The sequence below is a fragment of the Gottfriedia acidiceleris genome (assembly GCF_050457485.1).
GTDB lineage: Bacteria > Bacillota > Bacilli > Bacillales > Bacillaceae_G > Gottfriedia > Gottfriedia acidiceleris_D.
This window is the reverse complement of the sequence record NZ_JBCMJM010000008.1, coordinates 230687-288357: the sequence shown is the minus strand read 5'-3', so window position 1 is coordinate 288357 and position 57671 is coordinate 230687. Positions and strand designations below refer to the sequence as shown.

The 57671-nt window shown below is 31.8% G+C and carries 47 protein-coding genes and 3 pseudogenes (2 of these 50 running past the window's edge); 33 read left to right on the top strand and 17 right to left on the bottom strand.

Features of this window, described 5'->3' with window-relative positions; all coding sequences use genetic code 11:
- Positions 1 to 1216: the end of a bifunctional YncE family protein/alkaline phosphatase family protein gene (locus ABEY15_RS10095; protein ID WP_429889936.1), read on the top strand. It extends 1472 nt beyond the left edge of the window; 1216 of the gene's 2688 nt are visible here — the last part of the coding sequence; its start codon lies off the left edge, out of view; its stop codon occupies positions 1214 to 1216.
- Between the two features lie 440 nt (positions 1217 to 1656).
- Here the strand turns inward: ABEY15_RS10095 and ABEY15_RS10090 are convergent, their stop codons facing one another.
- Both ABEY15_RS10090 and ABEY15_RS10085 read right to left on the bottom strand, forming a co-directional pair.
- A complete protein-coding gene (locus ABEY15_RS10090; RefSeq protein WP_429889935.1) occupies positions 1657 to 2529 on the bottom strand; it encodes a S8 family peptidase in 873 nt (290 codons plus the stop codon).
- A gap of 184 nt (positions 2530 to 2713) precedes the next feature.
- A complete protein-coding gene (locus tag ABEY15_RS10085; protein WP_429889934.1) occupies positions 2714 to 3346 on the bottom strand; it encodes a hypothetical protein in 633 nt (210 codons plus the stop codon).
- Positions 3347 to 3743: 397 nt separating this feature from the next.
- Here ABEY15_RS10085 and ABEY15_RS10080 point away from each other — a divergent pair, with 397 nt between their 5' ends.
- Complete coding sequence (locus ABEY15_RS10080; protein WP_429889933.1) at positions 3744 to 4433, top strand: hypothetical protein; 690 nt, start codon at positions 3744 to 3746, stop codon at positions 4431 to 4433.
- A gap of 223 nt (positions 4434 to 4656) precedes the next feature.
- Here ABEY15_RS10080 and ABEY15_RS10075 read toward each other — a convergent pair.
- Positions 4657 to 5559 (bottom strand): annotated as a pseudogene (locus ABEY15_RS10075) (hypothetical protein); the annotation flags it as partial.
- Positions 5560 to 6282: 723 nt separating this feature from the next.
- Between ABEY15_RS10075 and ABEY15_RS10070 the strand changes: the two are divergent.
- Positions 6283 to 7038: a hypothetical protein gene (locus ABEY15_RS10070; protein ID WP_429889932.1), complete on the top strand. Its 756-nt coding sequence runs from the start codon at positions 6283 to 6285 to the stop codon at positions 7036 to 7038.
- 291 nt (positions 7039 to 7329) lie between these two features.
- Here the strand turns inward: ABEY15_RS10070 and ABEY15_RS10065 are convergent, their stop codons facing one another.
- Positions 7330 to 7935, bottom strand: coding sequence for a recombinase family protein (locus ABEY15_RS10065; protein ID WP_429889931.1), 606 nt, complete (start codon positions 7933 to 7935; stop codon positions 7330 to 7332).
- 345 nt (positions 7936 to 8280) lie between these two features.
- Here ABEY15_RS10065 and ABEY15_RS10060 point away from each other — a divergent pair, with 345 nt between their 5' ends.
- Both ABEY15_RS10060 and ABEY15_RS10055 read left to right on the top strand, forming a co-directional pair.
- Positions 8281 to 8535 carry a hypothetical protein gene (locus ABEY15_RS10060; RefSeq protein ID WP_429889929.1) on the top strand — a complete coding sequence of 85 codons (255 nt, stop codon included), beginning with the start codon at positions 8281 to 8283 and terminating at the stop codon, positions 8533 to 8535.
- Between the two features lie 485 nt (positions 8536 to 9020).
- A complete protein-coding gene (locus tag ABEY15_RS10055) occupies positions 9021 to 9614 on the top strand; it encodes an SEC-C metal-binding domain-containing protein (RefSeq protein WP_429889927.1) in 594 nt (197 codons plus the stop codon).
- 111 nt (positions 9615 to 9725) lie between these two features.
- Here ABEY15_RS10055 and ABEY15_RS10050 read toward each other — a convergent pair whose 3' ends face one another.
- From ABEY15_RS10050 to ABEY15_RS10035, 4 genes are all read right to left on the bottom strand, one after another.
- A complete protein-coding gene (locus ABEY15_RS10050) occupies positions 9726 to 9944 on the bottom strand; it encodes a hypothetical protein (RefSeq protein ID WP_429889926.1) in 219 nt (72 codons plus the stop codon).
- Between the two features lie 118 nt (positions 9945 to 10062).
- A complete protein-coding gene (locus tag ABEY15_RS10045; RefSeq protein ID WP_429889925.1) occupies positions 10063 to 10389 on the bottom strand; it encodes a hypothetical protein in 327 nt (108 codons plus the stop codon).
- Positions 10390 to 10431: 42 nt separating this feature from the next.
- Positions 10432 to 10785: a hypothetical protein gene (locus tag ABEY15_RS10040; RefSeq protein ID WP_429889923.1), complete on the bottom strand. Its 354-nt coding sequence runs from the start codon at positions 10783 to 10785 to the stop codon at positions 10432 to 10434.
- A gap of 9 nt (positions 10786 to 10794) precedes the next feature.
- The gene (locus ABEY15_RS10035; RefSeq protein WP_429889922.1) at positions 10795 to 11025 is read right to left on the bottom strand and encodes a helix-turn-helix domain-containing protein; all 231 of its coding nucleotides are present in this window, start codon (positions 11023 to 11025) and stop codon (positions 10795 to 10797) included.
- Between the two features lie 458 nt (positions 11026 to 11483).
- Between ABEY15_RS10035 and ABEY15_RS10030 the strand changes: the two genes are divergently transcribed.
- Complete coding sequence (locus ABEY15_RS10030; RefSeq protein WP_429889920.1) at positions 11484 to 11609, top strand: hypothetical protein; 126 nt, start codon at positions 11484 to 11486, stop codon at positions 11607 to 11609.
- Here the strand turns inward: ABEY15_RS10030 and ABEY15_RS10025 are convergent.
- Both ABEY15_RS10025 and ABEY15_RS10020 read right to left on the bottom strand, forming a co-directional pair.
- Positions 11606 to 13126 (bottom strand): recombinase family protein, encoded by a 1521-nt coding sequence (locus tag ABEY15_RS10025; protein ID WP_429889919.1) that lies wholly within the window; start codon positions 13124 to 13126, stop codon positions 11606 to 11608. The two genes, ABEY15_RS10030 and ABEY15_RS10025, sit on opposite strands and share 4 nt — an antisense overlap.
- A gap of 59 nt (positions 13127 to 13185) precedes the next feature.
- Positions 13186 to 13671 (bottom strand): annotated as a pseudogene (locus ABEY15_RS10020) (hypothetical protein); the annotation flags it as partial.
- A 244-nt stretch (positions 13672 to 13915) separates the two neighbouring features.
- Here ABEY15_RS10020 and ABEY15_RS10015 point away from each other — a divergent pair.
- The 17 genes from ABEY15_RS10015 to mngB all read left to right on the top strand — a co-directional run bounded on the left by ABEY15_RS10015 (position 13916) and on the right by mngB (position 32485).
- Positions 13916 to 15193 (top strand): S-adenosylmethionine decarboxylase related protein, encoded by a 1278-nt coding sequence (locus ABEY15_RS10015; RefSeq protein ID WP_429889918.1) that lies wholly within the window; start codon positions 13916 to 13918, stop codon positions 15191 to 15193.
- 45 nt (positions 15194 to 15238) lie between these two features.
- Positions 15239 to 15850: an SET domain-containing protein gene (locus ABEY15_RS10010; protein ID WP_429889917.1), complete on the top strand. Its 612-nt coding sequence runs from the start codon at positions 15239 to 15241 to the stop codon at positions 15848 to 15850.
- Between the two features lie 528 nt (positions 15851 to 16378).
- Positions 16379 to 17101, top strand: a complete 723-nt coding sequence (locus ABEY15_RS10005; RefSeq protein ID WP_429890069.1) for an amino acid ABC transporter ATP-binding protein — start codon at positions 16379 to 16381, stop codon at positions 17099 to 17101.
- Between the two features lie 26 nt (positions 17102 to 17127).
- Positions 17128 to 17910, top strand: coding sequence for an ABC transporter substrate-binding protein (locus tag ABEY15_RS10000; RefSeq protein WP_429889915.1), 783 nt, complete (start codon positions 17128 to 17130; stop codon positions 17908 to 17910).
- A gap of 66 nt (positions 17911 to 17976) precedes the next feature.
- Positions 17977 to 18678 carry an amino acid ABC transporter permease gene (locus tag ABEY15_RS09995; RefSeq protein WP_429889914.1) on the top strand — a complete coding sequence of 234 codons (702 nt, stop codon included), beginning with the start codon at positions 17977 to 17979 and terminating at the stop codon, positions 18676 to 18678.
- Between the two features lie 247 nt (positions 18679 to 18925).
- A complete protein-coding gene (locus tag ABEY15_RS09990; RefSeq protein WP_429889912.1) occupies positions 18926 to 19663 on the top strand; it encodes an IclR family transcriptional regulator in 738 nt (245 codons plus the stop codon).
- Between the two features lie 327 nt (positions 19664 to 19990).
- Entirely contained in the window at positions 19991 to 21361 is a 1371-nt protein-coding gene (locus ABEY15_RS09985) for a PTS transporter subunit EIIC (protein WP_429889911.1), read from the top strand.
- Positions 21362 to 21589: 228 nt separating this feature from the next.
- Complete coding sequence (locus ABEY15_RS09980) at positions 21590 to 22567, top strand: ABC transporter ATP-binding protein (protein ID WP_429889910.1); 978 nt, start codon at positions 21590 to 21592, stop codon at positions 22565 to 22567.
- Positions 22564 to 23367, top strand: a complete 804-nt coding sequence (locus ABEY15_RS09975; RefSeq protein ID WP_429889908.1) for an ABC transporter permease — start codon at positions 22564 to 22566, stop codon at positions 23365 to 23367. The genes ABEY15_RS09980 and ABEY15_RS09975 overlap by 4 nt, the downstream gene beginning before the upstream one ends.
- A gap of 4 nt (positions 23368 to 23371) precedes the next feature.
- Positions 23372 to 24154, top strand: coding sequence for an ABC transporter permease (locus ABEY15_RS09970; protein WP_429889906.1), 783 nt, complete (start codon positions 23372 to 23374; stop codon positions 24152 to 24154).
- Positions 24155 to 24764: 610 nt separating this feature from the next.
- Complete coding sequence (locus ABEY15_RS09965) at positions 24765 to 24893, top strand: hypothetical protein (protein ID WP_429889904.1); 129 nt, start codon at positions 24765 to 24767, stop codon at positions 24891 to 24893.
- 56 nt (positions 24894 to 24949) lie between these two features.
- Complete coding sequence (mutT, locus tag ABEY15_RS09960; RefSeq protein ID WP_429889903.1) at positions 24950 to 25339, top strand: 8-oxo-dGTP diphosphatase MutT; 390 nt, start codon at positions 24950 to 24952, stop codon at positions 25337 to 25339.
- A gap of 201 nt (positions 25340 to 25540) precedes the next feature.
- Positions 25541 to 25936, top strand: a complete 396-nt coding sequence (locus ABEY15_RS09955; protein WP_429889901.1) for a VOC family protein — start codon at positions 25541 to 25543, stop codon at positions 25934 to 25936.
- Between the two features lie 273 nt (positions 25937 to 26209).
- Entirely contained in the window at positions 26210 to 26950 is a 741-nt protein-coding gene (gene mreC, locus ABEY15_RS09950) for a rod shape-determining protein MreC (RefSeq protein WP_429889899.1), read from the top strand.
- Positions 26951 to 27055: 105 nt separating this feature from the next.
- The gene (locus ABEY15_RS09945) at positions 27056 to 27799 is read left to right on the top strand and encodes a MurR/RpiR family transcriptional regulator (RefSeq protein ID WP_429889897.1); all 744 of its coding nucleotides are present in this window, start codon (positions 27056 to 27058) and stop codon (positions 27797 to 27799) included.
- 132 nt (positions 27800 to 27931) lie between these two features.
- On the top strand, positions 27932 to 29869 hold the full coding sequence (gene mngA, locus ABEY15_RS09940; RefSeq protein WP_429889895.1) for a PTS 2-O-a-mannosyl-D-glycerate transporter subunit IIABC: 1938 nt from the start codon (positions 27932 to 27934) through the stop codon (positions 29867 to 29869).
- Positions 29870 to 29884: 15 nt separating this feature from the next.
- Entirely contained in the window at positions 29885 to 32485 is a 2601-nt protein-coding gene (gene mngB / locus ABEY15_RS09935) for a mannosylglycerate hydrolase (protein WP_429889894.1), read from the top strand.
- Positions 32486 to 33074: 589 nt separating this feature from the next.
- Here the strand turns inward: mngB and ABEY15_RS09930 are convergent.
- Complete coding sequence (locus ABEY15_RS09930; RefSeq protein WP_429889892.1) at positions 33075 to 34706, bottom strand: MutH/Sau3AI family endonuclease; 1632 nt, start codon at positions 34704 to 34706, stop codon at positions 33075 to 33077.
- Positions 34707 to 36460: 1754 nt separating this feature from the next.
- Between ABEY15_RS09930 and dptF the strand changes: the two genes are divergently transcribed.
- Genes dptF through dptH form a run of 3 tightly spaced genes read left to right on the top strand, consistent with a single transcriptional unit; the run spans position 36461 to position 45274 of the window.
- Positions 36461 to 38761, top strand: a complete 2301-nt coding sequence (gene dptF, locus ABEY15_RS09925) for a DNA phosphorothioation-dependent restriction protein DptF (protein ID WP_429889890.1) — start codon at positions 36461 to 36463, stop codon at positions 38759 to 38761.
- A gap of 2 nt (positions 38762 to 38763) precedes the next feature.
- A complete protein-coding gene (gene dptG / locus ABEY15_RS09920; RefSeq protein WP_429889888.1) occupies positions 38764 to 40146 on the top strand; it encodes a DNA phosphorothioation-dependent restriction protein DptG in 1383 nt (460 codons plus the stop codon).
- Positions 40127 to 45274, top strand: coding sequence for a DNA phosphorothioation-dependent restriction protein DptH (gene dptH / locus ABEY15_RS09915; RefSeq protein ID WP_429889886.1), 5148 nt, complete (start codon positions 40127 to 40129; stop codon positions 45272 to 45274). The genes dptG and dptH overlap by 20 nt, the downstream gene beginning before the upstream one ends.
- 195 nt (positions 45275 to 45469) lie before the next feature.
- Here the strand turns inward: dptH and ABEY15_RS09910 are convergent.
- Positions 45470 to 46279: pseudogene (locus tag ABEY15_RS09910) on the bottom strand (MutH/Sau3AI family endonuclease); the annotation flags it as partial.
- Positions 46280 to 46627: 348 nt separating this feature from the next.
- Between ABEY15_RS09910 and dcm the strand changes: the two are divergent.
- From dcm to ABEY15_RS09885, 5 genes are all read left to right on the top strand, one after another.
- Positions 46628 to 48073, top strand: coding sequence for a DNA (cytosine-5-)-methyltransferase (gene dcm / locus ABEY15_RS09905; RefSeq protein WP_429889885.1), 1446 nt, complete (start codon positions 46628 to 46630; stop codon positions 48071 to 48073).
- Positions 48074 to 48410: 337 nt separating this feature from the next.
- Positions 48411 to 49007 carry a hypothetical protein gene (locus tag ABEY15_RS09900; RefSeq protein WP_429889883.1) on the top strand — a complete coding sequence of 199 codons (597 nt, stop codon included), beginning with the start codon at positions 48411 to 48413 and terminating at the stop codon, positions 49005 to 49007.
- 50 nt (positions 49008 to 49057) lie between these two features.
- Positions 49058 to 49696, top strand: a complete 639-nt coding sequence (locus ABEY15_RS09895; protein WP_429889882.1) for a hypothetical protein — start codon at positions 49058 to 49060, stop codon at positions 49694 to 49696.
- A 136-nt stretch (positions 49697 to 49832) separates the two neighbouring features.
- Positions 49833 to 51533 (top strand): hypothetical protein, encoded by a 1701-nt coding sequence (locus ABEY15_RS09890; RefSeq protein ID WP_429889881.1) that lies wholly within the window; start codon positions 49833 to 49835, stop codon positions 51531 to 51533.
- A 14-nt stretch (positions 51534 to 51547) separates the two neighbouring features.
- Complete coding sequence (locus ABEY15_RS09885) at positions 51548 to 52045, top strand: hypothetical protein (protein ID WP_429889880.1); 498 nt, start codon at positions 51548 to 51550, stop codon at positions 52043 to 52045.
- A 524-nt stretch (positions 52046 to 52569) separates the two neighbouring features.
- On the opposite strand, the gene ABEY15_RS09880 is transcribed toward ABEY15_RS09885, so the two are convergent.
- Complete coding sequence (locus ABEY15_RS09880) at positions 52570 to 53049, bottom strand: hypothetical protein (protein ID WP_429889879.1); 480 nt, start codon at positions 53047 to 53049, stop codon at positions 52570 to 52572.
- 471 nt (positions 53050 to 53520) lie between these two features.
- On the opposite strand from ABEY15_RS09880, the gene ABEY15_RS09875 reads away from it, so the two are divergent.
- A complete protein-coding gene (locus ABEY15_RS09875; protein ID WP_129688309.1) occupies positions 53521 to 53784 on the top strand; it encodes an excalibur calcium-binding domain-containing protein in 264 nt (87 codons plus the stop codon).
- 807 nt (positions 53785 to 54591) lie between these two features.
- Positions 54592 to 55161, top strand: coding sequence for a hypothetical protein (locus tag ABEY15_RS09870; RefSeq protein WP_429889878.1), 570 nt, complete (start codon positions 54592 to 54594; stop codon positions 55159 to 55161).
- Positions 55162 to 55189: 28 nt separating this feature from the next.
- On the opposite strand, the gene ABEY15_RS09865 is transcribed toward ABEY15_RS09870, so the two are convergent.
- The 4 genes from ABEY15_RS09865 to ABEY15_RS09850 all read right to left on the bottom strand — a co-directional run.
- Positions 55190 to 55489, bottom strand: coding sequence for a plasmid partition family protein (locus ABEY15_RS09865; protein WP_429889877.1), 300 nt, complete (start codon positions 55487 to 55489; stop codon positions 55190 to 55192).
- A 437-nt stretch (positions 55490 to 55926) separates the two neighbouring features.
- Positions 55927 to 56589 (bottom strand): amino acid ABC transporter permease, encoded by a 663-nt coding sequence (locus tag ABEY15_RS09860; RefSeq protein ID WP_069034259.1) that lies wholly within the window; start codon positions 56587 to 56589, stop codon positions 55927 to 55929.
- 12 nt (positions 56590 to 56601) lie between these two features.
- Positions 56602 to 57240: an amino acid ABC transporter permease gene (locus ABEY15_RS09855; RefSeq protein ID WP_429889876.1), complete on the bottom strand. Its 639-nt coding sequence runs from the start codon at positions 57238 to 57240 to the stop codon at positions 56602 to 56604.
- Between the two features lie 72 nt (positions 57241 to 57312).
- Positions 57313 to 57671, bottom strand: the end of a protein-coding gene (locus ABEY15_RS09850; RefSeq protein WP_429889875.1) for a transporter substrate-binding domain-containing protein. 439 nt of this gene lie beyond the right edge of the window; the window shows 359 of its 798 coding nt (coding positions 440–798); the start codon falls outside the window, past its right edge — the gene reads right to left on this strand; it ends in the stop codon at positions 57313 to 57315.

Below are 57671 nucleotides of genomic sequence, written 5' to 3'. Positions count from 1 at the left end.
CATTCACAAACTTGCAAGTACTTTCCCGCTCCTAGATAACGTATATACTTCAGGTATTCAATCAGCAAGTGGACATCAATGGGTAATGCAAGGAACTAACACGGACTATGAGGATAAAGAAACAGATTCAGCTAATGTTAGAAGCTATCCTGGAGGGGCTGGTGATCCGATGGCGTACGCACCTACAGGACACTTATGGGATCAAGCAGCAAAAAATAACGTATCTGTAGAAAACTTCGGCGAAGATACAACCGGTTTCACCGGATCAGCACCTTTTGGTACATGGACGGACTGGTACAAAGATTATCAGATCCTTTCTGGACAGAAAGAGGGAGAGCTTCACGTACCGATAGGAAACTATTCGGCAACATACGATATTCCATCTCTCGGGCCGATTACTTATAAACCTTTCCCAACCTTTGATACGAATATTCCAGATCAATACCGATTTGAAATATTTAAGCAACGGTTTGAAGAGCACGTCAAAAATAAAGATTTACCAGCTTTAAACACGTTATGGGTAATGGATGACCATACTGCAGGAAATGCAACAGGTTCTCCTACACCACAAGCAATGGTTGCTGATAATGATCTTGCTATTGGTAAAATCGTTGACCTTATTTCACATAGTCCTTATTGGAAGGACTCTGTCATATTCATAACTCAAGATGACTCACAAAATGGACTAGACCATGTCGATGGTCATCGCCAGCCTGCGCATGTAATCAGTCCATGGGTGAAAAAAGGTATTACGGACAGCCATTATTGGACTGTCATAAATATGGTAAGAAGTATCGAACAAATTCTTGGTCTCCCGGCTATGAACCAAAATGATGCAGCTGCAGAACCGATGAGCGAGCTCTTTACAAACAAGCCAGACTTTACACCATATAACTTCGAGCCTAACCAAATACCGCTTGATACGTTAAACGGACAGCCGAACTCCAATACAGCTGCACTTGCCAATACAGAACAAGTTACACCAGAGTCAAAAGAACTTTCAAAAAAATGGACGGAATGGTCTAACAAAAACAAAAACCAATTTACCGGAAAACATGCTTCACCAGATGAAGTCAATGCCAATATGCTGAATCATTCTGTTTGGTACGCAACAAAAGGTTTTGATCAACCATATCCAGGAGACAAACAACCGCTCAGCCCAGAAGAAGTGCAGAAGCAACCTGAAAGCAGTGCACCTAATCCAGCAAATAATTAAAAACGTATATGATATTTAAGTGAAAGAGGCTGATTGCATTATTTATGGAGTCAGCCTCTTAGTAATTACATTTTTAGAAAGAGATTAATAACTGTTCTATGAGATTAATAACGTTCAATGCAAAGTGCTATCAGATAAGTAAGTTGAATTGACTTATCTGATAGCACTTTTAAATTACTTGTGGTCAAATCAAATATATAGCAATAACAGTAGTAACAACCAACCCAGTCAAAGCACATTTCTTCCTATTAATGTGTCATATAGTCTTGGAATAAGAGAAGTTACGCCACTATAAATAAAGATACAGCAGTATAAATATTTAAATATCACACAATTTGCTACCAAATTAAGGAAAAACCTGTATTTTGTTGAGTACAGAGGGATTAATAATTTTAAAAAAATATATATATATTAGTTGTTAAGCCATTGAGGGGAACAGATTATTTTTTAAAGAGTTTTAAGTAATCTACATCACTATTTTGAGTTGATTTTAATGATTTCAAATCTTTTATAATTTTATCGTTATCAAAACTAATGTTATTTTTTTGATAGTAATCTCTTAGGAGTGCTATATATCCACTTGCTATTGCTGTAGCTTGAGAAGTTCCATTCATTTTAACTTTTTTATTATCTAAAGTAAGACTATTTATTTCTATTCCAGGAAATGCAACTACATCAGTTATTGACGTATTGGAGTATTCCCAAATAGTACCTTTTTTATTTTTAGCCTGAACAGAGATTACGCCATCTATAATTGCAGGAAATAGAGAATCTTTATTACCATAATCTCCTGTTGAAGCAACTACAGTTATATTTTTTTTTGTAGCTAATTGAATTTGCTTTTGAATATTATGATTTGTCACAAATGAACCAAAACTCATATTAATTATATTAGCTTTCTTAGATATAGCATAATTAATAGCACTTATTATACTATTAGATTGTTCGTTTTCATTTTCACTAATTGCTTTAATAATAATAATTTTAGATTTTGGAGCAATTCCCCAAACACCTTTCTTACCATTTCCAGAAGCAATACTAACCATTTGTGTTCCATGACCATGGTAATCTATAACATTATCGTTGTTTTCAAGACTATTAAATGTATCAATTAATCTATCTTTATATAATTCTTTTGTTTGCTCTGAAATACCCGTGTCAATAAAAGCAATTGTTTGTGATGATCCTTTAGAGTATTCAAAAAGATGATCTAAATCTAATTGTTTAAGATAATATTCTTTATCATTTATTGAAGAACTACAACCACTACCGACAACTAATATTAATATTAAAATCCAAAATGTCTTTTTCATATTTCCGAAATAAAAAATATTATTGAATTTATTATTAATACAGTTATTAGAAATCCCAATACAAACTTTTTAGCGGTAAATTTTAATGTATAATTTTTATTTCCTTTAAAAATTAATATAAATATTATAATATTTAGCATTAAGACAATTATAGCCGGGGCCTTCTCCATTTATTTGTTCACCTCTATTGTTTACTCGTCCAATAAGCTGAAGCCCATGTCACATGTAATATAATTCCACGTTTATGTCCAGAATTTCGATGATCAACATCTAATGCTAAATTAGTAAAATATGCCCCAGTTAAACCACTAAAAATAGCAGTAGTACCTGCACTTAAAAATGCAGCAACCGTACCTACAGCCACTGAACCGACTGCTACTTTATAACACTGATATACAAACTCCTTAGCTGATGCAGTACTAAAGTACCTTACTCTACCATACCATTTGTATACTACTTTATTAACTCCCCCTTGAACATCAAAACTAGTATCGTTAGTCTCATAAACAGTTTCATTATCAGTAATGAGTAGCTCACCATTTTGAGCTAAAGTATTTAATTCTTTAACCCCATTTAAAATACTGTCAATTTTTTCTTTTCCAAACTCAATATATACGTTATTCGATATTTTACTAATTTCAAATTGATTATCTTCAGCAGATATATATTTTTCTAAGGTGCTAATCATTTCACTTGTTTGGTTTACTTCATGTTCATTAGCAAAAGATTGTTTTGGTTGAATAATCATCATTAGTATTAAAATTACACATAATACTAAAACAGATGATTTCGTTATTTGTTTACAGTTTGTTACCAACTTAATCTCCTCCATTAGTTGAAATTTTGTATTTCACTAATTATTTCGGTGAGATATAAGTGTGGAATAGTAGATTATGTGAACAAACAGTGAAATTTTAGTAAAATTTGCATTTGTATTAATTGGGAATAGTCGCCAGTAATAATAGAGGCATTGTTATTAAATATTCAAAAATATGACAGGAACTTTGGTGAAATTTACCTTACCAAATATTAGAATGATCGAAAAAAGGTACTAGAATGGATGCAAATTACTAATTAGGTAAGCCATTTGTTGGACTTGATCCAATTGTAGTTTGACTTTTCCTCAGACTCAAATAACGGATAAGAAAACTGGTATAACGTCTTTTACTGTCATGATTAATGGAATAAATTTTTATTCTGGACTGAGTGGGAAAATGTTTGATGGGAAAGGGACACTTTATTCACAGGATGGAGAAATAAAAGCTACCGGATTTTTTTCAGAAGGCATGTTTTTGACGGGTAAAGTATATGGTTATTCTAATTCATTATCGAAAATCTATAAGTATCAATATGAAACTATTGGATCAACAAGAAATATAATAAAAGGTGAATTATTCGATACTGAGAATAAACTAGAAGAACACTTTTATTTTAATGGAGAATATAAAGATTGGGAAATTATTAATGGTTTAACTACTAAATTCCATTCTAATGGTGTTATTGCTTTTAGAGGTAATCTTGTTAATGGAATAAAAGAAGGCAAAGGTATTTCTTATAATAACGATGGGAAGTTAATATTTGAAGGTCTTTTCAGGAGTGGTCAGAAACATAAAGGTACATTATTAAGGAATGGAATAGAAGAATTTAATGGAGAATTTAAAGATGGCAGTCCTTGGAGTGGACAAGTAAAAAAATTCGATTTTTATAGTGAAAAAGTTAAGAATTTTACCGGTGAAATAAAGGGTGGTTTACCATTTTGTGGTGTAGGATATCGTTTTAAGAGAAATAATTATGGTGAAGACTTAGACTTTATTTTCACCAAGAACATTGGGTGCCTGAAGATATGGAGGGTTATGATGAGTACCAAGCCGAAGAACTTCATGAATGGCAGAATCAACAAATGAGAAAAGAAAACTCAAGTTGGGAAGATTATATTATAGTTGATTGGAATAATGGTGATTCAATTGAACGCCAGGATGAAGAAAAGAATTTAGTCGTGTATTATTAAACGAGTGGAAACCGCTTTTGTATTTCTATATAGAGTCTTTAATGTATTAATTCTGGGAATCTACTAATAATAAAGTTATTAAAAAACAAGTCCAAGGGATGTTCCTTGGACTTGTTTTTTTAAATCAAAAATATAGCAACAACAGTAGTAACAACCAAACCAATTAAAACAGGCAACAAATTCCTCCTAGCCAACTCAAACGGACTAACATTACAAATAGCCGCAGCAGGAATCAACGCCCAAGGAATCAACGTTCCACCACCAACCCAAATCGCTGCAATCTGCCCCATAGCTGTCAAAGTTGCAACCCCATGACCAATAGCTGTAGCAAATAATGAAGCAACAGATCCAGCAAGCGAAATTCCAGAGAATCCAGATCCATCTAAACCAGTAATTGCCCCAACAGTTGTTAAAGTTACTCCTGCAACACCAGGATTTACTGGTACGGAATGCGCCAAAGCAAATCCTAAATCATTTACAATTCCATGTGATCCTTTTGGCAAGTAATCTCCAATAATTGCAGTAAATCCACTATCCCCAAGATAGAAGAAAGCCGCAATAGGTATCACCGGACCAAATACTCTAAAACCAAATTTGAATCCATGAATTAAATAATTTGTTACCTCTTCGAATCCTTTATTCTTATGTCCCATCATGGATAGAATTGAAAGGATAATTAATGAAGTACCCCCAATTAAAGCTGTAGCATCTCCACCTTGTAAATTGAAATGAACCATTGCCCAAATATCTACTGCAAATAAAATGAAAACAAGAGCGGCCATCCATTTTTGTTGAGTAGATGAAAGAAGATAGTCCTCGGCTTTTGTATCTTCCTCAGGTAATTCGACTGTTAAAAGTCCTCTTTTCATATCTCGTTTTAAGAAATAAAAAGCAACCACAGTTGTCACGACACCCATTACGATCACAAGTGGAATACTTGCATGTAAAACATCCGAAACCGGAATGCCTGCCGCGTCAGCTGTTAGTTTAGGTGCGCCTTGAATGACGTAATCACTAGATAAAACCCTTTAATATAAAGTCTTTTTAAAGAGAGTGTATGATGAAATTTTAAGCTGTTAGGTCAACGTCTAACAGTTTTTATCTTTATGTAAAAATGGACAAAAAGAAAAACCCTCTAACAGCCTTTAAGCGTTAGAGGGAAAGAGAGATGCTGTTATTACTGTTAAAGTGTATTAACTGTATCTATAAATCCAGCTATTAAACTGGTGACAATATTTAGTTAAGTTTATATTGCTTACGCCATGTCATTCACTACGTTCATTCCATGATCTTTTAAAAGGATTAACTATATTTACTATTCATAGCTATAAAAGATATTAGTTATTTACTAGTAATATTAGTGAGGAACTTTAGTTCCGAACCCGTAAGGCATAATCTTTTAATCTTTATTATCTTTAGTTCTTTATATCTTATAGTGTAGCAACCCTATGTGTTTTACAGGTGTTTATTAGTCACAAATTTTGGGATTAACAAAACCCCTTGATACGACTGGGTTTGTTAAAGTCACAATAATAGGGATTAACCTGTGCTAATTTGTTAATCAGACAAAGTAGGATTATTAGTGGGTTAATCATTAAAAGAGGGATTATTAAAATTGTGATTATTAAATTCTCAAACCCTTGATAGATAAGGCTTTTTAACGATTGATAATAACGAGGAAAATAATGATAAATTGGGAATTATTTCTAATCATAGTATAATAGACTTGCAAAGGGGGGATTTGAATGACAACTAAAACAAGATTGTCAGAAGTGCCAAAGTATAAAGAAGATATTATTTCATTCTTTAAATTTACAAAACATATCGATAGTCTAGTTCAAGGTAATTTATATATGAATAACCTTAAGTGTTATATTGATATGGAAAAAGAATCTGGCGTTAAAGGTGTCGGTGATCTATTAGAGGCTTCTCAGGTATATTCTAATGTAGATATTAGAATGTATAATAACGAAACAGGGGAATTAGCTTTATCTGGTATGAGGGGAAACATCAATTTTAGAGTGGACGGTATTGAGAAAACACCTGTCTATTGCCTGTTTGCTTTGACTTCTGATAAGTTAAAAATAGTGGAAGAGACAGAAGATTCTTATATTACTAAAATGGACTTTTCGGCTGACGAAATTGATAAGATGGTAAATGAATTTGGGGAAAGTGTTGTATTGATTAACGCTAAACAATTCATTGAAAGAGTTATGAATGTTTTTGATGAAAAAGGTTACGGATATAAGTTGGATCTAGTAAAATACGATGATTATTCAGTCAACTCTTCTAAAAGAATTGAATCGTATATGAAGAATAATAACGAAATCTTTTTCTGGAAAGATAAATTCTTTGAAAATCAAAACGAATATAGGGTTGTCATAACAAATCTTGAAACTGATGAACCAATTACAGTTAATATTGGTGATATAAGTGATATAACAGAAGTTTACAATGCAAGGGAAGTATTTAACGGTTTTAAAATTCATTTTAAAAAATAAGGTCAAAAGGAAAGCTGTTGAGATTTGTCTTAATGGCTTTTTAACGTTTTTTAGGTGTTCATTTTACCTGAGATTTTAAATACCATGCAAGGAAATAGGAGACGTATCAATGGGACTGTATGGTTATAGGTAATGCACAAATTGGATAGTGATGTGAACTCTTGGTACATATGGATTTGATAGAAATATACAATGTGCATTTTTGTGCAAAGTAAGGGGTTAAAAACGCTTCTTTGCCTCATTTACACGTCTGCCCTCAGATATTTTTTAAGCACAAAAAGAAGTTACCTGTTATAGTGTAGCCTTGTATTCTTTCACCTTTTTATAGAAAGTTGCCTTCTTCATTTTAACCTCGTCCATAAACTGCACAGCTGTAATTCTTCCAGCTTCCCATTCCTTATATAACTTAGTCCATTCTTTAGGAAGTTCTAACACTGGTCTACCTAAATGCTTTCCTTTAGCTTTAGCAACAGCTATCCCTTCTTCTTGACGCTGTTTAATGTTTAATCGTTCTTGTTCAGCCATTGAAGTGAAAACCTCGATAATGATATTGTTTATCATGTCAATTACCCATTCTTCTTCTTTTGGTCTGTCTTGCATTGTGGTAGGTATGTCAATGATCTTAACCCTGATGCCTTCTTTTTTGAAGTGTTCTAAATACTCTTTAATAAGTTCTTTATTACGCCCTAAACGGTCAATGGATTTAATATAAAGGGTGTCACCTTTTCTCATAGCTTTAAGCATATTCTGAAAGCCCTCACGTTCCATATCTTTACCACTTGCTTTATCACTATATATGTATTTCTCGTCCGTTACATAGCCTTTAACAGCTTCTAATTGTCTATCTAAGTTCTGATCTTTAGACGAAACACGAATGTACGCAAAGTTAATTCCCATAATTAAAACCACCGTTCTTTTATTTGATAGTCTAAATATACGTCAACTGTCCATAAAGGTCAATTGTTTTATAGACGTTTATAAAGGTTTATTTTTCTGTTAAATAGACGGTGTTTGAATATCTTTTTAGACCGTCCAGTAAGGTGTACCTTTATAAACGGATTTTTAAGTCGTGTTTGTTAAGTTACCTAAACTTACCTGAACTTAACTTCCCTGAATTAACATCAACTGAAATTAAGTTAAAAATGCAAACTTTAAATATATCACATTATATTGTAACAAGTAAATAATTTTATTGTATTTTCCCATGGGATATTATATTCTTTCATAAGAAGGGGTGGAAATATGAAGGAAGATCAAATGAAAAAAGTCCAAATGAAAGAAGATCATATCATTAGTTGTAATTTTAAATGTACAGAAGCTTTTTTTAATGAGTTTGAGGAATATAAGCAAAAATTAAATAACCTTAATCGCATTAGTAGACCTTTACATAATTCAGAGGTATTTAAATATATTTTAAGAAAGTCTATGGATAACTTTGATAATGAATATAATGTAGAGAAGAAATTAGAATGGATTAAAGAAATAGTTAACAAATAGAAATTAACCACTTAAGTTAATAGAATCACCAGTTTAAAACAACACAACACAACACATATGATATTAGAATACTAGACCAATGGGAATAAGAGTTCAACCTCACTCAATAGTGATAAAATAATGAGACAATCAAACAACGTGAGAAACAGTGTCAAATCAATGATTCAACATTCAAAGTTCAGACGGTATAAGGCAATAATAACACTACATATAGTATCCAGCACAGTCATGGCATATTAGATATAGGGTATGGCATGGGGGCGGGGTATGCCTCAGTGGTCAGTCTAGTGGATGCAAAATATACACCATATTTTTAAAACCATTTTAGGGATAGTTAGTAATCTATGAACTAATTAAAAATTTGTATGATATTATATAAAAATTGTAAGAAAAATAAGTCATAGTTAGTAGTTCTTACTACCTTATTTATCCAAAATTTGTTAAATTATGATATAATCGAATTATCAATTAACGGGAGGTTTTATATGAATCAGGTACCAGCTTTTTGTGATAATTGTGGTAATATCTTTCCATCAGGAATTGCATTTGAAAACTCAATGGGTATAACAATGATTGGAAATAAGTCACAATGCCCAAAGTGTGGTTTTATGGCAAGAATACCGGATGGTGTATTTAATTTTTACAATAATGCAATTGAAGTTTTACAAGCCACTGAAACTACTATAAAGGATCTTCAAAAGTTTTTCACTATAATTCAGACAGCTAACAAAGAAGAATCGACATCACAAGAAGTTAAACAAGAAATAGAAAATGAAGTACCAAAACTATCATTTCTAGCAAAATACCTTCCTCAAAATGCAAAAGAATTAGGGCCTTATCTATATGTAATTGTGGCTATAATAAATATTTTTACGGGTGGTGTAGAAATAAAGCCACATATAGAAATAAATCCAAAGACAGAAATAAATCAATATTATGTAGAACAACCATACCAGCAAGTATCACCACCAGCTTTAGAAGTACATAAACCTGTTGATTTATTTAATAGAAAAATCGGAAGAAATGAACCATGTCCATGTGAAAGTGGAGTAAAATATAAGTATTGTCACGGTAAATAAAAATTTAGCCACTAGCCATGAAATATAGCTAGTGGTATTTATATTTAAAAGTAACTATTTTAATCAGAAAAAAAATGAAAAATGTTTTTTTTATTTAGATTAAAACTTCTTTTATTTATTAAATATGTAGCTAGAAGGTAGTTTTTCTGTCTTAAAACGTAGACTAATGGTTTTACCCTCACTGTCCTTTTCTTCCTGTAAAACTGTAGCTATATAGTCGTTTTTTAACCTCTTAATATGCTTTGGAACGTTTGTGTAGATATCCCATTGATTTGTAGCTGGTTCATATATAATTACTGTTTCTTGTTCTTCTCTCTCGTAGTAATCCATTTCCTGTATCTCCTTTAAATAAAAAATCCCTGTCAGCAGTAGCCAACAGGGTTATGTTTTGGGATGCATTTATTTGAATCTCTAATTGATCTTCTAATGCTTTAACAAAGTAACCGTCTTAGAAACGTAGTGTCACATCTAAGTTAGGTGTAGTTCCACCTACGATAAGTGCATAGCGTACATAGTCTTTATTCTTAGCAAACATAACGCCATGAGGCGATACAGGAATAGGGAACGTTCCAATCTCATTGAAAGTCACACCGTCAGACGATTCTTCAAATTTAATTGAAAGAGTAGTGTCACCCACTAAGCCCGCAACGTCCACACGTACAGCACAAGCATGACCATTAAGTTCAATAGCCTCACTTGTTTCATTAGCTGTAACACCCTTCATTGTGTATTCGTTCTTTACATCACGCATACCGTAAAATAAATGATTTAACATATTTATTATCTCCTTTTCTATTTGTATATAAAAAGACTAACCTTAGTAAGTAAGGCTAGCCCTTGCACGTTCAACTCTATATTTGACTTCTTTTTCTAGGTGATCTTGTCTAATCTTTTCTTTCAATTCCTCAGCGTCTTTTTCTCGTTGAAGTCGTTCAGCTATTGCATTGCCTAAAGCGTCTTGTTCTTCTTGTGTGACCTTTTTCTGTTCGTAGATAGAAAATCCACTATTCATAGGGACGATATTCTCGTCACGTCTCATTTGGTCAACAGCAGTGCCAATGGCCATACGTACTGGTAAATGTAATTTGTTAACCTCTTCATGTGCTTGTGCGTCTCCATGTGCTAATGCACGAATAAATTCAGGATTAAAATTTGCCATAATTAAAACCACCTTCTAATTTTATTTGTTCTTTTCTACAAGTTCCGTAATGTGTAGTAACTCTTTTTCATCGAATTTCAGTTTCCCAATAGCAAGTAAAAGTTTCCCAGAGTAATATTCAGAAATAGGTATTTTCTTTGTCTCAATATCTGAAAGTCTTGCTTGGGGTATGCCACTATAAACTGCGAATTCACTTTGACTCAGCCCACGACACTTACGAATAATAGGTATCATTTCTGTTGTTAACTTCAATATTTCCACCTCACTAATTCATAATAATTTATGATTTCAAATCTAAATAGAAAAAGGCAAGGCTTTAAACCTCACCTTACTAATTGGAAAGATCAATCCAATGTAGTTATTCACCGATGGAAACCTATAAAAGAATTCCCTATTATGTAGTTTCGTGAGAAGTAGGGCTTTTACAGGTTTGAAAGTCATATTTTATTACCAAATATTTACTTAATCTTTAAATGTCCTAAAACATACTGAAATTGAAAGTACCTAAGTGAGAGGTACTTAAAGACAAACTAATAGGACAAACAAAGAAAAACTAATTAGTCCTAAAACGACAGTCATTCGCAAGTGCTTCTTTGAATAAACAAATTCAACGAGGTGCTGATACATATGAAAGATATAAAAAGAAGTAGAAAATATAGTAACAAAAATAATAAATCTGAATATTATGGCTTACGTGGGGTGATGTGATTATGAAAAATAAACGTACACCGAAAGTAACCATAATCAAAGCCACTAATCCTAACTATAAGCAAGCGGCTGAAATAATCGTGAAATATTCATTAACTAAGATGGAAAAAAACAAAGACGTATCCTAATTGGAAACGTCTTTTTCTTTTAGCTTTATTTCAAATTCATCTGCTGTATTTATTAACTCAAGACTTTCAAAAATTACTCTGTAAACTCGATTCTGATGTTCAATTTCAGTATTTTGAATGTTATTCAGGGAATCAATAGCGTTTTGGATAACAGATTTTCTATCATAATCTGATAAAGTTGCAAGTAGCCGTTCGTTATCCTCAAGTGCTACATTTAATTCCTTTAATTCTTTTTCTAGACCTGGTGCTAATCCTACATAATCCGCCTCAGTTAAAATCCCCTTAATTAAATAGCTTTTAGCATTTTGTAATTCTTTCTGTTTTTCTTCTACACTGCTTTTAATGTCTTTAATTTGTTGCAATACAGCGATTTTTTTATCACTTGTTGTATTTACTTCTACACTTTGTATTTCTTCTTTTAACGAGTTTTTGTATATTTCAATAGCGTTGTAGAAGTGGGGAAGAAGTTCATTCAATGAGATTGATTTATTAGGACATTTCTTTTCATTATATTTACCAATAACCTTCTGACACTTTCCAATCTGATAAGACGTTACACCATCTTTATTAGTCCATGATTTATGAAGGGGAAGTCTACTTCCACATATACCACATACAACTAATCTATCCAGCACTGTATTTATTTTAGTGTATCTAATACCTTGTGGATTCCTACTTCGTGAACGAATCATGTTACTTACTTCTTGAAATTCTTCAATCTTTAATAATGGTTGATGTGTATCACGCTTTATAACATCTTCATCAAACATCTTACTGTAATAGTGACTTTCACCTAAATACACTCGATTAGACAACATTCTTGTAATTGTACCAACGTCTTTCCATTTCTTACCCGACTTTGTAGTGTATCCTAGTTGGTTAAGTTGTCCAATGATTTCAGCTATTACATATCCTTCTAAAACCTTATCCACAATAAACCTAAATGTCTTGCTTTCAATAGGGTGTGGTATCAGTTCATCCTTATCTTTGAAGTAACCGAAAGGTGGCTTATTAACATATTTACCTTCCTTAGCACTTGCTAAAACCTTTACATTCATTCTATATGCAAAGTTTTCAAGTTCTTGCTGGTTCATAGCACCACGAATGATATTAGTTAGAAACTGATTTCTATCGTTAGGGAAGATGTAGCCTTCACGTAGGGAAAGGATAGCTATATCAGTGCCTTTCAATTCTTCATATACATTTGTTTGTTCATTTACTGAACGATATAGTCTTGATTCTTCTGTAACAATGATTAAATCATGCTTACCATCTATACAAGCCTTAAGCATTTTTTTATATTCTACTCTGGTTAGATCTGTGGACTTTGCCACATAGTCATTATAAATAACATAATCATTCCAGCCCTGTTCCTTACAGAAGTTAGTCAATTGCTTTAAGTGACTTTCAATAGTTTCTGTTTCGGTCTTTCCTCTAGCTTTCTTCGACTTTCTTAAATACAAGGCTTTAGGCTTATCAGAAGGCTTATAGTCAGCTTGTGAGAACGGTTTATACAATGTGTTCCACTCCAATTTATAAGATATTTATATACCTTATAATAACACACTTTTTCTCTAGAAAGAGCGATACCATGACCGAATAAATTCATTGCCATCGCAACACCTAATGCTGGTAACCCAACTCTTAAAGCAACTGGAAGTAAAACCGCACCAATTAAAGCCACTGCAGGAGACGGCCAGAAAAACCAAGAGACAACCATCATAACAATACCAATCGTCCAATAAGCTAGCGTGGCGTTTCTCATCACCTTTGTAAATGGACTGATGAGTGCCTGATGCACTCCACTATCAGTTAAAGCCTTACTCATTGAAACGATAATCGAGATTACTAGAATTGTAGAAAGTAATTCGGTTATGGCGTATATGAAACTAGAAAATAAGATGCTTACTGAACTAGATAGTGACTCAGTAGCTACCAAGCCAAGAAGAAATATTCCTGCGAGGCAGACTAGGCTTGTGTCACGTCTAAGAATTAAAAATAAAATAATTAAACCTATAAATGCTACATAAAGCCAATGGATGGCAGTTAAATCGACATGCATGAGAATAGCCCCCTTTCGTTACATATATTGGATAACAATATATGCATTCGCCTAGTTAGGGGTGAATGAGCGTTGTTAATAAAAAGCTGTTCAAAAAGGATAAGTAGTACAATATTAGACTGGAAACATATTCTCCATAGTGTGAAAAATAGTGCTTTTTATCTATTTTCTTGTCCAAACACTTTGTCTATTTCTTCATAAATTGAGTAATGTATAAACTTTACAAATTGATGGAGTTGAGTATATGAATGGAGAAGACACCGTAATTACACTTTTAGGTAGCTCAGGAGGGGTAGCAAAGGCGGTAATTTCGATTTTTAATAAAGCCTACATGAACGAAAACGATCCAATACATTATTTTATAAAAAATTCAAAGCTACATCTAATTGATATTAAACAAAAAGATAAAAATTATTATGAAAATATTGCTCCTAATTTAAAAAATAATATGATTCTTCATGAAATAGATTTAAATCATATTCCTTTATTTAAAAAACATCTTCAAGAAACACAAACATCAATTGTGGTTGATGTATCTTGGGCTGATACCGCGGAAATTTTGGAATGCTGTAATGAACTTGGAGTTAAGTATATAGACACAGCTTTAGAAAATACATTTATAGATGAAAATGAAACTCTTTTTTCTGGATTTCAATTAATGGAACGTTTCAGAGTATTTGATGAAAAAAAGCCTTCTTTTAAAAATACTTCAGCGATTATTGGTTCAGGCATGAATCCAGGTGTCGTACAATGGATGGCAATCGATTTAATGAATCAATACGCTGACGAAAAACCTCTTGCTTGTTATATTGTAGAGCACGATACCTCATTTTATGAAAACCCTAATTTGGCTAAAAAAAATACTGTTTATACAACTTGGTCGCCAGAATGTTTTCTTGAAGAAGCGATCTCAAGCTATCCGATGTTTATGGCACAACATACTCCTATTTTTCTTGATCATGATGTGTATTCTGTTGAATTTAAAGTGACTTTAGGCGAAAAGGTATTTTACGGATCGTTAATGCCTCATGAAGAAGTTTATACGTTAGGAAGTTTATTCAACGTTGAAAGTGGATTTCTATATCGTGTTAACGAAAACACTACTAGTTTGATTCGTGATAATTTAGAGGATGTAGATGTAATTTGGGATTTTGATCAAATGTTACTAGATCCGTCTTATGCACCTTTAATAGGTGAGGATTTAGTTGGTGTCCTTCTTGTTTATGAAGATAAAGAAAGATTTGTTTATAATGTAATGAATAATAAAGATGCATATGCAAGCTATGGTACAAATGCAACTTATCTTCAGGTTGCTTGTGGAATATATGCCGGAGTTGCTAGTTTATTATTAGATTCGCTTAAAAAAGGTACCTATTATGTAGATGAGTTATTGTTAAATACGGATAGTATGTATGGATCGTACTTGAAATTTCATATGCCACATTTTGTATATGGACAGAATGAAGAAAGTGATGGGTTGCTACTACAAAGAATGAAACCTTATAAAGACAGTGATATTTAAAAATGAGATTTTATTTATTAATATATCTTAAGGAGGAATTCGAAAATGATGCACCCGGATACAGAAATTCGGTATGTAAGTGAGCAAGTAGGCGTTGGTGTGTTTGCAACAAAATTAATCCATAAAGGAACCATTGTCTGGATTAAAGATGATTTGGATTTGGTTCTGACAGTGGAATATATTGAAAGTCTCGATGATGTACGAAAAGAGTATGTATATAAATATTCCTATTTAGATACTGACGACATACATGTACTTAATTGGGATCACGCGAAATATATGAATCATAGCTTCAATCCAAATTGTGTAGATACAGCTTATGATTTTCTTTTGGCTGCGAGAGACATTAAACCAGGAGAACAATTAACAAGTGATTATGGAACGTTCGGTCAAAATGAAAAGTTTGAATGTCTACCTGAAGAAGGAACAACAAGAACAAAAGTGACTGAAAATGACTATTTAATCTGCTATGCTGAGTGGGATCGGATTGCAATAGAGGCGTTTAAGTTTTTCAATATGGTAGAACAACCGTTAAAACATTTAATTAGTGAGGAATATCTTAATAAAGTAAATGCGGTTGCTAATGGAACAGAACCACTAGATTCTATCCTCACTTTATTTATTGATGAGGAAGAGGAAGAGGATGACTTTGAGTAAGATTCTTTCATTCTTGTATTAAGAGTCATATTCTTCTTCAAAAAACATACTGCTACTCATGTGTTACCAAGTTAAACAACTAAATTCAAAATTACTAATTTCATTTTATTTTTATTTAAAAAGACCAGCATTAAACCTTGCCACATCTATGTTGGTACAATATTTAGTCAGAATAAATTGCTCGATTAGATGCAATCAAATTTTAATAAAAACACTCCATTTATTTATGAATACAAATGAATGAGTGTTTTTTTATTGTCTTTAAAATTTAATTACGATCCAACTAAATCTGTTAGAAATTGGTAGTCACGTGATGTTAAACGTCCAATATTATATGAAACTTGAAAATCATAAAGAGATTAATGAAACTAATTGTACTAAATTAGCTACATGATTAACTCCAATAATAGAAAGTAAATTACTTAATGACGGAATAGTCAGAATTGTGTATAATGTTAATAAAATAGAAATGGTTTCCGCATTGTGGAAAAAGTGTTGTTATTTACTCGATGGGAGGGTTGGATGAATATGATCCAGATCAAAAGTGTAAGTAAATCATTTGGGCCTTTACAAGTATTAAAAGGAATTGATTTAGCGATTAAAGAAAAAGAAGTGGTTGTTTTATTAGGAGCAAGCGGATCAGGAAAGAGCACTCTTTTAAGATGTTTAAACTTTTTAGAAATCAATGATTCGGGAGACATTTATTTTGATGGTGAATTGGTTCAACCTAGTAAAACAGATTTGAATAAAATTCGGTCAGAGGTTGGTATGGTTTTTCAACACTTCAATCTCTTTCCGCATAAAACTGTTTTAGAAAATATAATTGAAGCTCCTATTCATGTAAAAGGAATGAAAAAGAGTGAAGCAAAAGAGATTGCTTATGTTTTGCTACAGAAGGTTGGACTGACAGATAAGGCTGATGAATATCCAGATATGTTATCAGGCGGACAAAAACAAAGGGTTGCGATTGCACGTGCACTTGCGATGAACCCAAGGGTTATGCTGTTTGATGAGCCGACTTCAGCCTTAGATCCGGAACTAGTAGGGGAGGTTCTTCAAGTTATGAAACAGTTAGCAAGTGAAGGGATGACAATGGTTGTAGTCACTCACGAAATGGGTTTTGCTCGAGGTGTAGCGGATCGAGTTTTATTCATGGAGGAAGGTCTAATTTTAGAGGAGGGTACACCTAAACAGTTTTTTGAAAATCCACAAAATGAAAGAACAAAACAATTTCTTAATAGTATTTTATAATTTAAAAAATAATGGAGGTAAGTGTAATGAAAAAGAATTGGCATGGTATTTTATTATCTTCAATGATAGCAGGGGCAATATTTCTAAGTGCATGTGGGGCAGATAAAACCAGTAATCAAGCGAGTTCAAAAGAATTTCATTACGCGATGAGTGGGTTATATAAACCATTTAACTTTAAGGAAGATGGCAAACTTGCTGGATTTGATGTTGAAATTGGTAAAGCACTTTCAGAAAAAATGGGAATGAAAGCTGTACCAGTCACAAACCCATGGGAAACTATTGTACAAGGATTAGTGTCCAATAAGTATGATGCGATTTTGGGGAGTATGACGATCACTGATGAACGATTGAAGGTGGTTGATTTCAGTAATCCATATTATATTTCAGGTTCTCAGATTTTTGTCGCTGATAATAATAAGGAAATCAAATCTGCAGAGGATTTAAAAGGGAAGAAAATTGGCGTTGTAAAGGCAAGCCCTTATAAAGATTTAGCGATTAAATATACTGGAAAAGAAAATGTTGTTGATTATGATAGTGATCTGACGGCTATTATGGATCTTCCAACTGGTAGACTAGATGCTGTTATTACGGATCAAATGGTTGGCTTTAGAGTCATTAAAGAAGGAAAGGCTAAGATTAAGGATGTTGGCACACCACTAACTCACGATAATCAAGCAATTGCTGTAAGGAAAGATGATAAAGAACTTGAGAAGAAAATTAATAAGGCTTTAGATGAAATTATTAAAGATGGAACTTACGAAAAAATTAGTCAAAAGTGGTTTGGTCGCAATATTCTTGAAGAAAAATAATAATAGAATACTAGCGTAAAATAAGAGCCTAAGATTTTTAGGACAAGATGAGGGGTGAGGTTCATCATGCATATATTTTTAAATACATTTCATGTGTTTTTAGTAGCAACTTTATTAACATTAAAATTGACAATAGTATCTACTATCTTAGGAAGTGGAATAGGTCTTATATTTGCATTTTTCAGACTCTCACGGATTAAAGCACTCAATTATATTGCTAATCTATATATTACGGTCATTCGTGGGACACCGCTTATTGTTCAAATCGCCATTTTATACTTCGGACTTTCTAGTATTATTACATTCTCGCAGTTTTGGGCTGGTGCATTGGCGTTAGGTGTGCATAGTGGAGCATATATTGCTGAAATCTTTCGTGGTTCAATTCAATCAATTGACCGAGGACAATTGGAAGCTGCCCGTTCTCTTGGGATGTCCCAACCTTTAGCAATGAGAAGAATCGTCCTACCTCAAGCATTTAAAATGGCGATTCCTGCTCTTGGTAATCAGTTTATCATTGGATTAAAAGATTCTTCACTTGTAGCATATGTAGGAATGCAAGATTTATGGGGAGCAGGACTAAGTGAGGCTGCCTCTAACTTTGAACAAATGAATACATATATTGTCGTAGGTTTATATTATCTTGCGCTTGTGTTAATCATAACGTTTGGAGTTAAAAAGCTTGAAGATTCTTTGGATGTGAGTCGCGGTAAAAAACGAAAAATAAGAAAAAATAAGTCTAATGCATCATTAGAATCAATAAAGTTGTAAATAAATTGGAAAAACAGACGATAAACTTGTAAGATAGATGTAAAAAATAATTACTCTCACAATTATTCATTTGCAAGTTCGAAATGAAAACATGAAGAGCTGAGATACTAAAAGTCAACGCATCTTTAAAGAAATGTTCGTATACTACCAGTACGTAATGAACGGGAATCTCCCTAACGGGGAATATTCCCAGATTTTTGAACAGACTCCCCAAGATAAGAAGTGAAGAGTCATAGGAGTTATGATCATGGTCCAATCAATTGACCGAGCTATGCTTATTATCGATATCCTAAATTCGGATGAATCCAAAAGTAATTGGCAAATTACCGAATTAGCGGAAAAAACATCTCTATCTCTCGGTACGCTTCACCGATTACTAAACGCTTTAATCCAACATGGACTTGTTGTTCAAATACCTGAAACCAAGCATTACAAGTTGGGTTATAAATGGATGGAACTTGGCCTCCGTCAACTGGATAAAATGGATTTCAGGTTAGTTGCAAGACCAGTAATGGAACGTTTGGCAAACCATTTAGAGGAAAGTATTTATTTAAATATTGAGAGTGGTATAGATGGAATTGTGATTGATAAAATTGACAGTCCTTTAAAAATTAGAATTGCTGAAAATCTCGGTATCCGAATTTCACTACATATTGGTGCTCCCAATAAAACCATTCTTGCTTATATGAAAGAGTATGAAATTCAACAAGTACTAGATCAGCTTAATCTTTCACCTGATTCAACATCGATTTTAAAACAACAACTGGTTGAAATTAGACAAAATGGCTATGCAATAAGTCAAAGTGAAAAAACAGAGGATACGGCAGCTATTGCGGCTCCAATTACTGGATACAACAACAAAGTGCTTGCTGCTTTAAGCGTGAATGTACCAGGATTTCGTTTTACTCAGGAGCGTATTCCGTTCTTGATTGAAGAAGTAATGAAAGCAGCAGAAGAAATTTCAAAGAAGATAGGGAAAATATAGTTTATATAGCTTCCTTATTGACGCGTTCCACTAACATGGGATGCGTCTTTTTTTATATAACCATACATGATAGAGACTCATCATATTCTTTCCTCTTAATACCTTGTCATAAAAGCGATATCATAAGCGTAAAATTTAAAAGAAAATTTCAAAATCTGTAATAAAAAAATCGAAATTTTGTTTATGGTAAATAACCTATGGATGTAAATTTTTAGAAAGGGAGAGGATGGACGATTTAAAAAACTATCAATCTATCAACGCTGACTATTATCATAAACATTTCAAACTATTTTAAGAGGTAGGATTATTTTGAAAGGAGTTATGAAGATGGCAAAGGGGATTAGCAAATACTTATTAATTGCCGAACATTTATTAGAGCATTTAGGCGGAGTGGAGAATATTACGACGTCCACTCATTGTATGACAAGATTACGTGTAGCGTCGAAAGATCATTCAAAGGTAGACATCGAGGCAATCAAAAAGACAGAAGGGGTTCTAGGAGTTGTAGAAGAAGAAACGATTCAAATCATACTCGGACCTGGTGTTGTAAACAAAGTTGCTGCAGAGTTTGATAAACTGCTTGCGGCGGCCACTGATTTTGATTTGAATAAGGTAGCTTCAAAAAACAAATTAGAGATTGATAGAAAGAATGCAAAACCTTTTAAACTTTTTTTACGTAGAATCGCAAGTATTTTTATTCCATTAATTCCTGCCCTTGTAGCTTCAGGATTAATAACGGGTATTACAAAAGCGATAGTTCAAGCAGAATGGCTTGCAGCAGATTCAAAATTAGCTATTATTTTAACTGTTATCGGATCTGGTCTGTTTGCTTATCTTGGAATTTTAGTCGGAATAAACGCAGCAAAGGAATTTGGTGGATCCCCTGCGCTTGGGGCATTGGCAGGTATTCTTGTCATCAACCCTGGAATTGCAGATATCTCTTTGTTTGGGCACAATCTTGTTCCTGGACGTGGAGGGTTAATTGGTGTTCTTTTTGCAGCAATCTTTATCGCGATAGTTGAAAGGCAAGTAAGAAAATTTGTGCCACAATCTCTTGATATTATACTCACACCTACCATTGCATTATTAATTACAGGTATCGTTACATACCTTGTATTTATGCCTGTTGGTGGTTATGTATCGGATGCGATTACAAAAGGCTTGCTAAATGTTCTTGATTATGGAGGAGTTGTAGCTGGATTTGTACTTGGTGCAACATTCCTTCCACTAGTCGTTACTGGGCTCCATCAAGGTTTGACGCCAGTTCATCTTGAATTAATTAACTCCATTGGAGATGACCCATTACTACCAATCCTTGCGATGGGTGGAGCGGGTCAAGTCGGAGCAGCGTTTGCAATCTACTTTAAAACGAAGAAAAAAAGCTTAAAACGTGCGATTGGTGGGGGACTACCGTCAGGAATGCTTGGAATTGGTGAACCATTAATCTTTGGTGTAACGCTACCACTAGGACGTCCATTTTTAACGGCATGTTTAGGTGCCGGAGTCGGAGGAGCATTTCAGGCTCATTACCATATCGCAACAATTGCAGTCGGTGTTTCAGGACTTCCATTATCATTCTTAGTTCACACGAATCAGATCTTATTATACTTAACTGGAGTTATTATCTCTTATGTAGCTGGCTTTATTTTTACTTACTTATTCGGATTTAAAGATGAAATGGCAGTTGAATTCAAGTAAACTAAGTTATCATGTCAGCAAGAGAACTAACGCCTTCAAACAAATTTTTGAATAAGTGATTTACTAAAAAAGGATGAGATTAATTGATTTCATTCTTTTTTTGTTGCCATCTCCTTGTAAAAATTTATTTTTCTAAAATTACCGAATAAACTGAAAAAGATATTGACGTGCCGATAGTATGATGATAGTATTTTTCTTCCAGTCAAAAAATGTTAGGAGGCGAAAAAAATGATTACAGTAGATGGTTTAAGTAAATCCTTCAAGGTTGCGAAACGTTCTTCAGGACTGAGGCAGGCAGTGAAGGGTCTTTTTTATCGTGAGCATACGATTGTTGAAGCGTTGAATGATATTTCTTTCTCTATTGAGCCGGGGGAAATCGTCGGTTATATTGGCCCGAATGGCGCAGGGAAGTCAACAACGATAAAAATCATGAGCGGAATATTGGTTCCAGATCGAGGGACGTGTAACATAATGGGATACACTCCATGGAAGGAAAGATCTTCCTACGTTAAACATATCGGTGTTGTTTTTGGGCAACGGTCTCAATTGTGGTGGGATGTACCCGTCATAGACTCGTTTGAGCTTCTCCGTGATATTTATAAAATTCCTCAAAATGAATATCAAGATAATCTTGATCTACTGATTGAAACACTCGATTTACAAAGTCTTATTCTTTCACCTGTACGACAATTAAGCTTGGGACAAAGGATGCGTTGTGAAATCGCAGCATCATTGTTACATAGTCCTAAAATTTTATTTTTAGATGAACCCACAATTGGGCTAGATGCTGTTTCAAAAATTGCCGTACGAGAGTTCATTAAAAGGATAAATAAAGAAAAAGGCGTTACCGTCATTCTTACGACGCATGATATGAATGATATTGAAGCTTTAGCTGATCGAGTTATTTTAATTGGTAAAGGAAGTTTATTGTTCGATGGTAACTTAAATGAATTACGAAAACATTTTGGGACTCATAAAACGATTACGGTAGATTATAGAGAGGACTATAATCCATTTGAAATTCCTGGAACCACAATGATTTCATGGTCTCCTGAACGGGCAATTTTAAGTTTAGACACGGAACAAGTTAAAATATCTGACGTGATTTCCAGTTTATCCAGTAAGGTTGATCTACTCGATGTGACGATTGAAGCACAACCAATTGAAGAAATTATCGTTGGTCTCTACAAGGAGTTTCAAATATGAAGCCATATGTATCTGTACTAAAACTACGATTATTGAACGGAATGCAATATCGTTCAGCAGCATTGGCTGGGGTAACAACACAGTTTTTCTGGGGATTCATGTACATCATGATCTTTGAAGCTTTTTATAGTCAAACTGTACAATCTCAACCACTCTCCTTAAAAGAAATCATTACATACTTATGGTTACAACAATCCTTTTTAGCTTTCATCATGCTGTGGTTTCGTGATAATGAGCTTTTTGATTTGATTACAACTGGGAATATCGCATACGAACTTTGTAGACCTTGCGAAATATACGGATTTTGGTATTCAAAACTTTTAGCCCAACGCTTATCGAGTGCAATTCTAAGGTGTTTCCCGATCCTACTTGTTGCATTCCTTTTACCTCAACCTTATAAAATGACGTTACCACCAAGTGTCTTAAACTTTGTGTTATTTTTACTTGCACTGATTTTTGGTTTACTTCTACTAGTTTCGATTTCAATGTTCATTTATATTTCAGTATTTGTGACGATGTCACCAATAGGCTCTTTACTACTGTTTGGGGTTTTTGGTGAATTTTTCTCCGGATTAACTATTCCAATTCCATTAATGCCAGCTTGGCTTCAGACTGTTGCTTATTTCCTTCCGTTTCGATGGACAGCTGATTTCCCGTTTAGGGTTTACTCTGGAAATATTCCTCAAACTGAAGCAGTAATTGGTATCGTAATACAAATTGTTTGGTTAAGCTTACTTGTTTGGCTAGGAAGAATCGCTTTTAATAAAGCATTACGAAGAGTCGTGGTCCAAGGAGGTTGACGCTATGGGACTATATTTTAAATATCTTCTTATTCTCTTTAAATCACAAATGGAATACCGCACATCATTTTGGCTTTTAACAAGTGGCCAGTTTTTAATCCCGTTCTCGATGTTTGCGGGTCTTTATTTTTTATTTGAACGTTTTGGGCAAATTAAAGGATGGACTTTTTATGAGGTAGCCCTTTGTTTTGCTATTATCCATATGGCATTTGCTTTAAGTGAATGTTTTGCTCGAGGATTTGACTCTTTCTCTAGTCTAGTAGCTAGCGGTAACTTTGATCGAGTACTTGTTCGTCCTAGAAGTACAATTGTTCAAGTTATGGGTTCTAAATTCGAGTTTACTAGAATTGGTAGATTACTTCAGAGTTTAATTGTTTTGATTTGGGCATTAAATAACCTCTCCATCGAATGGAGCAGTATGAAAGTAGTAACCATTATTTTAATGATCATAAGCGGGGTCTTTATTTTTACAGGTATCTTTATCCTTGCTGCAACGATGTGTTTTTGGACAATTCAAGGTCTCGAAGTGGTCAATATTTTTACAGATGGCGGAAGAGAGATGGCGCAGTATCCATTAAATATCTATCAGAAATGGGTAACTAAATTCTTTACATTTGTGATACCTTTCGGATGTGTCAATTACTTACCTTTAATGTATGTTTTAGATAAAACGGATGGGAAAGCGTATCTGTATATGTTATCGCCAGTAGCAGGGATTATTTTTATTATACCCTGTTTACTAGTTTGGCAAATTGGAGTGAGGCATTATCGATCGACAGGTTCGTAATACTTTAAGGACGCAATCCAGTTATGGGGATTGTGTTTTTATATAGAAGAAATGGAGCTATGTAGGGTATTAGAATTTTAGTAACAGTCTAAATGTAATAAATCAATATTGAAGTTGAAATAGTTAAACATACACTAACATTAATTAAAAATCTTGTGAGATTTCTATTTTTCCAATTAGCATAACTAAATATCAATGTAGATAACGCGAGGATAATTTGATACCAAATAGAAATAGTAAAGCCATCTTCTTTAATCAAAAAAATGTTTCCAGTTATAATGCAAGGGATCCAAATTAAAAAGAATAATTTTTGAAATCGTGACAGTGTTTTCATGAGCATCTTCCTTTATTAAATATGGTCTTTCTGCAAACCTAACTCTAGATATATTTAATGTTAGCAGAAAAACATACGACTTTATTTAAACAAAAATGAACTATAAGTGAATATTTTAGTTTTCTTATTGTGTCTTAACTTAATTGAAAGGGATGAAAAGAAGTCTTACTCTGATGAAAACAGGATGTTATTAAGAGTTCCCATATTCTTCTTACTTTTGAAGATATTTTTGTTCCTACTTTGTTAAAATAAAATAGATAATAAAGGAGGAGCATTATGGGATTAAAACGAAAAAATAAAAGAAAATCCTCTCAGCCACACACTAAAGTAATTGATTTTGGTATGGGTAAGACGTTAGCTAAAATTGAAAAAGCAATTTGTATTTTAGATAAAAGTGGGAAATAGTATCATGCCCGTATAAATAATAAAGCAATAATTAAATTAAAAGGAATTAGGAATCAATGAAAAAACAAATTAAAGTAGTTGGAGCAGTCATAAGAAACGATCAAAACCAAATACTATGTGCCTTACGTTCACCAGAAATGAACATGCCAAATAGCTGGGAATTTCCTGGTGGAAAAATTGAGAAGAATGAGAAACCTGAAGAGGCGTTGGTTCGTGAAATACAAGAAGAATTAGGCTGTGAAATATTTGTAACCGAATTAGTTGAGGATGTCATTCATGAGTATCCCAATATAATTGTAAATTTGATAACATACGAAGCCAAGATTATAAGCGGTATGCCAGTAGCTAATGAGCATGCGAAGATTGAATGGAAAGAAATTTCTGAGTTAAATGAACTTGAATGGGCTCCAGCTGACCTTCCTACGGTTGAAAAATTGATGATATAAAATATCAAATACTAGTATATAAGTTGTTGCTGAACGATTAACGATAAAACTAAGTATTTAGAATGATGTCGAACAAATGATAAAAGAAATATTTCTTTGGAAATTGAATTTATTTTCATATCCAATATAATTATAAATAACAACTATAGTGTACATACTAGATGAGTTTAGGAAAATTCTTGTATAACATAGGAGGAAACTATGGGAAGATTAATTCATTTCGAAATTCATGTTGATAACATGGAACGTGCAAAGAAGTTTTATGGAGAGGTATTTGGTTGGACGTTTCAAGATTGGAGTGAATATGCAGGAATGCCATACTATGGTGCAGTGACAGGTAATGAGGACGAAATGGGAATCAATGGTGCCTTAATGCAGCGCCAAAGTGCTCCTCCTGAAGCAAACCAACCATTAAATGGATATGCATGTACAATGGGAGTAGAAAATTACGACGTTACGGAAGCTAAAATTGTTGAAAATGGTGGCAAAGTAGCAATGCCTAAATATGCACTGCCTGGAATGGCTTGGCAAGGATACTTCAAGGACACTGAAGGTAATATTTTTGGAATTCATCAACCTGATGCTAATGCAAAGTAATTTTTTATGGATTTGATGAATAATTCATGGGTTAGATTTAAACAATCATTTAAATTACTTATAGGAACAAAAGTCAACTGTCGGCAGTTGGCTTTTTATTTTTTCTATTCTTAATTTTGGTTACAAATGGGAAGAAAAAATAGGAGATTCTATTAAAATTTTTCAAACACAAAATTGCCATATTCCCATTCTTATTAATGATATTTTTCATGGTATTCTTAAATTGAAATTGCAATAATTCATGATAATAACAGGTAAGAAAAGGATAAACCGATGAAAAAAATAATTATTATTACGGTGTTAATCGTCATTCTTTTTACAAGTGGGTATCTATTCTCAAAAAGCAAGACATTCGAAAATTACACTAATAATATCAGTGATTTAATTAAATTAAAAAAAGAAAATGATTATCTAAATGAAAAAATGAGCAATGAAACATCATTAAAAGCTAATATAACTGAATACAAGCTCGAAAATAAAGAATTAAAAATGCTAAAAGAAAGACTAAATAAAGAAAGTCAAAATTACAAAGCTGAAGTAGCAATCGTCACCAAAAGAGATTTTGATACTTGGAACAGCTTTGTTGAAATAAATAAGGGATCAAAAGATGAAGTGAAAATAAATACAAATGTAATAACCTCTCAAGGCTTAGTAGGTAAAGTAATCGAAGTTTCGAATCATACTTCAAAAGTAGATTTATTAAGTGCAATTAAATATACCTCATATATTTCAGTCCAACCAAAAAATAATCATCAATTACAAGGCCTAATTAAAGGGGCAGATGAGAAAACTGGCTATTTAAAAATGACTCTTTTCAATGTAAATGATAAATTAAAACCTGGAGAAATCATTGTTACCTCTGGTCTAGGAGGAATCTATTTACCAGGTATTGAAATAGGTAAAGTAAAAGAAGCTAAAATTGATAATTTAGGTTTAAATCAAACAGCTTATATTGAACCTTTATATGATTTAAACGATTTAGAGTACGTTATTTTATTGTTAAGTAAAAAATAAAAAGGAAGAACAATAGGAAAAGAGAACAATATTATAGTTGTTCTCTTTTTGAAGTTAAATACTAGTAAATTAAAAACAGTACATAAATAAGTAGGTGTTTGTTTAATGTTACATTTTGAGGAAAGGATTCAAAAATTTGAATATAAACTAAACGATACTGATGATCAAATTATTGAGTTTATTTTGAATAACAAAGAAGAAGTAGTTGGCTACTCTATACAATATTTAGCTGCTCAATTGTTTACTGTTCCTAATACAATTACGAGATTAACAAAAAAATTAGGTTTTGATGGATTTTCTCAGATGAAGAATTGTTTAAAAGAGGAGATTATTAAACAGGATGTTTTTACAGAAGAGGATAGTCTAACATTTAACATTCATAAAACAATTGGATTAATTGATCAAAATAAGTTAGCTCTCACTACAAAATTAATTCAAGAAGCACGTAGGGTGCTTTTCTTTGGAGTAGGTGATACTGCACCATTTTGTGAAATGATGATAAAAAATCTTAAGGTTGTTGGTAAACAAACTGAATACTACTTCCATCGTCATGATATATTGTATGAACTTTCTAGATTAGAGTCTAAGGAAAATAATTTACTATTTTTAATTTCATTGTCTGGAGAAACGGTTCAAGTATTGGATGTAGCGGAGCTGGCAAAACAAAAGGGAATTAAAATAATTTCACTTACACATTTTAGTAAAAATTCTTTACAACAAATAGCAGATTTGAAATTGTATTGCTACTCTCCTAATAAAAAATTTAATGAATACAATATTACAGATAAAACACCCTTGTTGTTAGTCCTTAGAGCTTTATCTGAGTTTTACTGGAAAGCATCGAATTGATGTGTATAAATACACATTAAAAATAAAATTTTACTAAAAACTGTGTAAAAATGAGAAGTATCAAGCTTCTTATTTTTTTTTTGCTATGATGAAGTCAAAGTAGTCCATTAATAAATGAAAGGGGTTACAAAAATGCAGTTAAAAAAGTTAACTTCTGAAGCTTTGATCAGTACTAAAGCGGGATTTACATCTAAAGAAGACACCATAAAATTTTTAGTTAAGAAATTAGCATCAGAAGGGAAAATTCATTCTGAAGAAGAGTTTTATAAAGCAGTGATGGAAAGAGAAGCTTTATCTCCAACTGGTTTTGAAGGTGGTCTAGCTATTCCACATGGAAAAACTTCAGCAGTAAAAGAAGCTTCGTTTGCAGTCGCAACGCTTGAGAAGCCAATAAGTAACTGGGAAAGTGTTGATCCAAAAAATCAAGTTGAATTAGTTATTTTGTTAGCGATTCCAAAAGAAGAGGAAGGCACAACACATCTAACTCTATTATCTGAACTGGTTACAAGACTATCAAATGAAGAGTATAAAAATAATCTACTTCATTCAATGACGAATAAAGAACTTTATGATCGTCTTGATTCATCTTTACAATCTACTAATCAGAAAATCTCTCAAGATAGAAATAATACCGTTTTAGCCATTACAGCTTGCCCAGCAGGTATAGCACACACTTATATGGCAGCGGAAGCATTAGTTAAAGCAGGTAATGAATTAGGAATTAATGTATTTGTTGAAAAACAAGGTGCAAATGGAATTGAAGATCGGCATACATACGACTTAATTAAAAAGGCTGATGCGATTGTATTTGCGGTGGATGTTGCAGTGAAGGATGAAGAGCGATTCAAGCATCTTCCGAAAGTAAAAACATCTGTAGCTTCTCCACTTCGAAACGCAAAAGGTATTTTAGAGCAAGCATTGCAAAAAGTAGAAAATAAACCTAAAGCAGGAATAGTCGAAAGTGAAGAATCAGTTCATGAGATTGAACGTAAATCTATCAAAACAGAAGTCAAGGATTCTCTTTTAACAGGAATCTCTCACATCATTCCTATTATTGTAGCTGGTGGTATGACGTTAGCGGCGGCTGTCTTTATTGCTCAAGCTTTTGGTCTTCAAGATGTATATGCAGCGGAAGGATCATGGTTATGGTTATTACGCCAATTAGGTGGTTCTTTATTAGGACAAATCATGATTCCAATTTTAGCGGCATATATGGCATACTCGATTGCTGATAAACCAGCATTAGGGCCAGGTTTTGCAGCAGGGGTAGCAGCAAATTTAATTGGCAGCGGATTTTTAGGAGGTATGCTAGGAGGATTACTGGCAGGTTATTTCTTAAAGTATCTAAAAGTTAAAGTTAAACCTAAAGGAACTTTTGCAGGCTTTGTTAGTTTCTGGTTCTACCCTGTAATAGGAACGCTTGTTGTTGGATCAATCATGCTTTTTGTAATTGGTAAGCCATTAGCTCTGTTAAATCAGGGACTAATTGATTGGCTAGATGGAATGAGTGGAGCAAATGCGATTATACTTGGTGCAATATTAGGAGCAATGGTTTCATTTGACCTTGGTGGTCCAGTAAACAAGGCTGCTTACACATTCTGTATCGGTGCAATGGCTAGTGGAAATATAGTACCTTATGCAGCATTTGCATCTGTCAAAATGGTTTCTGCATTTTCCGTCACTGGAGCAACGATAATTGGTAAGCATTTATTTTCTGAACAAGAAAAAGAAATTGGTAAACAAACATGGTTGCTTGGATTAGCAGGAATTACAGAAGGGGCGATTCCATTTATGATTAAAGATCCCCTAAGAGTGATACCTTCATTAATCGCTGGTTCAGCAGTCACAGGAGCGATAGTTGCTTACTCTAATATTGGTCTAAATGTTCCTGGAGCTGGAATTTTCTCTTTAGCCTTACTTCAAGGTAAACCAGCCATAGTAGCTGCAGGCATTTGGTTTGGAGCAGCATTAATTGGTGCGTTTATATCAACAAACTTATTGATTATGACAAGAAAACAAAAAATAGTTAAAGAAATAAAAGTAAAGGCATCACAACAAAATGTGGCATAAGAGTGGAGGAGCAAAATGAAAAAAGTTCATATCGTTCCACATATGCATTGGGACAGAGAATGGTATTTTACGACGGAAGAGTCTAGAATTCTATTAATTAATAATATGGAAGAAATTATGGAGATGTTAGAAACGAATCCTGATTATCCTTACTATGTGTTAGATGGACAGACTGCTATTTTAGAAGATTATTTTGCAGTAAAACCAGAAAATAAAGAACGTGTAAAAAAGCTAGTTCAAGAAGGCCGATTAATAATTGGACCATGGTATACGCAAACTGATGAAATGATTGTCGGTGGTGAGTCAATTGTTCGTAATTTATTATACGGAATGAAGGACTGCGAAGAGTTTGGCGAATCTATGAAAATTGGTTATCTTCCAGATTCTTTTGGTCAATCAGCTCAAATGCCGATGATTTTAAATGGGTTTAATATTAAGTATTCAATATTTTGGAGAGGGACATCTCAACGGCATGGAACAAATAAGACTGAATTTTATTGGGAGACGGATGATGGTTCAAAGGTGTTAGTTCAATTGTTTCCGCTAGGGTATGCAATCGGTAAGTATTTACCAGAGGATGAAGAAGTACTGCAAAGTCGAATTGATAAGTATTTCACTGTACTTGATCGAGGAGCAACTAGTGACCATATAATCTTACCGAATGGTCATGATCAAATGCCGATTCAAAAGAATATTTTTACAATCATCGAAAAGCTTCAAAATCTTTATCCAGAGCGAGATTTTTTCTTAAGTAAATATGAAAATGTTTTTGAAAATCTTGAAACACAAAATGACCTTGATACGTTGAAAGGCGAATTTCTAGATGGAAAGTACATGCGTGTTCATCGAAGTATTTACTCGACAAGGATGGATATTAAAGCGGCGAATACTAGAATTGAAAATAAAATTACCAATATTTTAGAACCACTTGCATCTATCGCCTATCGTTTAGGGTTTGAGTACCACCAAGGTTTAATTGAGTTAATTTGGAAAGAAATCATGAAAAATCACGCACATGATAGTATTGGCTGTTGTTGTTCTGATAAAGTACACAGAGAAATTTTAAATCGTTTTTATTTAGCTGAAGAAAAAGTTGATCAACTAATCAATTTTTATAAACGTAAAATTGTTGATTCGATGGATACTACTAATGAACATGATCGAATTACACTTTTTAACTTACTTCCTTATGAGCGTACTGAAGTTGTGACTACTAGTGTTATGACAAAATTAAAATCATTTAAGCTAGTTGATCATGAATCAAATGAAATAGACTACGAAATTATTGAAAGTAAGGTTACTGACCCAGGCTTAATTGATCGTCAAATAGTTCATTATGGAAATTATGATCCGTTTATTGAATATACAATCCAATTAAAGGATAATATTCCATCAATGGGTTATAAGACATATTTTGTAGAAGAAAATGATGATGTCATAAAAAAAATAACTTACTCTACTAATGAGATTGAAACAGATTTTTATAGGATTACCGTTAATTCAAATGGAACATTGAATATTTTTGATAAGCAAATTAAACAAATTTTTACGAATGTTCTTCGATTAGAAAATGGTGGGGATGATGGGGATGAATATGATTACTCTCCACTTCTAAATGAGGAGTTACTTTATAGTGATTATGTTATAGCTGAAACTAAAATTCAGCAAAATCGATTTGGGGTAACAATTGATATTAAATATACTTTGGCTGTTCCTTCAAATTTAGTAAAACGTAAAAAACAAATTATTGATAGTGCTGTCGATGTTCATATTGTAGTGAATGTTCCAAATCATAAACGATTACTTGAGGTTAAATTTGAAATCGATAATCAAGCGAAGGATCATCGGTTAAGGGTATTAATTCCAACGAATATTGCGTCGGCTATCTCGGTATCAGATAATCAATTTGGTTCGATTAAACGAGATGTAGTTGATTCGTCAATTCATGTGTGGGAGGAAGAGAATTGGGATGAAAGGCCAGATCCAATTTATCCTATGTTGAGTTATGTTGGATTATTAGATAATGATTTTGGAGTTAGTGTATTAACAAACAGTACGAGGGAGTATGAAATTGTTGGTGAAAAATTTGATACAATAGCTATTACTTTGTTTAGGAGTGTTGGTTTTCTTGGGAAAGAGGAGATGGTTCGTAGGCCAGGGCGACCGTCTGGGATTAAGTTGCCTACTCCGGATTCTCAGATGATTGGGAAGTTGTCTTTGGAATTTGCGATTGCGACATATAATAAGGAAGAGAATGTTGCGAGGATTGCTAAGGAGTATTTAACTCCGGTTGTTGCTTATAATAAGATTCCTTATGATGCTATGAAGTTGAATGAGTCTGTTGTGAAGACGCCTTTGGAGTTTAGCTTTTTTAGGGAGAGGTCTGCGAATGTGGTTTTGAGTACTTTGAAGAAGGCTGAAAAAGTAGATAAATTTGTTATACGTTTTTATAATTCATCGGAAAATGAAGAGTATGCTTTTTTGCAATTTAATGGTGAGATTGATCAGGTGTACACAGTTAATTTAAATGAAGAAGTAAAAGAAGATGTATTTGTAAATGATTATCAAGTAGGAATAAATGTGAGAACAAATCAAGTTAAATCGATCTTGTTTTAAAATAATAAATATAGGTATTTAAATTAAAAAAGGCTATTTTTCGTTTTATTAATAACAGAAAATTGCCTTTTTCTGATTGTTTTAAAATTTTATTCAGCACTCAACTCATGTTTAGTGCGGTTCACTACTTGTGAGAAAAGATAATTAAAAGATGTAACAGTGAGTTTAAAGAGCTTTCCGAGGGCTTCAGACTGTCGACAAACCCCATTTTAAATTCATTTAAAATGGGTTTGTCATTATTTTTATACTAATTCAGCCATTATTTAAGCTGGGCATGGTTTCTTCCATGTCCAAATAATCAAGTGCTAGAGCTACATAACAAAAAAATAAGCTGGGTAGCAATCCCAGCTTATTTTATAAGACATTTCGGCATATCTACCGTTTTTAAGTATCACGTCTTTTATACCTTTTGCAAGTCTAATAAGTTTAAGTTGTCAACTATTAGCTAACAACCATTTAATATATTCATCGCCACAATCGTTTCACTAATATGTACTTTTTGGCACTTCAACCCCTAGTCTGTTCCAAAACACCTTTTGGAATCTATATTGGTTTCTGAAATCAGTGTATTAGTACAAATTAAGTAATCTCATTCGAAAAATTCTTTTACTTGTTGGTACATATAATTTTTATTTAACCAGAGGGCCTGCTTAACCATATAATTATCTGTCAAAATATCCTTCATATCCTCAGGTCTATTCTTCCAAATTGCAGGAGAGGGTAGCCGATCTGAATTTTTACTTTCAAGATAATCTGACTCGTCAGCTGAAGGTCGAATGTGAAGAATTTGAGGACCACTCACTTGGCTCGGCAGATTGTTCTCTATTTTGTAACCTTTCTTATTGGAGGCACTTTTCTTAACACGTTTAAACGTTAACTCGACACCATTAATGAGAGTTTGTTTAATTATTTCCCATGTTTCTTTGACTCTACTCATGAGTTCGTTTTCTGGCATATACCAAAATTTTGCGCCCTTAAATATCTCACCTTCTGGTGTTTCCTCGTAAACGACTAATAAGAATTTTGTTGTGGAAAGATAGTCATACACTCGAGTATCTTCCCAATCAAGGTTACTAATATCTTTGATGAAGCTAACATCCGATTCAAGTTTAAATCCTTCAGTTGTGAGTCTTTTTTCGGATGCTTTTTTTCTCTGATTAGAATTTACGGTAACTGTTTTGACAGCAATTCCAGCCTTCTTAAACTCATCTGTTTCTTCTAAATCACCTTTTAGATTAAACATCTTCTGCGCAATTAGCCGTGAACTTGCTTTGTCATTCTTTTTTTTGATTCTAACACCAAATTTTTCTGCTAAGACTTTTTTATCCATATTGTAAAACGGTTTAAACTGATTGATAATGATTTGTTCAAATGTTTTGTGTTTTAACTCGGATAAATCTTTTATGACATGTTCTTGAGTACCAATTTGCTTAGATTCGATTTTTTTATGTAATTCAGGATAGTCATTTTGATAAGAATCGTAAGTGATGGAACTCTTTAATTCGCCCTGTACAATTCGCTTCGTAATTTCCTTCATGTATGTTGGTCTTAAAGAAAAAGCTCGTCTATGTGCTTTCTTATCACTAAACGGTTGTGTTGTTTTGTTCTCTGCAGCTTTACTTCCTTTTGTCACTGCTCCAAGGTATTGTGTCATACCTTCGGAAATGTCCTCAGCCCTCCCTTGACGAATCATATCCATTATAATGTTCCAATCATTTTCAATGATTGCCCAATCATCATCTAATAAGTCGTTCAAATTAAAAAGAATAGAGTGGGTCATTAAGAAATCTGGATAGATTGGGTATTCCTTTCCTTCAAATTGAAAAAAATCAACTGGATTATATTTATACAACATTAGTTCTACAAGCTTTGACTTTTTTAAAAAGGAAGAATTTTGAAAATCCCTCTTATATTCTTCATTAAAATCAAAAATGTTAAGAACTAGTCTTTCTTTGGCACCCCAGGAATTTTCTTTTTTGAAAAATTTAAGCCCAGCACATTTGAGTTCTACACCTAGATTATTGAAATCAGCCTCAGGTCGACTGTTATTCGCTAGCCCGAACCAATCTTTTTCAACTGCATTCCCAAGCCAACCTTTATTTCTTGGGCTAGCGTACCACTTATCGACATTCTCCTGTTTGACAAGCTCCTTTATCATTTTACCAACAGCAGCTTCACCACGTTCTTTTATTTCTCGAATTGTTTTATATTCTCTATCCATCGTCATCTCCCTAATAGAAAATTCTAATCTGCTGTTCAACTTTATTATAAATTACCTTCAACATTTTGTCTGAATAGGTTATATTTATTCAAGCTCTAAATCGGCGCTTATCACCTTCAGTTCTCATTTTGGTTGGTTATTGAGAGGAAACTTATTTTACTCATCTCATATAAGTCTTCCAATTTTATAAAGTTCCCCTTTTTTTCATTTTTTCATAAAATATCACTTATTAATTATAGTAATTTTATTGGGAAATATCTATTAATTATGAACTTACTGAAAATAATTCAATATTACTAATTGTTTTGTCATTGCGTTATATTTTTTCTTAAGTTATATCTTCTTCTAGAAATGAATTATAATGAGTTTAAGAAATACTTATAATTTATTATTTCAAAGTAGAAAAGACATCCTACTAAAGATAAAGTTTGATTCTCCGTTTGAATAAGATGTTTATAATATGCTAGGTCAAAGAGGATTTGATTTTCAAAAGGCAATTTGGTTGTTCATGATTTAGAATTGATTTAGCAGTAAAAGATCCAAATTATCCAGGTAAAATTTTATTAAGGATTGATTGTGATGGCTGATCCTACTATACCTCAAAATCAGCATGAAATTGAGATTGACTAAGGTAATGCGTTTTAGAGCCTTAAGGGAATATTGTCACAGGACTGGGTTAAGAATAAGAAGATAATCTGAAATAGGATTGTTGAAGAAAAACCGTATTTAGCTTGAAATTAAATATATGAAATAGTACTAACAAAAGAGAACCTGCCCATTTTTTGAGTAGGTTCTTTTGTATTCTAAATTTAGAAAATGTAAATTGAAGTGACAAAAATCAAAAAATTAAAAATCTATTTACGTTAGAACTCCAAATTAGTAATAAGCAAAAACTGTAATGATTAAGGAATCCTGAAATTTTTTCACCTAAAACTTTCAAATACAAATTTTATAGATAATATTTACAAGTAAACAGATGCTCATTTATTCAACAAAATCAAATGTTGAGTTATTAAATTTTTATAGCTTAATATTAAACGGATTTGGTACAAATTTTTTTAATTTCAGTTTAGAAAACGGAAAAAAATATTAATTTATGGATATCAAAAAATTGAACAGCATATTTGATATAAATAAATTAATAAATAAATAGATAAATAAATGATTTACTAAAATTAGGAGAATTAGAAACAAGTTTTGAGCCGAAGGTTTACTAAAGTGAATTTATTATTGAATATTAAACAGGAGTTTGTTTTTATAACAATTGTGCTCAATAAAAACAATTAACACAAGGCAATAAATATATAAAAACAATTAACACAAGGCAATAAATATATGAAAATAAGTAATGGGGAATAAAACAAAAGCTAATTTCGTTTTTCAAAATCCATGAACAAATAAATATATATATATAAGAGAAATAACATCTTGTGAGACTAGAAATATGTTTTAAATCGTACTCTATTAACAGATTCCATTCTTGGATTTTTTAATGATTTATAATTAAAAAATTAGAATAATCGAGATTGAAGTTAGACAAAGATGTTAGCCGTATTTTTGAAAAGACCTAATCAAAAAAGTGATTAGGTCTTTTTGTATAATCTTTTTTGTAATAAATATTTAATATTTATAACTATTTTTTTATTATGAATGAATATTCGTAGTAAAATAAACTTGTATGAAAAAGTAAAATTTTACTTTAATCCTAAAAGGAATAGATTTAAGATTTCAAAGTGACTTAAAGAGGTGTCCTTATGACGAAACATACTTTTGAATTTTTACAAGAAATTAATCCAGAATTAGCCCAAATAGGAAAGAATATTGACAAAATATTTTATGTGGATCCTAATGGAGTTTTAGTTAAAGGAAGACTATTTGCAGAGCAATTATCTAAGGAAGTAGTAAAGAAAGAAGCGGGACTTGATTATTTACTTTATGTAAAACAAGTCGAGAGGATTGAAAAGTTAGATAGAGAGGGTTTGTTATCTAGTGAAATTGCTAAAAGGTTTGATTCGATTCGCTATTTAGGAAACAAAGCAGCTCATGAAAACTTAAACGCTGATTTAGAAAAAGCAATAAAGATGCATAAGAACTTATTTGAAATAGCAATTTGGTTTATGGAGTTATATGGTGATCATAAATTTGTTGCACCTATATACAGTCATCCAATTTTTCAAGCAGAGGGTGGATATAGTCAGTCAGAATTAGAAAAAAACATTATAAATAAACTTAGTAAACAATTTGAAGATTACATAAAATTAATTCCTACTAAAGAGAAACAAGAAAGCGATTCTGAAATTATTATTGAAAATGAGAAGGATGAACATAACTTCGGTGAAATTTATGGTAGCTCATTGATTTATGAGCTTACCAAATTAAAAGAATCATCACAAGAAGCTGTTGAGAATGCTAATTCATTTAGCTCATTTAAAAAATATCTTCATGTGGAAAGACCAATTCAAAAAGATTTACATCAATTATTACTAGATACCTATCAAAGTAGCTCTAGTCAGTTGATAATTCTAGGTGGAAGCGTTGGGGATGGGAAATCTCACATGCTTGCATATATGAATAGCACTTACCCAGAAATATTAAATGAGTTTTCTATTCACAATGACGCGACAGAAAGCTTTGACCCAATGAAAAATTCACTAGATACATTAGCTGAGTTATTACTTCCATTTTCAGATGAAAAAATAGAGCAATCTAATGAAAAGAAAATATTGGCAATTAATTTAGGAGTACTTCATAATTTCTTAACTTCAAAATATGCTAATGACTCATATACAAAGCTAGTTGAATTTATTGAACAATCAATGGTATTTGATTCGAATGTAATTACAAACAAATTTAGTATTGATAATTTTCACTTAATAAGCTTTAGTGATTATCAACCATTTGAACTTACTGAAGATGGCCCTCAATCTAGTTACTTTAAAGAAATCCTATCTAAAATTACAAACGATTCAGATGATAATCCTTTTTATCAAGCATACTTAAGAGATAATAAATCTGAGTATTTTAGTCCAGTTATAATGAACTATCAATTATTAATGAGACCAGAGGTACAAGAAAACATAGCGCAACTGTTAGTAAAAGCATTAGTAAAACATAAAATGATTGTATCAACAAGAGCTTTATTAAATTTTATTCACGATATGATTGTACCTTCAAATATACATGAACTAATATACTCGTCTATCATTGATGAAACAGAATTTTTATTACCAAATTTATTGTTTGGAAGTAGTGATAAATCGCAAATTCTAAATGTTATGTCGAAATTAGATCCAATTCATTTAAGATCACAAAAACTAGATCAATTACTTATAGATTTAAATCTAACTAATAACATTTCTTCTATATTTAAAGAAAATCTTAATCTAGTAGGTATAGAAAAATGGACTAATTTAATAGAGGATTTAGGCGCGTTTTATGAATTAAGTGCTTCTACTAGAAAGGTTTTAATGAAGACTTATATTAGGATGACTTACTGTTTTACTGAAGAACAAGAAAGCGTATTTAATGATTGTGTATTTAACAGCTATATGAAATCCTTGTTTGCATTTAATGCTGGAAACCCGACTGGACTACAACAATTATATAAGGATGTATTAAAAGCGGTTTTTGAATGGAAGGGTCAACCAAAAAGAAATAGTAATTATATCTATATTGATGATTCGATTGAATTAATTAAAATTGCACAGTCTCTATCGGTTAGACCATATTCACAAAACATGGCTAAGAGTGCTGAAGAAATTTTTTATAGCTTCAAGAAAAATATTGTAATAGGCTATCAGGAACCTAATAGTAAGAAATTCGCATTACTAGAAATTGATTATCCATTATATGAAAAAATATTAATGGTTTTAAAAGGATATCGACCTAATAAAAAGGATAAAGAAGATGCAATTCAATTTGTAGAATTTATTGATAAACTTATGAAGTTCGGAAATAAAAATGAACAGCTACTAGTACATCATTCTTCTGAGGATTTAAGGTTTAAACTAGAATATGATGGATTTTTTGGACAATTTACATTCGTGAGGGAGTAATTATGGACTTTAATCAGAACGCAATTCAGCTAAGAAATTACTTAGGTGTTAAACCTGAAAAAAAGGGGTTAACACATAATATTAATAAATTTGCTCCATTTTTTCCTTTCCCAACAAGGAACCCTGAAAGAGCTAAATTTGCTAGAGGATTTGAAGGTGTTGTAGGAGAGTTTAGTCGATTATTAAGTAATCAAAGTATAAATGACAAATTAGATTTAGATGAAGTAGTAAATAAAATATCTGAAAAAGTTGAAATAAACTCTGAAGATAAACCTTATTTTAAAAGCTTAATAAAGCATTATTTACTTGATCAGAACTCTTCAATGAAGATATTTCATCCATATATCTTTAAATATCTGCAAAAAACTGATGGAGACGAAGGAAAAGGTGAATCAGAAATTGCACTTTTTTTAAGAGACATATACTCGCGAGAAAATGAGAAGATAAAAGCCCTTTTTGAAAAAACAGAATCGGAACACGTAATGGCAAAATTGATCTTAGAAAATTTGGATTACCTAGAGGATAAAGAAAAAATATCTAAATATACTGGGAAATTAGAGCATATTTCCAATGTGTTTTATGAGGATTTTCTATTTATCACAAAGCATACAGAATATTTTACTGAGCATTTTGAATTATTCCTAGCTTATTATTATTTCTTTTATATTACACAACTGTCCTTAAAGCTTAGTCAACGCCAAAATGCAAATTATTCCGAAGTAAATGAGCTGTTTTATACACTTGATTGGGAAGGTACAAATAAAAGTAGAAGCTCGCAAATTAAAGGATATAATCTTATAAAAGAATCTGCTAAAAACCTGCTAGTTCATAGTAATACTCTCGAGCAAATTAATATTATACAAGGAACTAAAGGTCTTTCATATCCTGAATTAATCAATAATTTTGAAAGTCTATCAATTTCAGATAAAACTGAGTTAGAAAACGAAATTACAAATTGGATTAAGGAATATGCTGATTTAATGGAAATAGAATTAGTTGAGAACTATTCAATAGAATACGTTAGTCTGATTTTCAAATTGTTTGCAATGATAGAAGAAGTGCATACAAAAATTCAAACTAAACAAGGTACGAAAAGCAGGTACTCTTTATCAGTAGAACAAATTGGTAAGAAGTACTTTCTAAAATCAAGAGGTTCATTTGGATATATGCTTAATATGTCTCAGGATTTACTATTACTTTTAAGTGCAGTAGTAATTAAAGATCATAAAAAGTCTTTAAAAGACGTGTTTAAGGGTCTAGAAGATAGAGGTGTTTATTTTGATAGATACTCAAAAGAAGCAATTGTAGAGCTATTTGATAAATTAAATCTTTTAGATAAAAAAAGTGATAGTGGAGATGCTCAATATGTTAAACCAATTTTATAATTACTTATCAGAAAAAATTATAAGCTTCTTAAAAACAGAAACCTTTAAAGGTGGGGAAAGATACTATCTTCAATTTGATGATGAAAAACAAGTTGAAGAGATTTATAGCGTTTTAAAAGAAAGTGAACATGCTGAAGAATTTGTTTATAAGCACGAGTTAGGTTCCGCTTATTCTACCTTTTGCTTAGTAATTAAGAATATTCGAGTAGTCATTGCTGCTACAATTGATAATGTAACACCTGATTTTCTTGTAACTTTAAGGAATAATGTTGGGGAACAAAAAGGTGACTGGAGTAATACTGCACTTCTTAGCATTTGTCATGAAACATTGGACAGTATTAGAGGTGGTAGTAGTGATTTACAAAAGGAAGGCATGCCTTTACATGTAAAAACGATTACCAAAAATTTGAAAAAGGAAATAGAAAAATCTAACCTTTCAAAATCTGAGCAGGAAGTAGCACTATTTTTCTTAAATGAAAAATTAGAGGATATGATTCTTCAGCCGAACATTTTTGATTTTGCAGAAGTATTAGGATTACTATCTCAAGGATCTTTAAAAAGAGAGGATTTCCACAACCTAGGTCTATTTTATGATGAAAATATAGAGCAATTTACTCCTTCACAAATTCGCAAAAGACTTGCGGAAAATCATGAATTCTATGAAAAAATTCTGCATTTTCACGAGTATGAAAATTTAGACCAACAATTAGAGAAGCTTTTCGATGAAAAAGGTGTTACAAGATTAAAAAAAGATGATTGGAAAAATGAAACATTCCGGTTTGTAAAAGAATCAAATGAAAATGCAACAATACCGAAAAAAGCCTTAACTTATATAGAGAATACTCAGGCTAAAATTAATAAAAACTTGATATATTGGGATAGACCAATTCAAGAAACAAAAGCAGGATTAAGAAAACGTCATATTATTATTTTTAATGAAAATAAAAGTGACGTTATTAATATCGATTTTGAATTTGACCAAAGACTGAAAAAAGAATTTATCCACCCTAAGAGCAGGGATTTATGTACAGTTTCTGGAAATTTTTTAAAATTAGAGCTTAAGCCTAAAGTAGGTGCTGTTAGTTTTGAAAAGGTAACCTATGTTCATCAAAATGATTCAAAATCAAAGTTTGAGTTTTTCATTGCTATTGTAGAATGTAATCCAGAAGTATTAAAGGGTATTCAAACCTTCTATGAAATAAATATAAAGGATAAACAAATTGTCCTTAATAATAAAGGTGAAACAATTCGATTTGGAGCAACAGGAAGTTCAGTTTCCGAAAAGATTTTAGACGAAGATGATTTAGTTGTTACTTTAGATTCTATTGATGAAGGTCTAGAGATATCTTCATTATCTCCTGCTTGGGATGATGGAATTTTAACATTTAAATTATGGTATCAAAATGTAGAAATTCCATTTTTTGCAATGGATTTATCTATGAAATCACCTCCAGTCCTCGGAAAAAGGATTTGGAAATTAAAAAGAGAGTATCAAGCTCACTTTAAGTATTTAAACAATAAGCTGCAACAGGGTACTAGAGAATATTACCCTAGAGAAATGTTTAAAGAATTTTTAGAGTTAGAGAATTTATGGATTAACGATCAATTTAAATATGCAAAGAAATCAATTAATGGTATTGAAAAACTAGAATTGGAAATATCCGAAAATTTATCTAATTCTTATTTTGAACTAATAAAATATTATAAGAACAATGAATTATTACCAAGCTTGGCATATATGGATACAGAGTTAATGAGACTATCTAAAATTTATTTAGAGTCATTTAACGATGAAATCATGTCTATTAAAGAAAATTATATTTTAAATAATAGTCAGCTTTCATTAATGAAATTAGGAACAATTCAAGAGAACAATCAAATTTATTTAACTCCATTGCATCCATTAAATGTAGCTTATCAGGTAGTTATAAATGAAGAAATAAATAATGAAGAAATTGAATCGCAAATTTTAGATCGTTTGCACCCATATAACTTATTACCTTATATATATGGTGAAAATAATTCGATTTATAGACCAGTTACAAATAAAGACGCATGGGAATGGACAACTTATCAATCTATTAAGAAGGTTACTGTTGGTCAATCTAATGAATTTTTATCAAAGGTTATCGAAGAAAAGATCTCACAGTTTATTGAACATTTTAACTATCTATTTATTGAGGGTTCCAATTCTCCATTAAAAGTAAATGTTATTCAAATTACAAATGATGAAGAGGTTTTAAAAGGCTTTATTAACTTCATTAAGAATCAAATAGAAAAGAACGGGCCACACCAGTTAATTCCAATTGAAGTAGCTTTATACAATGATGACGACTATATCAGTTCATTTGAACAATTTTCATTATATGATGATATAAATAAAATTGAAGAAATGCTAGGCTTTAAATTGGAAGTCCAAAATTTAGACCCGGTTGATTTATTAAGAATCATTAGAGAAAAAATACATTACTATAAGATCAATTCTGGTGAGGATTATCAATTTTCACATATTTCTTTTATCAAAATGGATTCTAGTGATTATGTTGCTAAGGATAATATGGATGAAATTGAAACGGGAGCTTCATTAAGTGGATTGTTGTCTTCAATCACATCAGTTAAAGGTAGAAAGGAATATCGAACAGGATTCGGCACACAAAATATTGCTGATAATGTAAATGACTTACTTTTAACTGCAAAAAACCTAAATGAATTAGCTTCGAATTTAGAAATAGGTGGGGCTAATCCATATACAAAAAATAAAAGTATCGTTACAATTTCATCTGCAATAAATGAAGAAAAACTAAATAAACTGTATGAGTCATCCTATTGGGTTACATTTATTGATCCAAATGTTGGATTAGAATTCTTCCAACGTTCAAAAAGTGACTTACTTGTAATTCACTATAGTGATCAATTTAACTCATCAAATCAATATGTGGCTATTACAGTTACTGACAAAGCAAATCAGTATAGAAATGTAATTAATCAATATCTTCTAGAGCATAATGTACATTCTAGTGATGAAAATATTGATAAAGCAATAAGAGCATTTAATACCATTAATGGTGAATGGCTATTAAGAGTAATTGGAAGCAAAGGGCATTTCTCAAGAGAAAAAATAAGTATTATCTCTGCCTTAAAATATTCACTTAGCTTTTTTGACCATCCAAACATTACTTGGGTTCCTATATCGTTAGAAGAGGTGTTAAGGGTTTCAGGTGCAGTTAAATTAAACAAAAGTGAAGGGGTTTTTTCTGCAAAAAATCTGGGCGTTAGAGGAAGTCATAGTGATGATTTATTATTAGTTGGTATGGAAGTAACTGATAATGAAGAAATATTTATGCATTATTATCCAATCGAAGTTAAAATTGGAATAAATCAAGATTCAGTCATTACTAAGGCAAAAGAACAAATTAGAAAAACAAAATTCTTATTCGATAAAGAGCTTCGTAAAGTAAACGCAGATGGAAAAGTTAATTTTAAGAACAAATTTTTTAGAAACTTCTTTATTCAACTTTTCCTGGCAAATGTACAAAAGTTTCAATTGAATGAAATTTGGCCAGAGAAATCATTTGATATTGTAGAAAAATATAAATCAAAATTATTAAATGATGATTATGAAATTGGAAATCATTTAAATCGTTACATAGGGAAAGGTCTTGTACTTTCCTTTAGAAAAGAAGTTACTTGGCGTTCAGCTAAGATGGATGAAGATGTTCTAGTTTTAGAGCTGACGGAAGAAGATGGTTATACTGGTGTTATAGAGGATGTTGAAGTACTAAAGGATAGAATCCAATTAGGTAATACCGACATTCAAAAAACAATGTTACTGGCAAACACCTATACACATCCTGAAATAATAGATTTATCGGTTGAACCCAAAGTTAATCCAATTGTAGATATTGACTCAATTGATGATCCTCCTATCATCGATCCAATATCACCAATTAATGTAAATGATTTTGATGTTGATAACACCCAAGTGAAAGAAGTAGTTGTTTTAAAAAATGTTAGAGTATTACTTGGAAATATTGAGGGCTCTAATAAGGATATATATTGGGAGTATGGTCATCCAAAACTTGCAAACCGACACATACTAATTTCTGGAAAATCTGGTCAAGGGAAATCTTATTTCATACAATGTATGTTGGTGGAATTAAGCTCCCAAAACATTTCAAGTATTATCTTTGATTACACTGATGGTTTTAAAAAATCTAAGTTAGAACCAGAATTTAAAGAGGCAATGGGAGATAAAGTTGAACAAATTCTGGTTGCGCGTGATAAATTCCCTATTAATCCATTTAAAAGAAATATTAAAGAATTAGATGAAAATGAATACATTGATGAAGATTTCGTAGATGTTGCTGAAAGAATGAAAAATGTTTTGGCTTCTATTTATAAAGATTTAGGTATTCAACAACAAAATGCAATTTATCAAGCGATTATTCGTGGAATGAATGAAATTGGCGATAAGATGAATCTAGAAAAGCTTCGAGAAAAGTTAGAAGAGGATGCATCTGGACCAGCTAAAACTGCATTATCACAATTGAATCCAATGATAGATAAAAATCCATTTAATAGTACTGTTGAACAAGATTGGTCTAAACTAGAAAAAGAACCTGGTAAAGTGTATATTATTCAACTTTCAGGCTTTACCCGAGACGTTCAATTGATGATTACTGAATTTATTTTATGGGATTTATGGTATTACAAACTTCAGCATGGATCACAAAATATCCCATTACCAGTAATTTTAGATGAAGCACAAAATCTTGATCATAGTGAAAAATCACCAAGTGCAAAGATACTAACTGAAGGAAGAAAGTTTGGCTGGTCAGGATGGTATGCAACACAATTCTTAAAAGGCCAACTGTCATCAGATGAAATATCAAGACTTCAAATGTCGAGTCATAAGATTTATTTTGCACCACCAGATGCTGAGATAAGTAGTATAGCTTCAGTACTTTCACATGATGCAAATTCAAGAAAAGAGTGGGAAAAAACTTTATCCTCACTACAAAAGGGTCAATGTATTTCATATGGTCCAATGTTAGTGGAGGATGGTAGTTTAAAACAATTCCAACCTGTTGTTATTAATATTGCATCATTAAATGATAGAATAAATTAAAAAAAGAGGAGATTTAATCTCCTCTTTTTGCTATTTTTCACATCATTGTAATATTTATCAGAAAAATAATTAGCTAAATGATTTATAATAAAATAAATCAAAGTAACCAATAATTGTTTATTTAATTAAGAAGAACTTAATTTATTGTTGATAAATTCCTTACCAATCATAAAGCATGTTTAAGTAACATCTTTTTCAAAAAAAATCTTCATAGGATTTATCTCCCTTTTTGCCTCTTGGGGCAATTTCAAGCACTTGGCCATCAAATGAATTTGGATAAGGTAATAAACTTATATCATGCCTAAAAATAGCATTACGGACCATTTCATAACTTTTTCCTAACTTATCAATATCTTCGTCAGAAAATGAAATTTTCCTAACATCATTCAAAACTCGATATCCATTTTTCTTTCCTTTACCTTCATAGCATATAAGGATGAAGGTAACTTCTTCAAAATAACTTTTCCAAACAGAATTCTCCCAAGGTTCATTGAATTCTGAAAGGACAATATTACGAAATGTTAAACGTTCTAATAGACTATAATTATTATCTATTGGAATATTTTTAATTACATATGTGGTTTTAGTAAAAAGATCATTTTTGCTAGAAAGTTCATCATCTTTACCTATAATTTTATCTGATATCATTTTTCCTATACTTTTTGGTATGTTACCTTCAACATGTTTACCATTTAATTTTTCTAAAATTTGAATTTGACTTAAATTAAAATAAGGTGACATTTCATTTTTAATATAATCTTTAACACTTAAAATATTTGGAAAAGTTTTTGCAACAGCATTTCTGCCATTTCTAAGTACACCAGTTAGATAACTGTTTTTTAATGAAAAAGCTCTAGGCTTTGCCATTATAATTTTATGATAATCAATCATACTTAAAGAAATTCTTTTTTTAGCTCTAATTGATCCATTTTTATTTGCTTCAAATCCTGAAATTTTTAATTCTATCCAATGAGAAACAAAATCAGCCTTATTGTCATTATTTAATTCGTATTCATAAAACCCCGTTTCAACTACCTTTCCTAATGCTCCTTTATCATTTTTTTTATTTAATCAATTAAACTTATCTAATTCCCCAAATGTTTTTCCAATTATGTCATTAGTATAAGAAGTTCTGTTTTAAAATTTATTAAATTCCCTCTTATAAATATTTATTGAAAGTAATGCGCATTTTTTTAGAAAATATTTCAAGTTAATAATATCAATAAAATCTATGTTATAATGTCTTTTTATTAAATTAAATAATATTTATAAATAAATTATTTGATCTTTTATTTCTGTTGTTGTATAATAGAAACAAAATAGTATATACGTTCGGTTTTTATTGGAGGAGTTATGAAAAAAACAGTAATTGAACTATTTGCAGGTGTAGGTGGATTTCATGCTGGACTAAAAAAAGCTGGTGATTGGGATGTTGTTTGGGCAAATCAATGGGAACCAGGTAAAAAAGTACAGCATGCATATAATTGTTATGTTAGTCATTTTCCAGAAGTGAATGCACAAAATATTGATATTGCAAAGGTGAATTTGGATCCTGAAAACTTTCCCATTCCACAACACAATTTACTTGTGGGTGGATTTCCCTGCCAGGATTATTCAGTTGCATCAACTGGTGCAAAAGGGATTGAAGGAAAAAAAGGAGTACTTTGGTGGGAAATTCGAAATATTTTAGAAAGACATCGACCACCATTTGTATTGTTAGAGAATGTTGATAGACTATTAAAATCACCAACTAAAAAACGTGGACGAGATTTTGCGGTTATGTTAGCATGTTTTCGTGATTTAGGATACAGTGTGGAATGGCGAGTAATTAATGCTGCTGATTATGAATTTGCACAACGCAGGAGAAGGGTCTTTATTTTTGCCTTTCATAAAGATACAAATTACCATAAAGAGCAGGAAAAGTATAATTTATTTGAAATGAATAATTATATAACTGAAAATGGATTTTTCTCAAAAGAATTTCCTATCGCGGAAATAAAGGAAAGTAAACAAATTTCCCTTGAAAAAGACATTCAAACTATTTCTGATTCATATGATAAAGGTTTTTTTGAAGCTGGAATAATGATAGGAGATCAAGTAGTTACCGAAAAATTTCAACCTATGGAATTTAAACCTCAACCATTAAGTGAGATATTAGTATCAGATGTTGGTGAAGAATATTACTTGGGTGAGAATCTAGATAAATGGAAATATTTGAAAGGTTCTAAAGAACAGCCTAGAAGAACAAAAGAAGGGTTTGAATATATGTTTAGAGAAGGCAGTATTGCCTTCCCTGATCCGATTAATAAACCTGCAAGAACAATATTAACTAGTGAATCAAGTAAAAATAGAAGTACACATGTTATAGAGGATCCTCAAACAAAAAGATTGAGATTACTAACTCCAATTGAATGTGAACGACTAAATGGTTTTGAATCAGATTGGACAAACACAGGTATGCCGGAAAAATTCCGCTATTTTTGTATGGGAAATGCTCTAGTTGTAGGCTTGATTGAAAAAATGGGTAAAACTTTAAATGAAATTTTTGCTAATGAAAATGAGAATGAAGAATTAACCAATGAGTTATCAAATCGATTAAAAGATGAAAAGATAATCCAAAATGCAAAAGTAGAAGCTAATTTAATTATTCAAAATGCTCTAATTGAAGCTGAAAGAATTATTCAAGATGCTATTGAAAAAGCAAATAAAATAAACAAATCTGTTGGTGTTGAAATTGAAGAGAATAATCATGAGGATAAATCGGATAAATCTTTTCGAAAAGGTGTAGTGAAAATATAAAATTTTATTTGATTAAAAGGTATACTCTAGAAGAGCGGATTTAAAAAAATGCTTTTTTGAATTAAAATTAGAATTTTGCACAACAAGGGAATATCGAGTTATATAACATCTTTTAGTTTTTATGTAATATTCATTTGAATTTCTGTTTTAATTTATAACCTACTCAATTTTTTGAGTAGGTTTTTGTATTCAGCTCTAAAAAGTAATAAAAACAATAATCCCCCAAATAGAACCAATACTTTCATTTACCCACTCAATTTTCTGACCATCCCATCAGTTAAGATTAATCCAGATTCAATCAAACCCTAATCTAAAAGAAACTGAAGGAGGATTTCATATGAAAAAAATCACTTACCTATTATTAGCACTTCTAATTACTCTACAAGCCGGCTGTTCATCAAACAACCAAGCAAAGCAAACAACAAAAGATCCAAAGACAAAAGAAGAATCAGTAGCAGTCGATAAAGGCTTATTCAACGTAAAACTTACATTACCAGCTTCAATGTTCGGGGGAGATGACATAAATAAAGTCATTGCCGATGCAGAAAAAGAAGGAATCAAAGTAACAAAAAACACCGACGGATCACTAACCTACAAAATGTCTAAATCTCAACACAAGAAAATGATGAAAGGTATAAGAGAGGAAATCATTAAAACTGTCAATGAAACAAAACAAAGTAAAGATTTTGCCTCACTAAAGGATATTACTTACAATAACGACTTTTCAGAGTTTACATTGATTGTAGACAAATCAGCATATGAAAATAGCATGGATGGACTCGCCGCATTTACATTTGGGATGTCCGGTATGATGTATCAACTATATAACGGTGTAGATCCGAATGAGTATAAAGTTACCATTTTAGTAAAAGATCAAGCTACTCAAAAAGAAATCGATAAAATCGTTTACCCAGATTCGCTTAAAGATAAATAACTCGAAAAATTCATCAGATTAACAAAAAAATTAAAAGTGAGGTAAAAAAAATGAACAGAAAATATTCAAAGGTAGTAAGTTTATTAGGAACAACTTTATTAACAATTTCGTTATTATCAGCATGTGGGCAAGACACAAAAGATGTGACTGTAAAAGAAGACTCTCCAAAAAAAGAAGAAGTAAAAACAACTAAGAAAGTAGAAAAACCAAAACAATCCAAACTTGGTTCAAGAACGAATCCAGTTCCATTTAAGAAAACTGCTACTGTTGATGACGAATTATATAATGACAATGGAGATTCATTTCCAATTAAGTTTGACTTAACAGTAGAAGACGTGGTGCGCGGAGATGCTGCCTACGCTAAATTAAAAAGCATGAACGAATTTAATGATCCTGCGCCAGAAGGTTATGAATGGATTTTAACTAAAGTAAAAGTTAAATTTGTAGAATCAAAGACTGAAGATTTAGCTTTTATGATTGATGGAATCATGAATTTTAACGTTGTTAGTGAAAGTGGAGATATATACAGTGGCAATATTTTTGGAACAACAAACCCAGAATTTAGCTTCGAAATGTATGTAGGCAATGAAAAAGAAGGATACATCGCAAAATTAGTAAAAAAAGGCGAAAAAGCACAACTAAGATATGAGGAATTAGTCGGAGGCCAAGTATTCTTTAATCTACAATAATTCCCAAATTAAACCAAAAATGTTCTATCATAAGAACAAAAAAATATACTAATTAAGAAATGTGTACAGTCAAATCTGTACACTTTTTTTTTTATGTTATCCAATTACCATCAACAACCCAAAAGGAGCTATGCCAATGCCAAACAAACCAATGATCGAGCTAGAACAAACTCCAGATCCAAAAAAGGGAGGAGTCCCAGTTCTAAGCTACAACGTACCAGAACCAACATCCTATACAGGAAAAAACTTCATCGAATTAGACTTCATTCCAAAAGGAAAAAATCCAACTGATTATTTTAAACCAGACTGTTTCAAGTCAGAAGCAAATTACGAAAACCAAGAATTCAGCAAACTGAAATCAATGGATCAAACAGCATTAAAAGACAAAATTGCAACTGAATTCAAATCAGGTATTGGTAACTCGATTCTAACAAACGCCAAGCTTAATTCAGGTTTTCTTAAATTAGCTGAAAGTCCTACAAAGGCTTTATCAATAGAAAGTAATTTATCATTGTCAAATGGGATTCAGAGTATAAGTCCTGATGAAGTAGCAACTCAAATAAAAAGTGGATTGAAGTTAAATGTATATAGAAATATGTTTGGTGATCTAGCCCATAACTATATTCCAGCGAAACCAAAAGTTATTAGACCAAGAATTGTTTTAGTTGAAACTTATAAATTGTCATCCTTTTTAGGTGCATATGGAGCGGGAAGAACAATTAAGACATTTTCTCTTTTACCTGGTGAGAAAACGAAAATAAGTGTTAAAACATATCACAAAACTGAAACTTCATCGAAACAAGCTTCAAGTATTCTTGACTCGTTTACAAGTGAAAGCTCGTCAGATTTTGAAAATGCTGTTTCAAGTGAAAACTCTACTAAACAGAATGAATCCGAAAGCTTTGAATACCATGCAGAAGCAGAGGCTGAGGCATCTTGGGGATGGGGAAGTGCAAAAGTTAGTGGAGGTGTGAAAGGTGGTTCAAACTCCTCCAGGGAAGAGTTCTCAAAAAATCTTCAAAATGCTACTTCAAAGCATGCTGCAAAAGCTTCTTCAAAAAGAGATGTTCAAATCAATACAAGTACAGAAGTAAAGGAATCCACTGGTGAAGAAACTGAAATTGTAAGAGAAATTGAAAATATCAATGTAAGTAGAACATTAAATTTTGTATTTCGCCAAATGAATCAGGAATTTATTACAATTCAACATTTGGTTGATCTTAGACTTGCATTTTTTAACGGTGAAAGTAAATCCAAAACAGAGTTTACTTTACCTGAACTTGATAATTTGATTGATCAATTTATTGTCGATGATGCTTCAAAGAGAAAAGAAGTTAAGGATGCGATATTAAACCAGCTTTTATTTATTAAGGATTATCAAGATAACCAACCTACTGCATTAGATGAAGATGGGAATAGCACAGGTAAAGCGTTTATTCAACAAAAGTATTTACTCGACTTCGATAACAAACCGGTTAATCCTTACTATCAGTTTTCTAAATCCTTATATTCCTTATATAAAGATCAAACCGGACGAGAAATTTTAGTACAAGGTATTATTATTTCAGTAAAGAAACATGTGATGAGAACAGAAGGGGTAATAGTAGATTCAATTTTAGGTCAAGGTGATGCGCTTGATACGTATTCACATGGGTTACAAGATGAGGAAATACGTACGAAAAAGCTTGCGAATGACTTAAAAGAAAAAGAGATTGAGAAATATGAAATTGCAAAATCAATTTTAGATAAATCGGAAATAGAAAAAGGTACTATTTTTAGTCAGCTCTATCCAAATCCTAGCTGCTGCTGTTGTGATAAAGAGTCTCCAGATAAGTGAGGGCCAGGTAAAGTATGGATAAAAAAGATAAGATTTTAACCAAAAAGGCACTTGGTGACAGCAGTAAGATTGCTAGTCTAAAGGCTTCTTATGCAGAAGATCCTCAGGCAAAGAAAAAAACATACGACGCAGAAGCTTTATTGATTGTTTATCCTGACTATAAAATTGACACTGAAATAGATTATGTTGGTAAAATTGGCGGACTAGGTCATGCAGGAGTACTATTAATATCCCAAAGTGGAAACACAAGATATTACGAGTATGGTAGATATCCAACAACAGATGGCACAAGAGGGATAGTAAGAAAAGTTACTGTTCCAAATGCGTACATCGGCAGTAACGGACTAGCAACGGATGATTCGTTAATCAGAATACTAGCAACTCTATCATCAAAGTCTGGCCAAAATGGAAAAATTGAAGCCGCGTATTTTAAAAACTTAAATTTTGAAGATATGGACAGCTTTGCGATGACTAAATTGAAAGAATCCAATACCGAATACAAAGAATACTAGAAAGATAGGGAGCCATACGCTTTAACTTCCAATAACTGTGGTACATTTGCCGAAAGTGTCATTTTAAAAGGTGGTAAAATATCAAAACCTACTATTATTAACCCATCACCAACAAATATCGTTGATGAATATTGGGAGGAAGGCTATGAAAAAGTAACCTATGTACCTAAAGAAAAGAAGTTGGTAATAAATTAGCATAACTGGGGAAAAACATGATGCATTATTAGAACTTGCAGAAACGTTTGTTGAGTTTAAAACAAGTGTTGGATTCATTAAATCATCTATCATAAGATGAGTAAATAAAAAATGGTATGGAAGAGAGTCATTTTATAGTGGACATTGAAAAGATCCGTGCAATTTAAATATGCGAAGGCTTTCTCGATAACCGAGGAAGCCTTCGCTATTTTTTTTGATTTATTAGAGTGATTGTGATTAGGCTGTAGGTGAGCTTGCTGCTCATTGTTTAAGTATAACAATAGGAGATTATGCATCAGATCCAAATTTTTATTTTTTCATCACTCAGTCTAATCAGTTGACTTAATTTCAACCCAAACTATTTCTTTTGATACAATACTATATACTACTTTGAAGATTATTTTCTGATTTTTATCATAGTAACTATGATACTTAAGTTCTTGTCCTCTATCTTCCCAAGCTTCATTGTAATTATTCTTAAGTAATTCAGTAATATCACTGATATATTTTAAATTAGATTTACCATTTATAATTACCTTGTTTTCACTATAAAAGCCAAATAAATAATTTACTTGATTTTTTTTATTTATATCGATTACTAAATTTTCAAAGCAATATTTTGCATTCTCTTCTGAAAATCGATTACTTTTAACATACCCACTTAGATCTACATCGTTGATATTATCATATATTTTTATATTATTTATTGTAATCGAGTTTAAAGATGTGCTTTTTAGATTTTTTTCACTAGTACATCCCAACAAAATCAAGATACTACTTAGAGATATAAATATAAATAACTTTTTCATTTTCCACCTCGATAATATGCCTTTCACATGAGGTATAACTAGGAGAATCCACCTTAACCTTCCCACTGAGATTTTATATAGAGATAATGATCACTTCAGGCTAACTTTCAATAAATCTAAAAAAAATTTCTCAATTAGTATCTCTATAAAATAATATTAACAGAGTGTAATCTATATTTTTTACTAAAATATTACAAAAATATGAAAAATTTACCGTTTTTATAAAATGCAAATAAACGAAAGACCTACTCGATTTTTGATTAGAGTTATTAAATTTAGTAAATACTTCCTGAACAAATCTGGTTAATTTTTACTGAAATAACAGGATTTTCTATGTTAAAATTATAAATAGATTAAGATAAATGTGAAATACGCCTTGTTTATTAGCAAACTATTAAACGTATTTTTTTACTAGAAATTTTATAAATTAGGTAGCATTTGTTACAAAAAAATAGATTGGAGTTATTACAGATGAAAAAACTTGTTATTGGAATTCTTACAATTGGACTTATTCAAAGTTATTCAATTATTTCAACTGATGATGCTAGTGCAGCTGTGAAAACATTTAAGAACTGTACTGAATTGAATAAAGTATACAAGGGTGGAGTTGCCCGTAGTTCATCCGTTAAAAATAAGGGCGGTAAAACTAAATATAAACCGTATGCTTCAAAAGCTCTATATGACGCTAATAAAAAAATGGATCGCGATAAAGATTTAATAGCGTGTGAAAGATAGGTTTAAGAAGTAAAAAATGGTGGCTCTCAAGAGGGAACTAACTATCTCAGACTGTTGGCAAACCTGATTTTCATCGAGTTTATCTACAGTGTCAATACAATGTTAAAGTATCAATGCAGTCTTCAAATTTTTGAAGACTGCATTTTTTATTTCCAAAATCTTCAATTATTTGTCACATTGATAATGAGTTTAATAGAACTTAGTATGTTAACATTTTCACAAGTTAGTAAAATTTACTAAAAATTATACTGCTATTTACTTATTAATAAGGAGTGATGATCTTGAAAAATTTATTGTTTTAGAGTTACATTTTTTTCACTAGTCATAGACTGAACATCTGGTAGTTTATTTTGGGGTAATAGAAGAAAATATTGGATAAATCATAGGTGGTGTCTCGGAAGGTCTCAAAACAAGAATCTTAAGTACGGTAAAAACTACATTCACTCGCTTGAAGAAATAGGAGAAACGATGACGTATTCTTGATAAAGATAGAAATGAAAAATTGACTTTCTTAATATATAAAGAGAAAGTAGTTCAAATTATTCTAATTAAGTATTAAGTCAAGGGATATATTATGGGAATTTCAATTGTAAAACTTTATGTTAACTTTTTCACAAATAAGTAAATTTTACTGTAAATTCTATATAACTATTTTGCTACTAATCAATTAATCGTGATGATTATAAAAAATTAGCAATTCTAGGAGTTACATTATTTTTACAAACACTTAAAGCCATATGACAGAACTCTATCCTAAATTGCCACTACAAAAGCCTTGTGCACAATTTTAGAAAGGATAATATAATAATGAAAACAATACTAGTCGAAGCAAAAATTATATTAAGTTTGATTTCAATTATTTTTTGTTTAAGTATTTGGAGTCCAAATGTTGGATCAGCAGCTTTTAGTTATAAACCGGGTGATATCTTAGTAACTGATGATGCAGGTGTTAAAGGATTAGTTGGACATTCAGGTATAGTAATCAATTCAACAGAACTTTTACACATTCAAGGTCCAGGCTATTATCCAAAAGTGATTAATATATCAACATGGACTAAAAATTATAAAACAACCTATGTAGCACGATATCATAATTCAGCTGTAGGTTCAAATGCAGCTCAAAAGGCAATAAGATATTTTAAAGATAAAAAAATTGCTTATAAAATTACTACAAATCCAACAGATATTGATCCATATACATATTGTAGTGAAATAGTATGGTATTCCTATTGGAAAGCTGGGCTAGAATATAAAATTCCTGAAAGTAGTCCTAATGGTAGAGTTTGGAAACGTCCTGGTATAATTAAACCCTATGATTTTAAAAATTCATTTATTTCAGGTTATAATGGATTTAGCCTTGTATATTCTATTAAATAAAAAAAGAGCAAAATATAGATGCTCTTTATTATCTCAGTGGATCTAATATTATTTTATTTTTTTTACTATCTTTATAATAACCGTAATATTCATTATCGCCTTTTATTTTCACACGAACTGACCATTTTCGATCACCTGATGATTTAATCCAATCAAAAACTGGATGAAGTTCTTCTATCTCCTGTTTTTTTATGCCTTTATCCTTAATAAGATATTCCTCAACTGCATTTTTTGTTAAATGCAGTTTTATTTTTACATAAGTGTACGAAGTGATTATTAATACAGTAGCTATTAATAACGGAATCATTATCTTTTTTTTCTTTTTCATATATATTCTCCTCTATAAAAGTTAAGTTAATTTTAACTATAAATTCATTATATAGTTATCTTATATTGTGAATAAACTATGAAATTTCATTATAGTATTTAGTTACTATGTATTGATATTGTTTTAATAGCTATTGGTTTATCGCTTGGCGTGTGTTACACATCAGTCGAATTCTCTATACAAGGAGGAGATTTTTTAGAGATTTTCTAAAAAAATACAAGCCATCCCTTGATCTTTAACGCTTTTAAGGTTACTAGATTAAGTAGATTAGATAGTAAATCACTCAAAAGAGAACGGTGTAGGGCGTGTAGGCGCACCGTAGGATTTTAAATAATCAGTCACAAGATGAATAAATAAAATTAAATTGTGTTTAAATGCATGGCATGATATGGAAAATTGCATTGGAAAAATCCGGCCCAATAAATGAACCAGATTTCTCAAGACTGCTTAATCTCCAACCTTCGAGCAACCAACGACAAAACATAATTCACAATAAAATACATCAACGAAACCATCACCATAACAGGAATCACATAAGATTCCTTCTGCGCATAAATAATCTGTCCATTATGCAATAAATCCGGCAATGCAATAACAACAGCTAAACACGTATCTTTCAGTAAAGAAATAAACTGACTAACAAGCGGAGGAACCATTCGTCTCAATGCTTGGGGCAGAACGATGTGACGCAATGTCTGGATATAATTCAGTCCAGATGCACGTGCTGCTTCGATCTGTCCTTTTTCAATCGAGTTTAAGCCACTTCGAATAATTTCTGATATCATTGCTGATTCAAAAACCGTCAATGCTGCGATTGTGGCTGTGATTATTTTCATTTCAATCCCGATTTCCGGTAGAGCAAAATAAGTAAAGAAAATAATCAATAGCAAAGGTAGGTTCCGAATGATCTCAACAATCGCGGTTAATAGTTGAGTAACAACAGGAATCTTCGTATATCTAAGCGTACCAATAAGTCCTCCAATAATGAAACTAAGTACAATTGAAATGGCAGCGACCTTAAGGGTGACCCAAAATCCTTCTAGTAAAAATTTTATATGATCAAGTGTGTATACATCAGCGAACGGCTGCAGAAAATCCATTCATCCACCTCCTTAATTACTTCTAGCCAAGCGTTTTTCTAAATAGCCAACACCAATACTTAATGGAATCGTTAAGACTAAATAAAATAAGGCTACGAAAATATAAGTATCAAAAGTTACGTAAGTCATTGCAGATATTAGATCGCCTTGATACATTAAATCTCCACCGGCTACGACTGCTAATAATGATGAATTTTTTACTAGATTTAGAAATTGGTTGCCGAGAGGAGGGATGACGATTTTTATCGCTTGGGGGAGAATAATCAATCTCATTGCCTGTCCGTAACTCAAACCTGTCGAGCGGGCAGCTTCCATTTGTCCTTTTGGAACAGAGAGAATACCGGCACGGATTGCTTCGGAAATGAAGGCTGCTGTATAGATGGTCAATCCGATTGTTCCTGCAACCATTCCACTAAAACTTCCAGCTAAGTAAGTAAAAAACACGACCACTAGTACAGGGATATTACGGATAAATTCCACATAAATCGAACCTAACCAGTTAAGTGGTTTAATTGGAGCAATTCGCATGACAGCAATAATTGTCCCTAAAATAAAGCTACATAATAAAGCGATTAAACTAGTTAAAATGGTTACTCTTAATCCTTCTAAAAAATACTCCATATGTTCTGTTAGAATCGAGAAATCAATCAAAGGATTTCCTCCTAATGATTAGGAAAAGCAGGCCCGTAAAATTACGGACACTGCAGCTCCTAACATCAATAATTATTTTTTAATCCATTTATTCTTAATTTCATCGTATTTACCTGAATCTTTCAGGCTTTTTAATGCTTTATTTAAAGCGTCGACAAGATCTTTATTGCCTTTTTTAACAGCAATTCCATAAGGTTCTTCGGTAAAAGTTCCACCTACTAAATCAAATGAAGGATCTTCTTCTTTCATACCATAAAGGATTGAATCATCAGTAGTTAAGGCATCACCTTTACCTGCTTTTAAGGCTGTGAAAGCTTCAGCATAGTTTTCGAATTCAAGTACTGTCGTATCAGGAGCTTTCTGACGAATATTTACAGCAGAAGTAGAACCTTTAACAGCAAGAACTTTTGTCCCTTTTTTCAAGTCATCAA

What these genes read in the sequence shown, in the direction of transcription:
- ABEY15_RS10090 (WP_429889935.1), bottom strand. Translation starts at nt 2,529, where the DNA reads ATGAAAAAGACATTTTGGATTTTAATATTAATATTAGTTGTCGGTAGT.
- ABEY15_RS10080 (WP_429889933.1), top strand. Translation starts at nt 3,744, where the DNA reads ATGTTTGATGGGAAAGGGACACTTTATTCACAGGATGGAGAAATAAAA.
- ABEY15_RS10070 (WP_429889932.1), top strand. Translation starts at nt 6,283, where the DNA reads ATGACAACTAAAACAAGATTGTCAGAAGTGCCAAAGTATAAAGAAGAT.
- ABEY15_RS10065 (WP_429889931.1), bottom strand. Translation starts at nt 7,935, where the DNA reads ATGGGAATTAACTTTGCGTACATTCGTGTTTCGTCTAAAGATCAGAAC.
- ABEY15_RS10060 (WP_429889929.1), top strand. Translation starts at nt 8,281, where the DNA reads ATGAAGGAAGATCAAATGAAAAAAGTCCAAATGAAAGAAGATCATATC.
- ABEY15_RS10055 (WP_429889927.1), top strand. Translation starts at nt 9,021, where the DNA reads ATGAATCAGGTACCAGCTTTTTGTGATAATTGTGGTAATATCTTTCCA.
- ABEY15_RS10050 (WP_429889926.1), bottom strand. Translation starts at nt 9,944, where the DNA reads ATGGATTACTACGAGAGAGAAGAACAAGAAACAGTAATTATATATGAA.
- ABEY15_RS10045 (WP_429889925.1), bottom strand. Translation starts at nt 10,389, where the DNA reads ATGTTAAATCATTTATTTTACGGTATGCGTGATGTAAAGAACGAATAC.
- ABEY15_RS10030 (WP_429889920.1), top strand. Translation starts at nt 11,484, where the DNA reads ATGAAAAATAAACGTACACCGAAAGTAACCATAATCAAAGCCACTAAT.
- ABEY15_RS10015 (WP_429889918.1), top strand. Translation starts at nt 13,916, where the DNA reads ATGAATGGAGAAGACACCGTAATTACACTTTTAGGTAGCTCAGGAGGG.
- ABEY15_RS10010 (WP_429889917.1), top strand. Translation starts at nt 15,239, where the DNA reads ATGATGCACCCGGATACAGAAATTCGGTATGTAAGTGAGCAAGTAGGC.
- ABEY15_RS10005 (WP_429890069.1), top strand. Translation starts at nt 16,379, where the DNA reads ATGATCCAGATCAAAAGTGTAAGTAAATCATTTGGGCCTTTACAAGTA.
- ABEY15_RS10000 (WP_429889915.1), top strand. Translation starts at nt 17,128, where the DNA reads ATGAAAAAGAATTGGCATGGTATTTTATTATCTTCAATGATAGCAGGG.
- ABEY15_RS09995 (WP_429889914.1), top strand. Translation starts at nt 17,977, where the DNA reads ATGCATATATTTTTAAATACATTTCATGTGTTTTTAGTAGCAACTTTA.
- ABEY15_RS09990 (WP_429889912.1), top strand. Translation starts at nt 18,926, where the DNA reads ATGGTCCAATCAATTGACCGAGCTATGCTTATTATCGATATCCTAAAT.
- ABEY15_RS09985 (WP_429889911.1), top strand. Translation starts at nt 19,991, where the DNA reads ATGGCAAAGGGGATTAGCAAATACTTATTAATTGCCGAACATTTATTA.
- ABEY15_RS09980 (WP_429889910.1), top strand. Translation starts at nt 21,590, where the DNA reads ATGATTACAGTAGATGGTTTAAGTAAATCCTTCAAGGTTGCGAAACGT.
- ABEY15_RS09975 (WP_429889908.1), top strand. Translation starts at nt 22,564, where the DNA reads ATGAAGCCATATGTATCTGTACTAAAACTACGATTATTGAACGGAATG.
- ABEY15_RS09970 (WP_429889906.1), top strand. Translation starts at nt 23,372, where the DNA reads ATGGGACTATATTTTAAATATCTTCTTATTCTCTTTAAATCACAAATG.
- ABEY15_RS09965 (WP_429889904.1), top strand. Translation starts at nt 24,765, where the DNA reads ATGGGATTAAAACGAAAAAATAAAAGAAAATCCTCTCAGCCACACACT.
- mutT (WP_429889903.1), top strand. Translation starts at nt 24,950, where the DNA reads ATGAAAAAACAAATTAAAGTAGTTGGAGCAGTCATAAGAAACGATCAA.
- ABEY15_RS09955 (WP_429889901.1), top strand. Translation starts at nt 25,541, where the DNA reads ATGGGAAGATTAATTCATTTCGAAATTCATGTTGATAACATGGAACGT.
- mreC (WP_429889899.1), top strand. Translation starts at nt 26,210, where the DNA reads ATGAAAAAAATAATTATTATTACGGTGTTAATCGTCATTCTTTTTACA.
- ABEY15_RS09945 (WP_429889897.1), top strand. Translation starts at nt 27,056, where the DNA reads ATGTTACATTTTGAGGAAAGGATTCAAAAATTTGAATATAAACTAAAC.
- mngA (WP_429889895.1), top strand. Translation starts at nt 27,932, where the DNA reads ATGCAGTTAAAAAAGTTAACTTCTGAAGCTTTGATCAGTACTAAAGCG.
- mngB (WP_429889894.1), top strand. Translation starts at nt 29,885, where the DNA reads ATGAAAAAAGTTCATATCGTTCCACATATGCATTGGGACAGAGAATGG.
- ABEY15_RS09930 (WP_429889892.1), bottom strand. Translation starts at nt 34,706, where the DNA reads ATGGATAGAGAATATAAAACAATTCGAGAAATAAAAGAACGTGGTGAA.
- dptF (WP_429889890.1), top strand. Translation starts at nt 36,461, where the DNA reads ATGACGAAACATACTTTTGAATTTTTACAAGAAATTAATCCAGAATTA.
- dptG (WP_429889888.1), top strand. Translation starts at nt 38,764, where the DNA reads ATGGACTTTAATCAGAACGCAATTCAGCTAAGAAATTACTTAGGTGTT.
- dptH (WP_429889886.1), top strand. Translation starts at nt 40,127, where the DNA reads ATGTTAAACCAATTTTATAATTACTTATCAGAAAAAATTATAAGCTTC.
- dcm (WP_429889885.1), top strand. Translation starts at nt 46,628, where the DNA reads ATGAAAAAAACAGTAATTGAACTATTTGCAGGTGTAGGTGGATTTCAT.
- ABEY15_RS09900 (WP_429889883.1), top strand. Translation starts at nt 48,411, where the DNA reads ATGAAAAAAATCACTTACCTATTATTAGCACTTCTAATTACTCTACAA.
- ABEY15_RS09895 (WP_429889882.1), top strand. Translation starts at nt 49,058, where the DNA reads ATGAACAGAAAATATTCAAAGGTAGTAAGTTTATTAGGAACAACTTTA.
- ABEY15_RS09890 (WP_429889881.1), top strand. Translation starts at nt 49,833, where the DNA reads ATGCCAAACAAACCAATGATCGAGCTAGAACAAACTCCAGATCCAAAA.
- ABEY15_RS09885 (WP_429889880.1), top strand. Translation starts at nt 51,548, where the DNA reads ATGGATAAAAAAGATAAGATTTTAACCAAAAAGGCACTTGGTGACAGC.
- ABEY15_RS09880 (WP_429889879.1), bottom strand. Translation starts at nt 53,049, where the DNA reads ATGAAAAAGTTATTTATATTTATATCTCTAAGTAGTATCTTGATTTTG.
- ABEY15_RS09875 (WP_129688309.1), top strand. Translation starts at nt 53,521, where the DNA reads ATGAAAAAACTTGTTATTGGAATTCTTACAATTGGACTTATTCAAAGT.
- ABEY15_RS09870 (WP_429889878.1), top strand. Translation starts at nt 54,592, where the DNA reads ATGAAAACAATACTAGTCGAAGCAAAAATTATATTAAGTTTGATTTCA.
- ABEY15_RS09865 (WP_429889877.1), bottom strand. Translation starts at nt 55,489, where the DNA reads ATGAAAAAGAAAAAAAAGATAATGATTCCGTTATTAATAGCTACTGTA.
- ABEY15_RS09860 (WP_069034259.1), bottom strand. Translation starts at nt 56,589, where the DNA reads ATGGATTTTCTGCAGCCGTTCGCTGATGTATACACACTTGATCATATA.